This window comes from Mesorhizobium sp. WSM4837, from assembly GCF_055811435.1.
The window spans coordinates 1-56,729 of record NZ_JBVVQE010000005.1 but is presented as its reverse complement, the minus strand read 5'-3'; the positions used below and the strand labels follow the sequence as shown (position 1 = coordinate 56,729).

48 protein-coding genes, 1 tRNA gene, 3 pseudogenes and 1 riboswitch (1 of these 53 running past the window's edge) are annotated in these 56,729 nt (G+C 62.7%); of the genes and pseudogenes, 24 read left to right on the top strand and 28 right to left on the bottom strand.

The window, feature by feature from the left end; genetic code table 11:
* The 3 genes from AC0L3D_RS04380 to AC0L3D_RS04370 form a co-directional block, all read left to right on the top strand.
* Window positions 1–1,148: the 3' portion of an aspartate aminotransferase family protein gene (locus AC0L3D_RS04380; protein WP_287174605.1), read on the top strand. The gene continues 52 nt to the left of window position 1, outside the view; 1,148 of the gene's 1,200 nt are visible here — the last part of the coding sequence; the start codon falls outside the window, past its left edge; it ends in the stop codon at window positions 1,146–1,148.
* A gap of 16 nt (window positions 1,149–1,164) precedes the next feature.
* A complete protein-coding gene (gene argF, locus AC0L3D_RS04375; protein ID WP_128177925.1) occupies window positions 1,165–2,076 on the top strand; it encodes an ornithine carbamoyltransferase in 912 nt (303 codons plus the stop codon).
* A 147-nt stretch (window positions 2,077–2,223) separates the two neighbouring features.
* Entirely contained in the window at window positions 2,224–3,234 is a 1,011-nt protein-coding gene (locus AC0L3D_RS04370; RefSeq protein ID WP_023802186.1) for an Hsp33 family molecular chaperone, read from the top strand.
* A 201-nt stretch (window positions 3,235–3,435) separates the two neighbouring features.
* Here AC0L3D_RS04370 and apaG read toward each other — a convergent pair whose 3' ends face one another.
* Window positions 3,436–3,828: a Co2+/Mg2+ efflux protein ApaG gene (gene apaG / locus AC0L3D_RS04365; protein WP_473627988.1), complete on the bottom strand. Its 393-nt coding sequence runs from the start codon at window positions 3,826–3,828 to the stop codon at window positions 3,436–3,438.
* Between the two features lie 257 nt (window positions 3,829–4,085).
* Between apaG and AC0L3D_RS04360 the strand changes: the two genes are divergently transcribed.
* Window positions 4,086–5,240: a ceramide glucosyltransferase gene (locus tag AC0L3D_RS04360; protein ID WP_473627990.1), complete on the top strand. Its 1,155-nt coding sequence runs from the start codon at window positions 4,086–4,088 to the stop codon at window positions 5,238–5,240.
* A 45-nt stretch (window positions 5,241–5,285) separates the two neighbouring features.
* Here AC0L3D_RS04360 and AC0L3D_RS04355 read toward each other — a convergent pair whose 3' ends face one another.
* On the bottom strand, window positions 5,286–6,473 hold the full coding sequence (locus AC0L3D_RS04355) for an O-succinylhomoserine sulfhydrylase (protein ID WP_128169183.1): 1,188 nt from the start codon (window positions 6,471–6,473) through the stop codon (window positions 5,286–5,288).
* Between the two features lie 73 nt (window positions 6,474–6,546).
* Window positions 6,547–6,624: riboswitch (SAM riboswitch) on the bottom strand.
* Window positions 6,625–6,749: 125 nt separating this feature from the next.
* On the opposite strand from AC0L3D_RS04355, the gene AC0L3D_RS04350 reads away from it, so the two are divergent.
* The gene (locus AC0L3D_RS04350) at window positions 6,750–7,844 is read left to right on the top strand and encodes a 2'-deoxycytidine 5'-triphosphate deaminase (protein ID WP_473627991.1); all 1,095 of its coding nucleotides are present in this window, start codon (window positions 6,750–6,752) and stop codon (window positions 7,842–7,844) included.
* 93 nt (window positions 7,845–7,937) lie between these two features.
* Window positions 7,938–8,711, top strand: coding sequence for an ABC transporter substrate-binding protein (locus AC0L3D_RS04345; protein ID WP_473627993.1), 774 nt, complete (start codon window positions 7,938–7,940; stop codon window positions 8,709–8,711).
* A 176-nt stretch (window positions 8,712–8,887) separates the two neighbouring features.
* Here the strand turns inward: AC0L3D_RS04345 and araD1 are convergent, their stop codons facing one another.
* From araD1 to chvE, 4 genes are all read right to left on the bottom strand, one after another.
* Entirely contained in the window at window positions 8,888–9,880 is a 993-nt protein-coding gene (gene araD1 / locus AC0L3D_RS04340; RefSeq protein ID WP_473643237.1) for an AraD1 family protein, read from the bottom strand.
* Between the two features lie 280 nt (window positions 9,881–10,160).
* Window positions 10,161–11,453, bottom strand: a complete 1,293-nt coding sequence (gene mmsB, locus AC0L3D_RS04335) for a multiple monosaccharide ABC transporter permease (RefSeq protein WP_128169181.1) — start codon at window positions 11,451–11,453, stop codon at window positions 10,161–10,163.
* A complete protein-coding gene (mmsA, locus tag AC0L3D_RS04330) occupies window positions 11,450–13,057 on the bottom strand; it encodes a multiple monosaccharide ABC transporter ATP-binding protein (protein WP_373420473.1) in 1,608 nt (535 codons plus the stop codon). Before mmsA ends, mmsB begins: the two co-directional genes overlap by 4 nt.
* A 23-nt stretch (window positions 13,058–13,080) precedes the next feature.
* The gene (chvE, locus tag AC0L3D_RS04325; protein WP_023802196.1) at window positions 13,081–14,145 is read right to left on the bottom strand and encodes a multiple monosaccharide ABC transporter substrate-binding protein; all 1,065 of its coding nucleotides are present in this window, start codon (window positions 14,143–14,145) and stop codon (window positions 13,081–13,083) included.
* A gap of 335 nt (window positions 14,146–14,480) precedes the next feature.
* Here chvE and AC0L3D_RS04320 point away from each other — a divergent pair, with 335 nt between their 5' ends.
* Window positions 14,481–15,470, top strand: coding sequence for a LysR family transcriptional regulator (locus AC0L3D_RS04320; protein WP_473628057.1), 990 nt, complete (start codon window positions 14,481–14,483; stop codon window positions 15,468–15,470).
* 143 nt (window positions 15,471–15,613) lie between these two features.
* A complete protein-coding gene (locus AC0L3D_RS04315) occupies window positions 15,614–16,612 on the top strand; it encodes a L,D-transpeptidase family protein (protein WP_473643235.1) in 999 nt (332 codons plus the stop codon).
* A 103-nt stretch (window positions 16,613–16,715) separates the two neighbouring features.
* On the opposite strand, the gene AC0L3D_RS04310 is transcribed toward AC0L3D_RS04315, so the two are convergent.
* From AC0L3D_RS04310 to AC0L3D_RS04290, 5 genes are all read right to left on the bottom strand, one after another.
* Window positions 16,716–16,910, bottom strand: a complete 195-nt coding sequence (locus AC0L3D_RS04310) for a hypothetical protein (protein ID WP_128169177.1) — start codon at window positions 16,908–16,910, stop codon at window positions 16,716–16,718.
* A 358-nt stretch (window positions 16,911–17,268) separates the two neighbouring features.
* Window positions 17,269–17,994 carry a Crp/Fnr family transcriptional regulator gene (locus AC0L3D_RS04305; RefSeq protein ID WP_287345642.1) on the bottom strand — a complete coding sequence of 242 codons (726 nt, stop codon included), beginning with the start codon at window positions 17,992–17,994 and terminating at the stop codon, window positions 17,269–17,271.
* A 154-nt stretch (window positions 17,995–18,148) separates the two neighbouring features.
* The gene (locus tag AC0L3D_RS04300) at window positions 18,149–18,397 is read right to left on the bottom strand and encodes a DUF3606 domain-containing protein (RefSeq protein ID WP_023802203.1); all 249 of its coding nucleotides are present in this window, start codon (window positions 18,395–18,397) and stop codon (window positions 18,149–18,151) included.
* A gap of 167 nt (window positions 18,398–18,564) precedes the next feature.
* Window positions 18,565–18,638 (bottom strand) — tRNA-Gly (locus AC0L3D_RS04295).
* 89 nt (window positions 18,639–18,727) lie between these two features.
* Complete coding sequence (locus AC0L3D_RS04290) at window positions 18,728–20,599, bottom strand: acyltransferase family protein (RefSeq protein ID WP_473643233.1); 1,872 nt, start codon at window positions 20,597–20,599, stop codon at window positions 18,728–18,730.
* 254 nt (window positions 20,600–20,853) lie between these two features.
* On the opposite strand from AC0L3D_RS04290, the gene AC0L3D_RS04285 reads away from it, so the two are divergent.
* A complete protein-coding gene (locus tag AC0L3D_RS04285) occupies window positions 20,854–21,117 on the top strand; it encodes a DUF6460 domain-containing protein (RefSeq protein ID WP_027155530.1) in 264 nt (87 codons plus the stop codon).
* A gap of 30 nt (window positions 21,118–21,147) precedes the next feature.
* On the opposite strand, the gene AC0L3D_RS04280 is transcribed toward AC0L3D_RS04285, so the two are convergent.
* Genes AC0L3D_RS04280 through AC0L3D_RS04270 form a run of 3 tightly spaced genes read right to left on the bottom strand, consistent with a single transcriptional unit; the run spans window position 21,148 to window position 23,506 of the window.
* On the bottom strand, window positions 21,148–22,050 hold the full coding sequence (locus tag AC0L3D_RS04280) for a histone deacetylase family protein (RefSeq protein WP_473643232.1): 903 nt from the start codon (window positions 22,048–22,050) through the stop codon (window positions 21,148–21,150).
* Window positions 22,051–22,082: 32 nt separating this feature from the next.
* Window positions 22,083–23,159: a quinone-dependent dihydroorotate dehydrogenase gene (locus AC0L3D_RS04275; RefSeq protein WP_128169127.1), complete on the bottom strand. Its 1,077-nt coding sequence runs from the start codon at window positions 23,157–23,159 to the stop codon at window positions 22,083–22,085.
* A complete protein-coding gene (locus AC0L3D_RS04270) occupies window positions 23,156–23,506 on the bottom strand; it encodes a DUF952 domain-containing protein (protein WP_128169126.1) in 351 nt (116 codons plus the stop codon). The genes AC0L3D_RS04275 and AC0L3D_RS04270 overlap by 4 nt, the downstream gene beginning before the upstream one ends.
* Before the next feature lie 173 nt (window positions 23,507–23,679).
* On the opposite strand from AC0L3D_RS04270, the gene AC0L3D_RS04265 reads away from it, so the two are divergent.
* Together AC0L3D_RS04265 and AC0L3D_RS04260 are read left to right on the top strand one after the other, a co-directional pair.
* Complete coding sequence (locus AC0L3D_RS04265) at window positions 23,680–24,117, top strand: hypothetical protein (protein WP_473643230.1); 438 nt, start codon at window positions 23,680–23,682, stop codon at window positions 24,115–24,117.
* Window positions 24,118–24,242: 125 nt separating this feature from the next.
* Complete coding sequence (locus AC0L3D_RS04260; RefSeq protein WP_128169185.1) at window positions 24,243–24,902, top strand: response regulator transcription factor; 660 nt, start codon at window positions 24,243–24,245, stop codon at window positions 24,900–24,902.
* A 10-nt stretch (window positions 24,903–24,912) separates the two neighbouring features.
* On the opposite strand, the gene AC0L3D_RS04255 is transcribed toward AC0L3D_RS04260, so the two are convergent.
* Window positions 24,913–28,401, bottom strand: a complete 3,489-nt coding sequence (locus AC0L3D_RS04255) for a hybrid sensor histidine kinase/response regulator (protein WP_473643288.1) — start codon at window positions 28,399–28,401, stop codon at window positions 24,913–24,915.
* Window positions 28,402–28,648: 247 nt separating this feature from the next.
* Here AC0L3D_RS04255 and mscL point away from each other — a divergent pair, with 247 nt between their 5' ends.
* Together mscL and AC0L3D_RS04245 are read left to right on the top strand one after the other, a co-directional pair.
* The gene (gene mscL / locus AC0L3D_RS04250; protein WP_023803298.1) at window positions 28,649–29,071 is read left to right on the top strand and encodes a large conductance mechanosensitive channel protein MscL; all 423 of its coding nucleotides are present in this window, start codon (window positions 28,649–28,651) and stop codon (window positions 29,069–29,071) included.
* Between the two features lie 112 nt (window positions 29,072–29,183).
* Window positions 29,184–30,350: a pyridoxal phosphate-dependent aminotransferase gene (locus AC0L3D_RS04245; protein ID WP_473643228.1), complete on the top strand. Its 1,167-nt coding sequence runs from the start codon at window positions 29,184–29,186 to the stop codon at window positions 30,348–30,350.
* A 134-nt stretch (window positions 30,351–30,484) separates the two neighbouring features.
* Here the strand turns inward: AC0L3D_RS04245 and hemA are convergent, their stop codons facing one another.
* Window positions 30,485–31,762 carry a 5-aminolevulinate synthase gene (gene hemA / locus AC0L3D_RS04240; protein ID WP_077376755.1) on the bottom strand — a complete coding sequence of 426 codons (1,278 nt, stop codon included), beginning with the start codon at window positions 31,760–31,762 and terminating at the stop codon, window positions 30,485–30,487.
* 281 nt (window positions 31,763–32,043) lie between these two features.
* Here hemA and galE point away from each other — a divergent pair, with 281 nt between their 5' ends.
* From galE to AC0L3D_RS04225, 3 genes are all read left to right on the top strand, one after another.
* Window positions 32,044–33,039, top strand: a complete 996-nt coding sequence (gene galE / locus AC0L3D_RS04235; protein WP_128169123.1) for a UDP-glucose 4-epimerase GalE — start codon at window positions 32,044–32,046, stop codon at window positions 33,037–33,039.
* Window positions 33,040–33,152: 113 nt separating this feature from the next.
* Window positions 33,153–34,403, top strand: a complete 1,251-nt coding sequence (locus AC0L3D_RS04230; protein WP_473643226.1) for a D-amino acid dehydrogenase — start codon at window positions 33,153–33,155, stop codon at window positions 34,401–34,403.
* Window positions 34,404–34,477: 74 nt separating this feature from the next.
* A complete protein-coding gene (locus tag AC0L3D_RS04225) occupies window positions 34,478–36,304 on the top strand; it encodes an alanine racemase (RefSeq protein ID WP_023803293.1) in 1,827 nt (608 codons plus the stop codon).
* Here the strand turns inward: AC0L3D_RS04225 and AC0L3D_RS04220 are convergent, their stop codons facing one another.
* The 7 genes from AC0L3D_RS04220 to AC0L3D_RS04190 all read right to left on the bottom strand — a co-directional run bounded on the left by AC0L3D_RS04220 (window position 36,305) and on the right by AC0L3D_RS04190 (window position 43,437).
* Window positions 36,305–37,675 (bottom strand): FGGY-family carbohydrate kinase, encoded by a 1,371-nt coding sequence (locus AC0L3D_RS04220; protein ID WP_473643224.1) that lies wholly within the window; start codon window positions 37,673–37,675, stop codon window positions 36,305–36,307.
* Window positions 37,672–37,989, bottom strand: a complete 318-nt coding sequence (gene rhaM / locus AC0L3D_RS04215; RefSeq protein WP_023803291.1) for an L-rhamnose mutarotase — start codon at window positions 37,987–37,989, stop codon at window positions 37,672–37,674. The genes AC0L3D_RS04220 and rhaM overlap by 4 nt, the downstream gene beginning before the upstream one ends.
* Window positions 37,989–38,990, bottom strand: coding sequence for an ABC transporter permease (locus tag AC0L3D_RS04210; protein ID WP_023803290.1), 1,002 nt, complete (start codon window positions 38,988–38,990; stop codon window positions 37,989–37,991). The genes rhaM and AC0L3D_RS04210 overlap by 1 nt, the downstream gene beginning before the upstream one ends.
* The gene (locus AC0L3D_RS04205) at window positions 38,987–39,964 is read right to left on the bottom strand and encodes an ABC transporter permease (RefSeq protein ID WP_128169119.1); all 978 of its coding nucleotides are present in this window, start codon (window positions 39,962–39,964) and stop codon (window positions 38,987–38,989) included. The genes AC0L3D_RS04210 and AC0L3D_RS04205 overlap by 4 nt, the downstream gene beginning before the upstream one ends.
* Complete coding sequence (locus AC0L3D_RS04200; RefSeq protein ID WP_473643223.1) at window positions 39,961–41,502, bottom strand: sugar ABC transporter ATP-binding protein; 1,542 nt, start codon at window positions 41,500–41,502, stop codon at window positions 39,961–39,963. Before AC0L3D_RS04200 ends, AC0L3D_RS04205 begins: the two co-directional genes overlap by 4 nt.
* An 83-nt stretch (window positions 41,503–41,585) precedes the next feature.
* Window positions 41,586–42,581: a rhamnose ABC transporter substrate-binding protein gene (gene rhaS, locus AC0L3D_RS04195; protein WP_023803287.1), complete on the bottom strand. Its 996-nt coding sequence runs from the start codon at window positions 42,579–42,581 to the stop codon at window positions 41,586–41,588.
* Window positions 42,582–42,627: 46 nt separating this feature from the next.
* Window positions 42,628–43,437, bottom strand: a complete 810-nt coding sequence (locus AC0L3D_RS04190) for a DeoR/GlpR family DNA-binding transcription regulator (RefSeq protein WP_473643221.1) — start codon at window positions 43,435–43,437, stop codon at window positions 42,628–42,630.
* Between the two features lie 213 nt (window positions 43,438–43,650).
* Here AC0L3D_RS04190 and AC0L3D_RS04185 point away from each other — a divergent pair, with 213 nt between their 5' ends.
* The 3 genes from AC0L3D_RS04185 (at window position 43,651) to ggt (ending at window position 49,318) form a co-directional block, all read left to right on the top strand.
* Window positions 43,651–45,753 (top strand): bifunctional rhamnulose-1-phosphate aldolase/short-chain dehydrogenase, encoded by a 2,103-nt coding sequence (locus tag AC0L3D_RS04185; protein WP_473643219.1) that lies wholly within the window; start codon window positions 43,651–43,653, stop codon window positions 45,751–45,753.
* Window positions 45,754–45,931: 178 nt separating this feature from the next.
* Complete coding sequence (gene rhaI / locus AC0L3D_RS04180) at window positions 45,932–47,224, top strand: L-rhamnose catabolism isomerase (RefSeq protein ID WP_473643217.1); 1,293 nt, start codon at window positions 45,932–45,934, stop codon at window positions 47,222–47,224.
* A 360-nt stretch (window positions 47,225–47,584) separates the two neighbouring features.
* On the top strand, window positions 47,585–49,318 hold the full coding sequence (ggt, locus tag AC0L3D_RS04175; RefSeq protein WP_473643215.1) for a gamma-glutamyltransferase: 1,734 nt from the start codon (window positions 47,585–47,587) through the stop codon (window positions 49,316–49,318).
* A 10-nt stretch (window positions 49,319–49,328) separates the two neighbouring features.
* On the opposite strand, the gene AC0L3D_RS04170 is transcribed toward ggt, so the two are convergent.
* From AC0L3D_RS04170 to AC0L3D_RS04160, 3 genes are all read right to left on the bottom strand, one after another.
* Complete coding sequence (locus tag AC0L3D_RS04170; protein ID WP_036263803.1) at window positions 49,329–49,673, bottom strand: hypothetical protein; 345 nt, start codon at window positions 49,671–49,673, stop codon at window positions 49,329–49,331.
* Window positions 49,674–50,448: 775 nt separating this feature from the next.
* The gene (locus AC0L3D_RS04165) at window positions 50,449–50,889 is read right to left on the bottom strand and encodes a hypothetical protein (RefSeq protein ID WP_128177700.1); all 441 of its coding nucleotides are present in this window, start codon (window positions 50,887–50,889) and stop codon (window positions 50,449–50,451) included.
* 535 nt (window positions 50,890–51,424) lie between these two features.
* Window positions 51,425–51,847 carry a hypothetical protein gene (locus tag AC0L3D_RS04160; RefSeq protein ID WP_473517429.1) on the bottom strand — a complete coding sequence of 141 codons (423 nt, stop codon included), beginning with the start codon at window positions 51,845–51,847 and terminating at the stop codon, window positions 51,425–51,427.
* 140 nt (window positions 51,848–51,987) lie between these two features.
* Between AC0L3D_RS04160 and AC0L3D_RS04155 the strand changes: the two are divergent.
* Window positions 51,988–52,401, top strand: a pseudogene (locus AC0L3D_RS04155) (antitoxin Xre-like helix-turn-helix domain-containing protein).
* Window positions 52,398–52,595, top strand: a pseudogene (locus AC0L3D_RS04150) (RES family NAD+ phosphorylase); the annotation flags it as partial. The pseudogenes AC0L3D_RS04155 and AC0L3D_RS04150, both read left to right, overlap by 4 nt.
* A gap of 174 nt (window positions 52,596–52,769) precedes the next feature.
* On the opposite strand, the pseudogene AC0L3D_RS04145 reads toward AC0L3D_RS04150, so the two are convergent.
* A pseudogene (locus tag AC0L3D_RS04145) lies at window positions 52,770–53,921 on the bottom strand (site-specific integrase); the annotation flags it as partial.
* Window positions 53,922–54,161: 240 nt separating this feature from the next.
* On the opposite strand from AC0L3D_RS04145, the gene AC0L3D_RS04140 reads away from it, so the two are divergent.
* The 3 genes from AC0L3D_RS04140 to AC0L3D_RS04130 all read left to right on the top strand — a co-directional run bounded on the left by AC0L3D_RS04140 (window position 54,162) and on the right by AC0L3D_RS04130 (window position 55,441).
* Entirely contained in the window at window positions 54,162–54,398 is a 237-nt protein-coding gene (locus AC0L3D_RS04140; RefSeq protein WP_473643214.1) for a hypothetical protein, read from the top strand.
* A 120-nt stretch (window positions 54,399–54,518) separates the two neighbouring features.
* Window positions 54,519–54,749, top strand: a complete 231-nt coding sequence (locus AC0L3D_RS04135) for a hypothetical protein (protein ID WP_473532720.1) — start codon at window positions 54,519–54,521, stop codon at window positions 54,747–54,749.
* A complete protein-coding gene (locus AC0L3D_RS04130) occupies window positions 54,749–55,441 on the top strand; it encodes a nucleotidyl transferase AbiEii/AbiGii toxin family protein (protein WP_473643212.1) in 693 nt (230 codons plus the stop codon). Before AC0L3D_RS04135 ends, AC0L3D_RS04130 begins: the two co-directional genes overlap by 1 nt.
* Window positions 55,442–55,479: 38 nt before the next feature.
* Here the strand turns inward: AC0L3D_RS04130 and AC0L3D_RS04125 are convergent, their stop codons facing one another.
* Entirely contained in the window at window positions 55,480–56,586 is a 1,107-nt protein-coding gene (locus AC0L3D_RS04125; RefSeq protein ID WP_473643210.1) for a tyrosine-type recombinase/integrase, read from the bottom strand.
* Window positions 56,587–56,729 lie beyond the last annotated feature (143 nt).

The following is a 56,729-nucleotide window of genomic DNA, read 5'->3' as shown; positions in this document are numbered from 1 at the left end:
ACCATGGGGAAGGCACCTGGCTGGTCACCGACAAGGGCGAGCGATATCTCGATTTTGGCGGCGGCGTTGCCGTGAATTCGCTGGGCCACAGCCATCCGCATCTGGTCTCGGCACTCACCGAGCAGGCGGCCAAGCTCTGGCATGTCTCCAACCTCTACGAGATTCCGGGGCAGAGCCGTCTGGGCGAGCGGCTGGCCGACGCAACCTTCGCCGACAAGGTGTTCTTCACCAATTCCGGCGCCGAGGCGCTGGAATGCGCCATCAAGACGGCGCGGCGCTACCATTTCGTCAAGGGCCATCCCGAGCGCTTTCGCATCGTCACCTTCGAAGGCGCTTTTCATGGCCGCACGCTGGCGACCATCGCCGCCGGCGGCCAGTACAAATACCTGGAAGGTTTCGGCCCCAAGGTCGAAGGTTTCGACCAGGTCGGTTTCGACGACATCGAGGCCGTCGAAAAGGCGATCACATCAGAGACCGCCGCGATCCTGATCGAGCCGGTGCAGGGCGAGGGCGGTATTCGCCCGGTGCCGACACAGTCGCTGAAGCGGTTGAGGCAGCTCTGCGAACAGCATGATCTGCTGCTGATCTTCGACGAGGTCCAGTGCGGCATCGGCCGCACTGGAAAACTGTTCGCGCATGAATGGGCTGGCGTCACGCCCGACATCATGGCCGTCGCCAAGGGCATCGGCGGCGGCTTCCCGGTGGGCGCCTGCCTTGCCACCGACGAGGCCGCCGTCGGCATGACCGCCGGCGTGCACGGCACCACTTTCGGCGGCAATCCGCTGGCGATGGCGGTCGGCAACGCCGTGCTCGACGTCGTGCTGGCAGACGGTTTTCTGGAGGATGTGCAGCGCAAGGCGTTGCTGCTGAAGCAGGGGCTGGCGGGCGTCGCCGACGAATTTCCCGATGTCATCGAAGACATCAGAGGCAGCGGCCTGATGCTCGGCCTGAAATGCGCCGCGCCCAACACCAAGGTGAACATGGCATTGCGCGACCAGCATCTGCTGGCGGTTCCTGCCGGCGACAACGTTCTTCGCCTGCTGCCGCCGCTCACCGTCACCGACGCCGAGATCCATGCGGCGCTCGACCGCATCCGCGCCGGCGCCCGGGGCCTGTCGGACGCCATCGCCGCGGCTGCGGCGAAATAACAGTCGGAAGACCCACATGAGCCTTCGCCATTTCACCGATCTTTCCGCCGTTTCCGAGGGCGATCTGCGCCTTATGCTGGACGATGCCGTCGTGCGAAAGGCAAGGCTCAAGGCTGGCGAGCGGACAAAACCGCTTGAAGGCAAGGTGCTGGCGATGATCTTCGACAAGCCGTCGACGCGCACGCGCGTGTCCTTCGACGTCGGCATGCGTCAGCTCGGCGGCGAGACCATCATGCTGACCGGCGCCGAGATGCAACTCGGCCGCTCCGAAACCATCGCCGACACGGCCAAGGTGCTGTCGCGCTATGTCGACGCGATCATGATCCGCACCACATCGCATGACCGGCTGCTGGAACTGACCGAGAACGCCACCGTCCCCGTCATCAACGGGCTGACCGACGATACCCATCCCTGCCAGCTGATGGCCGACATCATGACCTTCGAGGAGCATCGCGGCCCGGTCGCCGGCAAGACCATCGCCTGGACCGGCGACGGCAACAACGTGCTGCATTCACTGCTGGAGGCCTCGGCGCGGTTCCGCTTCAACCTCAACGTCGCCGTGCCGGAAGGCAGCGAGCCGGCGCAGAAGCATGTCGACTGGTCGAGGGCGCATGGCGGCAAGTTGAACTTCACCCGCTCGCCCGAGGAGGCCGTCCACGAGGCCGACTGTGTCGTTACCGATTGCTGGGTGTCGATGGGCCAGGAGCACCGTGCTCGCGGCCACAATGTCTTCTCACCCTATCAGGTCAATGCGGCACTGATGGCGAAGGCAAAGTCCGACGCCTTGTTCATGCACTGCCTGCCGGCGCATCGCGGCGAGGAGGTCACCGACGAAGTCATCGACGGCCCGCATTCGGTGGTGTTCGACGAGGCCGAGAACCGGCTCCACGCGCAGAAGGCGGTTTTGGCCTGGTGCCTCGGCGCTTGATCCGGGTCACCGTGATCCGGGCCGCCGTTATCCCGGCCGCCTTGATCCGGGAGTGCGTGATGCCTATCTCAGGCGCATCACGCAAATCGAGCGCGTTTCGACGCATGCGCCCCGGAGGGCGGCATCGCCGCGCCCCGGAGCTTTGTCATGTTGGAAACCCGTCAATTGGCTGAACATCAACCCAAACTCGGCGAATTCGGCTACGCCGGCGACGATCATGTCGTGCCTTTCGAGGTCGGCCCGCTCGACGTGCGCGGCCGTACCGTCCAGCTCGGGCCGATGCTCGACGCGATCCTCGGTCGGCATGACTATCCCGAGCCGGTCGCCCGCCTGCTGGCGGAAGCTTGCGTGCTGACGGTGCTGCTCGGCACCTCGCTCAAATTCGAAGGCAAGTTCATCCTGCAGACCCGCACCGACGGGCCGGTCGACATGCTGGTGGCGGATTTTTCCACGCCGCATGCGCTGCGTGCCTATGCCCGCTTCGACGCCGACCGGCTGGAGGCACTGACGTCTGCCGGCGAGACCTCGCAGCGGACGCTGCTTGGCAGCGGTGTCCTGGCGCTGACCATCGACCAGGGCGCCCACACGCAGCGCTATCAGGGCATCGTCCAGCTCGACGGCGAGACGCTCGAGGAGGCCGCGCGCACCTATTTCCGGCAGTCGGAGCAGATCCCGACCGATCTCAGGCTTTCGGTGGCCAAGCTGTTGACGCCCGGCATCGGCGGTGCCCGCGAGCAATGGCGCGCCGGCGGCATCCTGGCGCAGTTCCTGCCGCAATCGCCCGAACGCATGCGCGTGCCCGACCTTCCGGGTGGCGACGGCGATCCGCGCGAGGAGATCCATGATCCGGCCGACAATTCCTGGCAGGAACTGCTCGCGTTGCTTGGCACCATCGAGCCGACGGAACTGATCGACCCGACGATCGGCGCCGAGCGGTTGCTTTACCGGCTGTTCCACGAGCACGGCGTGCGCGTCTTCGGCGGCGTGCCGGTAGCCGACCAGTGCTCATGCTCCAGGGAGAAGATCCGCGGCATTCTCGGAGGCTTCTCCGCCGACGAGATCAGGGACAGCACCGAGGATGGCGGCATTCACGTCGCCTGCGAATTCTGCTCGAAGCAATATGACTTCGACCCGGCGGAATTTGCTGCGGCTCAATAGAATTGAAATCACCGACGAAGCGTTGGCGCTGCCCCTCACCCTTACCGTCTCCCCGTGAAGAACGGGGAGAGGGGGCGCCAGCGTTGCGACAGGTTGTCCAGTTGATAGATAGATGGGTTCCCTTTTCCCCGTTCACTATACGGGGAGAAGGTGCCGGCAGGCGGATGAGGGGCAGCACGACCTTCCGGCCATCTATCTCTCTCAGTTCACCGTCCGCCGCGTGCCCGGCAGGTCGAGCGAAAAGGCGGGGATGGCGACGTCGAACGTTTCGCCCCGCTTGTTGCGCATCGTGTAGTGGCCGACCATGATGCCGGATGGCGTCGAGAGTGGGCAGCCAGACGTATACTGATAACTGTCGCCTGGATTGAGTTCAGGCTGGTCGCCGACAACGCCGGCGCCGCGCACCTCCTCGACCCGGCCGGTGCCGTCGGTGATCTGCCAGTAGCGCGACAGAAGCTGCACGAATTCATCCGACTGGTTGTCGATGGTCACCTGGTAGCCCCAGACATAGCGGTTCTCCGAAGGGTCGGAGCGATCTTCCAGATAGAACGGCCTGACCTGCACTTCGATGTCGCGCGTGAGGGCGCTGTACATAAATCACTCCACACTATGCAGACGGAACATTCGACCCTCTCCGCAGTTCGGTCAACGGGGTGCGTCGCCTCGGTGTCTGCCATCGTTGCCCGAATTTGTTAAGCGCAGGTGCCGAACAACAATGTCATTTAAGTGACACGTGACAATGATGGTGTGCAGGGCCGGGGATGGTGTGCAGGGCCGGGCGACTCAGCATTCTGTCGAACTGTTGAAAACGGCTTCATGCGGCCGGTTTTTTCTGGAGCGACCAGATATTGATGGAATTGACAGTCACAGCCGCCTTGCTTTCCATAGTTCTGCTTGTTGTCAATCTCGCCAGCATCCTGCTCGCTTCGTTGAAGCTGAAGCGGCCTGGCAGGATCACGCCGCCAGCCGCCAAGGCGCCGCCGGTGTCGATCGTCGTGCCGTCGCGCGGCGTCGAGCCGTTTACCGAGGAGACGCTCGAGCGCGCCTTCTCGCTCGACTGGCCGCACTATGAGCTCATCTTCTGCGTCGCCCATGCCGACGACCCGGTGGTCGGGCGGATCACCGATGCGATCGCCCGCTTTCCGGCCGTGCCGGCCCGGCTGCTCGTCGGCGACGACCGCATCAGCGGCAATCCGAAACTCAACAATTGCGTGAAGGGCTGGGAGGCCGCGCGCCACCACTGGGTCGTCCTTGCCGATTCCAACGTCCTGATGCGGAGGGACTATGTCCAGCATCTGATGACGGCATGGCGGCAGGACACCGGCCTCGTCTGCTCGACGCCGATCGGCTCGCGGCCGGACGGGATCTGGGCGGAGGTCGAATGCGCTTTCCTCAATACGCTGCAGGCGCGCTGGCAATATACCGGCGAGGCGCTCGGCCTCGGTTTTGCCCAGGGCAAGAGCATGCTGTGGAACAAGCCATTGCTCGACGCCAATGGCGGCATCCGTGCGCTTGCTGCGGAGATTGCCGAGGATGCCGCTGCGACCAAGCTTGTCAACGGGCTCGGACTGCGCGTCAATCTCGTTGCCTCGCCGTTCGAGCAGCCGCTCGGCTTGCGCACATTTGGCGAAATCTGGTCGCGCCAGGCCCGCTGGGCACGCCTGCGTCGCGTCACATTCCCACTGTTCTTCGCGCCCGAGATCCTGATCGGAGCGGCGCCGCCGCTGGTGCTGGCGCTGGTTGCGGCAGCAGGCGCCGGTTTCAGCCTGCCGGCTACCGCCGTCGCCGTGCTGATAGTCGCCTATCTGCCGGAATGCGCTCTCGCCTCGGCCAAGGGCTGGCACCTGTCGCTGCGCATGATCCCGGCGATGGTTGCGCGGGACGTGATGCTTCCCGCCATCTGGGTGCGCGGCTGGCTCAGCGGTGCCGTCGACTGGCGCGGCAACACGATGACCATCCAAACCAGCGCCGTTGCGGAATTGGAAGAGTCGCCGTCGGGCGCCTGACCGCGCCGCTTTGCAGATCAGAGCGCAGCAGTTCGGCGCGTATCCCTATCTGGCGGCTAAGGCCTGCTCGATGTCTTCGAGCAAGTCGTCAGTGTCCTCCAGTCCGACGGACAGCCTGAGCGTGCCTGGCCCGATGCCAAGTTCGGCCCGCGCCTCGTCGCTCAGATTCTTGTGTGTCGTCGTCGCCGGATGGGTGATCAGGCTCTTGGCGTCACCGAGATTGTTGGAGATCAGCACGACATCGAGCGCGTTCTGGAAGGCGAAGGCCGCCTGCTTGCCCCCCTTGACGTCGAGGCAGATCAGCGTCGAGCCGCCCGACATCTGCTTCTTGACGATCGCCGCCTGCGGGTGATCGGCGCGGCCGGGATAGATGACGCGGACAATTTCCGATCGCTCGGCGAGGAAGTCAGCGATCCGGCCGGCACTTTCCGTCTGCTGGCGAACGCGCAGCGGCAGCGTCTCCAGCCCCTTCAGCAGCGTCCAGGCATTGAAGGGCGAGAGGCTGGGACCGGTGTGGCGGAAGTAGTCGTGCAAATTCTCGTCGATCCACTTCTTGTCCGACAGGATGATGCCGCCGAGGCAGCGTCCCTGGCCGTCGATGTGCTTGGTCGCCGAATAGACGACGATATGGGCGCCGAGCTGCAACGGCTTCTGCTGCAAGGGCGTGGCAAAGACGTTGTCGACGATCAGCCGCGCGCCGATCGAATCGGCAAGCGAGGCTACGGCTGCGATGTCGACGACCTCCAGCGTTGGATTGGTCGGGCTTTCAAGGAAGAACAACTTGGTGTTGGGCCTGACCGCCTTTTCCCAATTGGCGATGTCGGTGCCGTCGACCAGCGTCGCCTCGATGCCGTATTTCGGCGCCAGCGTCTCGACGACCCAGCGGCAGGAGCCGAACAGCGCGCGCGCCGCCACGATGTGGTCGCCGGCCCGGGCGCTGCACAGCAACGCCGCCGTCACCGCCGCCATGCCGGATGCGGTGGCGCGGGCATCTTCGGCACCTTCCAGCGCACACATGCGCTTCTCGAACATGTCGACCGTCGGATTGGCATAGCGCGAATAGATGAAGCCCGGTTCCTCGCCCTTGAAGCGGGCTTCCGCCGCCTGCGCCGTGTCGTAGACATAGCCTTGCGTGAGATACATCGCCTCGGAGGTTTCGCCGAAGCCGGAACGCAGCGTTCCTGCATGCACGAGGGCGGTCTGAGGCTTCCAGTTGCGCGTTTTGCTCGTCATCACCTTGTTCCAAACACAAAAAATGGTCCAAACACAAAAAAACCGGCCGCGAAAGTCGCAACCGGTCGTACGGCCTTTCGGCCCGACGGTCCTTTAGCGACTTGTTTAACGTGGCTGCAAGCCGACCGGCCAAATCACCACGGGATAACGATCCTTTAGACCTGCACCGCGCTTGCGTCAATTGCCGGCATGATTAAGAGGTTTGTACCAGCGGGTTCCACGGCAAGAACCTGCGACAAGACGAGACCACGCCCGGCCTTCGAGCGGAGCCAGACTTTGCGGCAGACAGGCATTCTTCCGGATCAGGATATTTCCGCGCTGTACCAGTCGGGCGCGCTGAAGTCGCCGCGCGCGCTCGACGCCGACCAGGTCCAGCCGGCCAGCCTGGACCTCAGGCTTGGCGACAAGGCCTGGCGGGTGCGCGCCTCCTTCCTGCCCGGCCCCAACCACAGGGTTGCTGAAAAACTCGACCGCCTGAAGCTGCACGAAATCAATCTCACCGATGGTGCGGTGCTGGAGACGGGCTGCGTCTATATCGTGCCGCTGCTCGAGAGCCTGGCGCTTCCGGCAAACATTTCCGCCTCGGCCAACCCAAAAAGCTCGACCGGGCGGCTCGACATCTTCACCCGCGTGATGACCGATCGCGGCCACGAGTTCGACAAGATCGCTGCCGGCTACAACGGCCCGCTCTATCTCGAAGTCAGCCCGCGCACCTTTCCGATCGTCGTCCGCACCGGCTCGCGGCTGTCGCAGATCCGGTTCCGCACCGGCAACGCGCTTTTGTCGGAAAGCGAGCTGCACGAATTGCACCGTGCCGAGACGCTCGTCGCCACCGAGCCGCCGAACATTTCCGGCGGCGGCATCGCACTGTCGATCGACCTCGATGGTGACAAGGACGGGCTGGTCGGCTACCGCGGCAAGCACCACACCGGCCTGGTCGATGTCGACAAGCGCGCCGCGCAGGATGTCGTCGATTTCTGGGACCCGCTCTACAAGAGCGGTGCCGGCGAACTGGTGCTCGACCCGGACGAATTTTATATCCTCGTCAGCCAGGAAGCGGTGCATGTGCCGCCGCTCTATGCCGCCGAGATGACGCCCTTCGATCCGCTGGTCGGCGAATTCCGCGTCCACTATGCCGGTTTCTTCGATCCGGGTTTCGGCCATTCGGCCTCGGGCGGCACCGGCAGCCGGGCCGTGCTCGAAGTGCGCAGCCACGAAGTGCCGTTCATCCTCGATCACGGCCAGATCGTCGGACGGCTGGTCTACGAGCACATGCTGAAGCGGCCGCAGGCGCTCTACGGCACAGATCTCGGCTCGAACTATCAGGCGCAGGGCCTGAAACTGTCCAAGCATTTTCGCGCCGCGCGCTGATCGCCCGCTATGATCAGACCATGCTTGCCTGACCTTACGGGTCGTGCTTGGCTGTCTTAGCCGTCAATACGGTTGGAACAAGGGGAACAGAAAATGCAGATTTCAAGATGGATCGCATCGGCAGCAACAGCCGTCATGCTGGCGATGTCAGCCGGGTCGCTGTCGGCGCAAGCACAGGAAAAGTTGAAGATCGCCACTGAAGGCGCCTATCCGCCGTTCAACACCATCACCGCGGATGGCAAGCTCGTCGGCTTCGACATCGACATCACCAATGCGCTTTGCGCTCAGATGAAGGTCGAATGCGAACTTGTCACGCAGGACTGGGACGGCATGATCCCGGCGCTCCAGGCCAAAAAGTTCGACGCCATCATCGCGTCCATGAGCATTACCGAGGAGCGCAAGAAGCAGGTCTCCTTCACCAACAAATACTATACGACGCCGCTTTCGCTGGTGGCCTTGAAGGACAGCGATATTGCCTCGACCGAACCGGCGGCACTCGCCGGCAAGACAGTCGGCGCCCAGGCTTCGACCACCCAGGCCGACTATGCCCAGGATGTCTATGGCAAGGCCGGCGCCGAGGCGAAGCTCTATCCAACCCAGGAGGAGGCGGTCGCCGACCTGATGAACGGCCGTCTCGATGCCGTCCTTTCAGACAAATTCGTGCTGATGGACTGGATGAAGAAGTCGAGCGACGACTGCTGCAAGATGGTCGGCGACGTCAAGGGCACGGAGACCGAAGCCGGTATCGCCGTGCGCCAGGAAGACAATGCGCTGCGCGAAAAGCTCAACGCCGCAATCGACGCGATCGTCGCAGACGGCACCTACAAGAAGATCCAGGCCAAATATTTCGACTTCGATATTTATTGAGAGGTCGAAGCTGCCAATCTCCCCCTTGAGGGGGAGATGGCCGGCAGGCCAGAGGGGGTCGGTCCGGCCGGGCCCGGCTCTCTTTATCGCAGACGCAGGGGGCTGGCGCTCCACGCGAGACGACCCCCTCTGTCGCCCTCGGCGACATCTCCCCCTCAAGGGGGGAGATCACGCCGTCAAAGCGCCTTGACCGCCACCTTCACCGGCTGCTCGATTTCAAGCGGGTTGCGCAGCGGCAGGCCAAAATCCTTGGCCTCGATCTCGAAGACGTCGCCGGCCTCGGTCCTGACGCCGTCGGCGAAGGACAGTGTCGCGGTGCCGAACATGTGCACATGCACGTCGCCCGGCTGGCGGAAGGCCGAATATTTGAAGTGGTGATGTTCGAGATTGGCGATGGTGTGTGACATGTTCGCCTCGCCCGACAGGAAAGGCTTTTCCCACAGCACCTGGCCGTCGCGGAGGATGCGCGATGAACCCCTGACGTCGGACGGCAGCTCGCCGATCAGGATTTCCGGCCCGAACGAAGCGTTGCGCAGCTTGGAATGCGCGAGGAAAAGATAGTTCACGCGCTCGGTGACGTGATCGGAAAACTCATTTGACAGCGTGAAGCCGACGCGGAACGGGACGCCGTCGTCGCCGATGATATAGATGCCGGCGACTTCCGGCTCTTCGCCGGCATCCTCGGCGAAGGCGGGCGACAGAAGTGCCGCACCGGGCGCCACTGCCATGGTGCCGTTGCCCTTGTAGAACCATTCCGGCTGCACGCCGGTCTGGCCCTTGGCCGGCTTGCCGCCCTCCAGCCCCATGCGGAACATCTTCATGGAATCGGTGAGCTGCTTCTCGCCGTCGCTGCTGAGCTTCTTGTGCATGGAATCGCGGGTCGCGGCGGAGCCGAGATGTGTCAGCCCGGTGCCGGTGAGGTGGAGATGCGCCGGGTCGGGATGGTTGATCGGCGACAGCAGCCGCCCCTTCTTGTAGGCGGCATCGAGGTCGACCGCTTCACCAAAACCCTTGCGCTCGATGAGGACGACGAGCCCGGTGCCAGTGCGCGCGGCCTCCATTGCCAGCGAATAGACGCTGCGGGCGCCGTTGATGATTCTGGTCTTGCCGCCGTTGCGGGCGACGACGCGGATGGTCTCCGCCTCGTCGAGGATCTGGGAAATCAGCATGACGTACCCTCTCTCAATTGCCTTGGCCGGCCTGCCGGTCTGGCAAGCTTTTCCTGGCGCAGCTCGGACGGTGTCCGCGCCACGGGTGAAATTCTTCGTCCGGATTGCTCGCGGGCCCGGTCCCCTGGGGGACTTCCTTGCGCCGCCCGGCAGCGCCGCGATGTGACCCGTGCCTCCTAAAAGCGCGCCGCCTTTGAAAAGCGGCCCACTTTAATCCTTGCTTTCATGCATGCCGTTGTCCCAACACGCTGCACACGTTTGGCGACATGCATGAGTTCCCTCAAGCCTTGTTCTTGTTGTAGACGTCGAAGACCACGGCGCCGAGCAGCACCAGGCCTTTGACCACCTGCTGCCAATCGACATTGACGCCCATGATCGACATGCCGTTGTTCATGACGCCCATGATGAAACCGCCGACCACCGCGCCAACAACCTGACCGACGCCGCCCATCGCCGAAGCGCCGCCGATGAACACGGCGGCGATGACGTCGAGCTCGCTGCCGAGGCCGGCCGCCGGCACCGCCTGGCCAAGGCGCGCCGCAATAATCAGCCCGCCGAGCGCCGAGAGCACGCCCATATTGATGAACACCATCAGGGTCAGCCGCTCGGTCTTGATACCCGATAGCTGCGCCGCCTTGGCATTGCCGCCCATTGCGTAGATGCGGCGGCCGACCGTCATGCGTTTGGTGACGAACACGAACAGCGCGATCAGCACGCCCATCACCACGAGAACGATTGGCAGACCCCTGTAGGTGGCGAATTGGTAGACCAGGAACAGCGCCAGGGCGCTGGTCACCAAGGTCTTGACGACGAACAGCGAGAAGGGCTCGGCTTCGTAGCCATGCCGCTCGCGGCTGCGCCGTGCCCTGAGCCCGAAATAAGCATAGGCGACCACGGCGACGATGCCGAGCACGATCGTCGTCATGTGCAGCGTCAGGCCGCTGCCGACGATTGTCTTGCCGGCGGCGTTCACCACCGGCGGTATCAGCGTCAATGAGCCGATCACGTCGGGAATGAAGCCGGAACTGAGCGCCTTGAAGCCGACCGGAAGCGGCCCCACGGAAGACCCCCCACCCAGCAGCGCCTGGCAGATGCCGCGGAAGATCAGCATCCCCGCCAGCGTGACGATGAAGCTCGGTATTCGGTGATAGGCAATCCAGTAGCCTTGTGCCGCGCCGATTGCACCCCCGACGATCAGGCAGATGATCGACACCACCAGCGGATTGCTGAAAGGGCCGAGAGGCCAGATGACCATCATCATCGCCGCCAGCGCGCCGATGAAACCGGCGACGGAGCCGACGCTGAGATCGATATGGCCGGAGACGATCACCAGAAGCATGCCCAGCGCCATCACGATGATGAAGCTGTTCTGCTGCACCAGGTTGCTCAAGTTCACCGGCTTGAACAGCGTTCCGGACGTCGTGTACTGGAAGAACACCATGATGGCGATAAGCGCCAGGATCAGGCCGTATTCGCGCAGGTTGGTGACCAGCGCCGAGACAGCGATGCGCGGCCCTTGCTGCACATCTTCGGCGACGCCGCTTTTCGGGACGGGACCGCTTTCGGTGCTCATGATGCTTTTCCTTCTCCGCGAACGATGGCGCGCATGATCTTTTCCTGGCTGGCATCACTCGCCGCCATTTCGCCGACGATACGTCCTTCGTTCATGACATAGATACGGTCGGTGATGCCGAGCAGTTCGGGCATCTCGGACGAGATGACGATGATCGCCTTACCCTCCGAGGCGAGCCGCGCGATGATCGTGTAGATTTCATACTTGGCGCCAACGTCGATGCCGCGCGTCGGCTCGTCGAGGATCAGCACCTCCGGATTGGCGAACAGCCATTTCGACAGCACCACCTTCTGTTGATTGCCGCCCGATAGATTGCCGGTCATCTGATAAACGCTGGACGAGCGGATGTTGGTCTTGGCCTTGTAGTCGTTGGCGACGGCGAGCTCGCGCATGTCGTCGATCACGCTGTGGCGCGACACGCCGGGAAGATTGGCCAGCGTGATGTTGTGCTTGATATGATCGATCAGATTGAGACCGTAGGTCTTGCGGTCTTCGGTGACGTAAGCAATGCCGTGTTCGACTGCCTTGCTGACAGAGGAGACATCGATGGGCTTGCCCTTAAGCAGCACCTCGCCGGTGATGCGGCGGCCATAGGAGCGGCCGAACAGGCTCATCGCGAATTCGGTGCGTCCGGCGCCCATCAGCCCGGCGATACCTACCACCTCGCCCTTGCGGACGTCGATATCGATACCCTTGATCACTTGCCGCTCGGCATGGATCGGATGATAGACCGACCAGTTCTTCACCTGGAGCACGACCTCACCGATGTCAGGCTCGCGCGACGGATAGCGGTCGTCCAGCGAGCGGCCGACCATCGAGGTGATGATGCGGTCTTCCGAGATGTCCTTCTTGGGCAGCGTCTCGATCGTCCGCCCGTCGCGGATGATCGTGACCTTGTCGGCGACCCGGTTGATTTCGTTGAGCTTGTGCGAGATCAGGATCGAGGTGATGCCCTGCCGCTTGAATTCGAGCAGCAGGTCGAGCAGCGCCTGGCTGTCCTTTTCGGACAGGCTCGCCGTCGGCTCGTCGAGGATCAGCAACTGCACTTCCTTGCTGAGCGCTTTGGCGATCTCGACCAGTTGCTGCTTGCCGACGCCGATATTGGTAATCAGCGTCTTGGGGTCTTCCTTGAGGCCCACCTTCTTGAGCAGAGCGCTGGTGCGCGTCTCGTTGGAATTCCAGTCGATGATGCCGTAGCTGGCGTGTTCGTTGCCGAGGAAGATGTTTTCGGCGATCGACAGCATCGGCACCAGCGCGAGTTCCTGGTGGATGATGACGATGCCGCGGCGCTCGCTGTCGTGGATGCCTTTGAAATGGCACTCATCGCCGCGATAGACGATTTCGCCATCATAGGTGCCGGCTGGATAGACGCCCGACAGCACCTTCATCAGAGTCGACTTGCCGGCGCCGTTCTCGCCGACAACGGCGTGGATCTCGCCTTCCTCGACGCTGAGGTTGACATTCGAAAGCGCCTTGACGCCGGGAAACGTCTTGGTGATGTCACGCATCTCCAAAATCGTCTGGGCCATCGGGAATACCACTCCTGCGAGGTCCGGAAACATACCGGGTCGTTCACTGGCGAAGCGGGGCCCTGCGTTGCGCAGGACCCCGGGTTTTACGTCTGCGGTTACTTCAGCTCTTCGGCCTTGATGTAGCCGGAATCGACCACCAGGGCTTGGTAGTTCGACTTGTCGACATCATGCGGCGTCAGCAGGATCGAGGGGACGACCTTGACGTCGTTGTTGTAGGTCTTGGTGTCGAGGCCCTCCGGCTTGCCGCCCGAGAGCACCTTGTCGACGAGCTCGACCGTCGCCTTGGCGAGTTCGCGGGTGTCCTTGAACACGGTCGAGTACTGCTCGCCGGCGATGATCGCCTTGACCGAAGCGGTTTCGGCGTCCTGGCCGGTGACGATTGGCCATGGCTGATCGGCCGTGCCGTAACCAACGGCGCGCAGCGAGGCGATGATGCCGCGCGACAGGCCGTCATATGGCGAGAGCACGCCATCGACGCGGCTGCCATCCGAGTAGTGGGCGGAGAGCAGATTGTCCATGCGGGCCTGGGCGGTGGCTGCCAGCCAGCGGAGCGTGCCGACCTTGTCCATGCCCATCTGGCCGGATTTCACGACGAGGGTCTTGTCGTCGATCAGCGGCTGCAGAACGGACATGGCGCCGTCGTAGAAGAAGAAGGCGTTGTTGTCGTCAGGCGAGCCGCCGAACAGTTCGACGTTGAACGGCCCCTTGTTCTCGGGATAGCCGAGGCCCTTGAGCAGCGATTTCGCCTGGATGACGCCGACGCCGAAATTGTCGAACGTGGTGTAGTAGTCGACATTCGGGGTTTTCTTGATCAGCCGGTCATAGGCGACGACGACGACGCCGGCGTCAGCCGCCTTCTGCAGCGCGTCCGACAAGGTGGTGCCGTCGATCGAGGCGATGATCAGCGCCTTTGGGCCCTTGGTGATTTCGTTTTCGAGCTGGCTGAGCTGATTGGGGATATCGTCCTGCGCATATTGCAGGTCGACAGTGTAGCCCAGAGCCTCGAGCTGGGACTTGACGGCGTCGCCGTCGTTGATCCAGCGCTGCGAGGTCTTGGTCGGCATCAGCACGCCGATGAGGCCTTCGCCTGCCTGCGCCGGGACCGTCATGGCCGCGATGCTAAGGGCCGCGACGGCGGCCAGTGTCTTGATGATCTTCACATTAACTCTCCCTGGTTGATGGACGCGCACCCTGGGTTTCGTGGGCCGCGCGATCGTGCAGGAGCGCCAAAACGCGCCGCTGCCGCCATATCGATCTCCGGTATCCTCCCAATCGGCCCTGAGACTCTGGTTCCGGTCGATGCGATTTTTCTCGCTGGCGACGGTCAGGTTTCAGGACGCGCAAAGGTGTGGCGCTTTGCCATAACTGTCAAATGCGATCTTTGGTAGTTGCTATACCCAAACTGGTATACTGAAAGTGGCCAAAAGAATTGAAAGTGGCCAAAAGATCGGGCCGGGATTGCCGGCCGGCCACCAGCGAGGAGCAAACGGAGATTATGGCGGCGCTACGGGATTCTGGCGGACTTACAGAGGGTTATGGGGAACGTCCCGGCAGGAGTGAGACCTTGCTGCGCAGCGGCCTCAGTCTGCGCCACATGCGCATGATCGCAGCCCTCGACGACCATGGCCGGGTCAGCGCGGCAGCCCAGGTCATGAACATCTCCCAGCCCGCCGCCTCGCGCATGATCGCCGAGATGGAGGCGGTGCTCGACGTCAAGCTGTGCGAGAGGCTGCCGCGCGGCATCACGCTGACGCCCTATGGCAAGGCGTTGGCGAGGCGCGCGCGTTCGATCCTGCTCGAGATGCGCGAGGTCGACCGCGAGATATCCGAGCTCAAGGCAGGCAAGGGCGGCTCGGTGTTCCTGGGCGCGGTGACGGCCCCTGCAATCGAGCTCGCCGTGCCGGCGATCCGCGAGATCCGGCGCATCTATCCGCGTATCGAGATCACCATGCAGGTCGAGACCTCCAATGTGCTGGCGCGCGAACTGATCGCCACACGTCACGATTTCATCATCGCGCGCATCCCCGAGGACCTCAATCCGCGGCTGTTCGAGGCCCGCGTCATCGGCGTCGAAAAAGCCTGCCTCATTGTGCGCCGCGGCCACCCGCTGGCCAAGGGCAAGGCGGTGCGGCTGGAGCAGACCGCCGCCTATGACTGGGTTTTCCAGTCGGGCGGCTCGCCGCTGCGCCAGGCGATGGAGAGCAATTTCCTGAACCGCAACATCGCGCTGCCGGACCGCATCCTCAACACCAGCTCGCTGCTGCTCACCCTGGTCATGGTCGCGCAGTCGGACGCCATCGCGCCGGTGTCGATCCAGGTGGCGAAATTCATCCAGAACCCCGAGGGGCTGGCCGGCGCCATCGACGTCGTCCAGACCGAATTCGACATCGAGGTCAGGCCTTACAGTCTGATCACCGTAAAAAATCGCGTGCTGTCGCCGGCGGCCAAGATGCTGCACGACTTCATTTTGCGAGAGGTGGGCTGACGGCGTTAAATCAAGCGATCCGTTGCCAATTCACTCTTCCGCCATGTCGCTTCAATCAGAATATCGCTCGAGCGAAGGAACCACACAGGGCCGTGCCACGTCATAGAAGCGGGCTCCTGTGCAGGTCCCCAGGGAGGCTATCTATGATCAGGCTTCTCCTCGTCTTCGCCGCGTTGCTTGCCTTCGCGTGCGGCGGGGCGCGTTCGGCCAAGCTGGACCTGGCGACCATTAATCAGGCCCAATTCACCGCCGGTGAACCGAACGATCCGACGCTGCTCAAGGCGCAGATCCTCTTGGATCGCGCCCGCTTCTCGCCGGGGCTGATCGATGGTCGCCTCTCAGAGAACTTCGCCAAGGCAGTCGGCGCCTTTCAGCAGGCGAACGGACTCCGATCCGATGGCAAGCTCACTGCGGAGACCTGGAGCAAGCTCACGGCGACCTCCGCCGACCCGGTTCTGGTCACCTATGAGGTGACGCGCAAGGACGTGCGCGGACCTTTCACCAGGCGTATTCCGGCTCGCATGGAGAGGATGGCCCGCCTGCGGCGGCTCGCCTATCGCAACGCGGTGGAGAAGCTGGCGGAGCGCTTCCATGTCAGCGAAAAGTTGCTCAGGATGCTCAATCCGGGCGTCGGCTTCAGGAGGCCCGGCAAGACCTTGATCGTGCCTGATGTTGGCCGCGGCGATCCTCCCGCGGGCGTAGCCCGCATCGAGGTCGACAAGGACGCTCGCCTGGTGCGCGTGCTCGACCTTTCCGGCAAATGGCTCGCAGTCTACCCCGCCTCGATCGGCAGCGATGAAAATCCGGCGCCAAGGGGCACGGCGGAGGTCAAGCGCGTGGTGCGCAATCCGACCTATCACTACCATCCGGATTTTGCCTTCAAGGGAGTCAAGACCAAGCGTCCCTTCACCATCGCTGCCGGGCCGAACAATCCCGTGGGATCGGTGTGGATTGATCTCTCCATCGAAAGCTACGGCATCCACGGCTCGCCCGAACCTGGCAAGATCGGCACGACCTTCTCGCATGGCTGCATCCGATTGACCAATTGGGATGTCGAAGATCTCGGCTCCATCGTGCAGCCGGGCACGAAGGTCGAGTTCAAGGACGAGACCGCCCGCGCCGTCGACGAGCTTGCCCCGTAGCAAAGCGGACTGGCCCGCCACCTGCTCTCGCAAGGCCCGGGCGCGCGCCGGAGACGATGCCGGATGACGTCCTATGGACCTGACCTTCAGGCTGGTGGCGACGCTATGTGGTGGTAGAAGACCCGTCCGACGACCCCTGCAAACGATCGCGAATGGCTTCCTCAGTTCTGTTTGCGGTCGATTCAACAACTTTGCCGACCTTGCCTGCTAGGGTGCCGGCATCTCCACCCGAGCTTTGCCGGTCGGCCTCTTCCTTGACCGTTTCGTAGGCCTCGGAAGGCTCATGGTCGGACTGCATAATGACGCGCCACGCCTAGCTCTCATTAAGGTCAAAGCTCACCGGAAGGTTGTAGTCTATTGCACGATTGGCAATCATGTTCGCCAGGTCGGAATCTGAGACCGAACATGCCGGTACGATCTGTTTGAGCGCCTTAACGGCGAGTCCCGTCGATATGAAACTATGGCGCCGCCTCCGACTATTTACATACTGTTCGATGAGATTTTCGAGCTCACGCATGTGCAATCCTTCTTTGACGTCAACTGTGCCAATTGAATCCAGCCGTAATCGATCCGGAGCGAGGGCTCATTCACATTGTTTATTTGACGAGAAATCTTGATGCCGCATCAGTGCGCCGACGCGTCTTGGCCGAGGGCGGTCACCGTGGCTCATGGAAGAGATTTAGGTAAGTCGTATCAAAGTCGGCCAGTAAGGCCAATCGCTGGAAATCAAGGATAACAATCCTCCGGTCTTTCCAGATAACCAGGTCCTTCGCTCGAAGCTCCTGCAGTGTCCGATTCACGTGAACTACAGATAGACCAAGCACGTCCCCCATTTCCGCTTGCGTCAGTGGAATAGCGAACTTCTGGTCAGAGGCCAATCCGACTATCTCTAATCGGACATACAACTCGCAAATTATATGTGCGAGATGCTGTTTGGCGGAGCGACGCCCGAGGCAGGTTATCCAAGTCCTTTGGATCGAGGCGTCGATAGTCGTCGAAAGCCAGAGCATCCGGGTGAGATGTGGACTTCCACCCATTGCTGTAAGCAGGTCTTTGTGTCGAATGAAAACTACATCGCACGAACCCAGCGCGCTCACGCTGTGATCCATCACTTTTAGCAGTAAACTATGCAGATCGACAAAGTCTCCCGGCACGTGAATTGCCGTTATTTGACGCTTTCCTTCCCGAATAGCCTGGTTTCGAACTGCGAACCCATTCGCGACAAGGCAGCTTTCGGTGGGGCGGGATCCCTCCCTGACGATCTCCTCATCGGGTCCGAAAGTTACCGGCCGAACCGGAAGAGCCTCAATGAGCGCGATCTCGTCTGGCGGCAGGGTGTCGCGGCGGTCGAGCATGTGAACCAGGAGGTCTTTGCCGAACATCGCGGTGCCTTTTGAGCAGATCAGGCATCGAGTTCCAGCGGCTCGTGCCAATTGACATGCCGCAGGTCCCGAGCATCTACGACTTGGCCGCCTGTCGGACACAGATAGAAATGATCGCTCCCATGTTCGACTTCTTGGCTATGTCTCTTGCCGATCATGGGCGGCCCTGGTTGTGAAAGGTTCGGTCGTCGTTCGAGATCCGTTCTTGTGTGGTCACGGCGTTTCCGAGCTTCCGAGCCTCCCGATACAGGGTCTCGCGATCATTGCCGTGCTTGCCAAAAAGCTCGCGGATCTGCGGTATTGAGAGGCCGAACTTGGTAGCGAAATAGCGGAATTCATAGTCTTGGTCGCGCGCGACGCGGTTTCCGTCGCCAGAACCTCTATTGCTCTTGTCGTCGGCCATTTGGGTTCCTCCCTGGCTGGCCTTCAGATCAAGCGCAAACGCGGATCAGCGTCTTTTGTTGCCGCCTCTTATTAGAATCACGTTATGTTCTATCCGGCTGATGTTTGCCGCTCACCTGATCATGTGGTCCTGTGAGGTGCGGCGCCGGCCGGCCCGACTGGGCAAGCTGGAGCGGGTAGCGGGAATCGAACCCGCGCGTTCAGCTTGGGAAGCTGACAAGCTACCATTACATCATACCCGCGCAGCAGCCTCGTTACCACGCAAGCCGGCATTCGGGCAATCGTTATGCGTATACTCGTGTGCACTCGTGCCTTGCCAGCGGGCCGACTGTTACTCCGTCGTGGCAACGGCATCGTCTGTGGCAAAGGCCGGCCAGTATTTCGAAATTGCCAGAGTGGCCCCGATGGTAGAAAAATGGCCATAGTCGAAATAGAGGAACTGGCCTGCGTCGGCGTAGGAGCAGCGTCCGGCGCTACAGAGGAAATTCAGCGGATCGATAAAGGTGGCGCCTTTGGTAAATGCGCGCACACGGTTGTTGATGTCGGGATCCATGGCCATTGGCCAGGACGTATCATCGAGATTTTCGCGCTTTGCGAAGAACGCGATTTTCCGAACATCGGTTATGAACTGCGGGGACTGGCCGATGACAAACACACGCACACCCAGACCACGAACGGTATCGATCGTTTGCTGGAGACCGTCGAAACTTCTGGCCTCATAATCGGTCCACCGACCGCTGAGCACGACCGTCTTGATGCCAGCGTCCTGGATAATCTTCAGGGCTTGCTGATTGAACCGCATGCAATCCGGGCGTCCATAGGAGAAGTAGGAGAGAATCGGGGGACAGCCCGCGTAGGTGTATTCCACGATATTGGCCCGGAGTTGATTTATGTTGGCGTCCAGGCCTGGAACATAGTGGGCGGCGAACGAGTCACCCCACAACAAAACGGTTGTAGGGAAGCCGCGTGTGCGCGTGCAATCCTCGATATTCCAGTTTTCGATCCGGCTGAAGCCCTCGTTGAAACAGGTGCCATTGCCCCAGTCCCCGACAGGAATCCGCTGTTGGACATAGTCTGGAAAGCGTTGCGGAAAGCCGTTGCCGAGCGCCCCCGCCGCCCCGCCAAGGCAAAGAACAGCGATTGCGCCCGCTGAAAAGGCGAAGATGGGCGCCGGGGCGGTGAAGCTCCTTTTCTGCCGAAACGGCTGCTCGACGTACTTCCAGGAAAACGCAGCCAGCGCGAGGCTTGCTACCGTCAACGCAACGGTCATCGACGGGTCGAATTCTTCTAGTGAGAGATAGTGCGCGAACGCATCGATCGGCCAGTGAACAAGATACAGCGAATAGGAGATGAGGCCGATCCAGACCAGCGGCCGGACTTCTAGTATGCGGCTGGCGATCGTCGAGGGGCTGTTTTGGCCAACATAGATAAGCAGGACCGTTCCGACGCAGGGATACAAGGCGTTGTAGCCCGGGAACGGATCGCTCTCCGAGATCGCAAAGAACCCGATGGCGAGAAGGCCAAATCCGGCCAACCCGAGCAGTTCCATAAGAAACCGGCTGCTCAGGGGCGGGGGGCGTTTCAGCATGAGCACGGCGCCCAGCATGAGTTCCCAGATCCGTGTCGGCAGCAGGTAGAATCCCGCGTTTGGCGCCAGCCACGTCGCCATGACCGCCAGCACGAAACTGCCGAGGATGATCGGCAGGAGTATCGTCAGCCAGCGTTTGGCAAAAAAGCGGTAGATCAGGAACATCAGGATCGGGGCAAAGATATAGTACTGCTCCTCGACCGAAAGCGACCAGGTGTGCAACAGCGGTCGGAGCTCGGCATCGATCGAGAAGTAATTTGACGTTTTCCAGAAATAGATGTTCGACCAGAAAGTCGAAGCCGCTATGACGCTGAGACTGAATTCATGCATATCCGACGGCAGAAGAATGAACAGGGCCGCAACGCAGGTGAGAAGCGTGACAAAAATCAGCGCCGGCAGAATGCGCCGGGCGCGGCGCCAGTAGAAGCTGACGATCGAAAACTGGCCGCGTTCAAGGTCGTCCAGCAGGCTTCCGGTGATCAGGTAACCGGATATGACGAAGAAGATATCGACGCCGGTAAAGCCGCCTGGAATTGCCGAGATGCCGAAATGGAAGAGTACGACCGGCAGTACCGCAACGGCCCGAAGACCATCGATATCGCGCCTGTACTTCATTCAAGAAGCCCTGTGTTCGCAAGTCACGGTGAGGCAGCGCAGTCCGTCCATCACCGGGCGATGAGTCTGGCAGTTCGATATCAACTGGTTACCCTCTGTCGCCCAATTTTGCTGCACTGCAACATAAGTGTCAAGAGCACAATTCGGCAAAGCGCCGACCGCAGCAACTGAGCGATCGCCTTGATGCCGGGCGGCCAAGTGCGTTATTTTTGGAGCTGTGCCCGAATCGGGGCAACCGAATCTGGAGACACGCCTTGTCCGCACTGACGCGCTTTCTCGGCGACACGCCGCTCCGGGTGCTCCTGAAGCTGCTGGTGCTGTCGTTCCTAGTCGGCCTTGTCATGAACGCTTTCGGCTGGTCGCCGATGGATGTGCTCTACGGCATCCGCAATGTCTTCGTCGATCTCTGGAACCTCGGCTTCCGCGCTATTGACCGTTTCCTCGGCTACATCCTGCTGGGCGCGGCGATCGTCATTCCAGCTTTCATCCTGCTCAGGATCGCCAACTACCGGAAATAGAGCAGACGCCGAACCGAAGGTCAGCGTGCGTCAGGCAAAGCCTGAGGCCACTTCGAACAGGACGGCATGGCGCGCGGCCAGAGCCGCCAAGTCAGTCGAATAGCCGCCGCCGATAACGCCGCAGACCGGGATGCCGAGCGCGCGGAAATGACGGATCACCATGTCGTCGCGGGCACGCAGCCCTTCGTTCGACAGCCACAACCTGCCGAGCCGGTCCTCGGCATGGACGTCGACCCCGGCATTGTAGAAAACGATGTCCCAGCGCGCCCTGGCGGTGAGTTCCGGCAGCATGCCGCCCAACGTTTCGAGATAGGCCGCATCGCCGGTGCCGTCGGGCAGGGCGATATCGAGGTCGGAAGCGATCTTGCGCGTCGGATAGTTACGATCGCCATGCATGGAAAAGGTGAAAACCCGCCGTTCAGCGCCCAAAATGTCGGCCGTGCCGTCACCCTGATGCACGTCGAGATCGACGATCAGGATATTGCCGGCGACGGCTTCGGCAAGCAGCACCAGTGAAGCCACCGCAACATCGTTGAAGGTGCAGAAGCCGGCGCCTTGCGCGCGCCGCGCATGATGGCTGCCGCCGGCGGTATTGCAGGCGATGCCGTTCAGCAACGCCAGCCGCGCCGCCAGCACGGTGCCACCCGTTGCGAGCTGCGCCCTGAGCGAGACGCGCGGGCCTACCGGAAAGCCAATCTCGCGCTCGATTTTTTCTGGCACTTCGCAGGCCAGCACCTGGTCGACATAGCCGGCGGCATGGGCAAGCTTCAGCCATGATGCCGGGGCCGGCTCGGGCACATTGAGCGCGGCGTGGCCGGCCAGTCCGCGAGCGCCCAAGGCTTCCATCAGCAGCTTGTATTTGCTCATCGGAAAACGAGGGTTGACGGCGAAGCCGGCGTCGTAGTCGGGATGATGAACGATCTGCAGGGGCATGAGCGGCAGGTGCTTTTTAGAGCGACTTCGGGTTAGAGCGGCTTGGATGCCCATCGGTCGAGGCTGGTATCGCGCAACTCGCGCAGTGATTTGAGCCGTTGCATGTCGGCGAACCGGACCATACCCGCAACAATGCGGCCCGGCAGTGCCGGCCCGGCATAGATCATGCCGGTATAGATCTGGACGAGATCGGCGCCGGCGCGGATCTTTTCGAGTGCCGTCTCCGCGGAATCGACGCCGCCGACGCCGATGATGGCGGGGTCCGGGCCAAGCAGTTTGCGCATCTTTGCCAGCACGATGGTCGAGCGCTCGAACAGCGGTTTTCCCGAAAGCCCGCCGGTCTCGCCGGCAAGATCGGCGCTGCGCAGCCGCGGCCGCGCGATGGTGGTGTTGGAGACGATGACGCCGTCTAGGGCTTTCTCGGTGACCTCGGCGGCGATATCCTCCAGCTCGGCCTCGACCAGGTCCGGCGCGATCTTCAGAAAGATGGGCGGCTGCGCGGCCGCTGCCGCACGTGCGGCCATGACGCGCGACAGCAACTCGCCAAGCTGTTCACGCGCCTGCATGTTGCGCAGGCCCGGCGTGTTCGGCGAGGAGATGTTGACCGTCAGATAGCTGGCGTGTGGCGCAAACCTGGCAACGCCGCGTTCATAGTCACCGACGCGGTCGGTGCTGTCCTTGTTGGCGCCGACATTGACGCCGACGATGCCGGCGCGGCCCTTGCGCGCGGCAAGCCGTTGTTCGGCGGCCGCGTGACCCTCGTTGTTGAAGCCCAGCCGGTTGATCACCGCTTCGTCGGATGTCAGCCGGAAAATGCGCGGCTTCGGGTTGCCGGCCTGCGGCAGCGGCGTGATCGTGCCGACCTCGGCAAAGCCGAAGCCAAGGCCAAGCAGCGCATCGGGAACCTCGGCGTTCTTGTCGTAGCCGGCGGCCATGCCGAGCGGATTGGGGAAATCGATGTCGCAGACGCTGACTTTCAGCCTGTCGTCGCGCACGGGTCTCCCGCCTATCGGCAGCCCGCATTTCAGAGCCGCGATCGACAGGCCGTGGGCGGCTTCCGGATCGAATGCGAACAGGAACCTCTGGCCGAGCCGGTCGAGCACGCTCATTCGGCCTCCAGCGTCGGGAATTGGTGCCGGCCATCGGTGCCGAGCGGCAATGGTTGCACCCAGCCGACGGCGTTGAGGTCGAGCGGGCCGTAAAGATGCGGGAACAGCGCACCACCGCGCGAGACCTCGTATTTCAGCGCATCACCCAGTCTGGCGTCATCGACGGCGACCAGCAGCAGCCCGGTCTGGCCGGCAAAGTGTTTTGCCGCGGTTTCCTTGGCCTGGCCGGCGGTGGAAAAATGAATGAAGCCGTCGGCGACATCGATCGGCGCGCCGGTGAAGCGGCGATTTCTTTCGGCCTCGCGCCACAGCGGTTCAGGTACTATCTTGTAGATAAGCTGAGACATGGTTGCGCTATAGTCCGAACCAATCGTACGGGGAAGAGGCAAGCAGGTTCCGGAAAAGTGTCACACGGTTTTCCGACAGGAACCTGCGTCAAGGTAAAGGCTAGGGTTCTTCCCCATTTCCGGCGCAAACATGCGATAAGATTGCGCTTACTGGCCTATGGAGGACAAACAATATGCGTCCGCAGCACGTCTTGATCCCTGCAGCCCTCGTCTCGCTCGTCGCGGCATCGGCCTTTTCCGAGGAAGCCGACCGCTACCGGTTGGAAAAGTCGGCCACCGGCTATGTCCGCATGGACACGCAGACCGGTGCGATGTCGATCTGCGAGGAGCGCTCCGGCCAGCTCGTCTGCAAGATGGCGGCCGATGAACGCGCCGCCTTCCAGGACGAGATCGACCGGCTGCAAAATTCGGTGAAGGCGCTCGACCAGCGCGTCGTCAAGCTCGAGAACTCGCTTGCCGCCCGCTTTGAGTCGACATTGCCAAGCGAGGAGGATTTCAACAAGACGATGAGCTACATGGAGCGCTTCCTGCGCGGCTTCATGGGCATCGTCAAGGACATGGAAAAGGACAGCGGCGAGGATGGCGCCGAGCCCAATTCGCAAAAAACCTGAGCACCGTTCACCGGGGAAGCCCGGCGCACCGGCTTGCCGCTTGAAAACGGCTGATATCGCCGCATAATCGTTCGACTGATCCCGCAAGAAGCAGACAATCATCAATGGGATTCGGGGAGGGCCATGTGCCGTCAGGCTATACTTTCGTCATCGCTGACGATCATCCGCTTTTTCGCGGTGCGCTGAGAGAGGCGCTTGCCGGCATCGGCGACGTCGCCGGCATTCACGAGGCCGGCGATTTCGAAAGCGCCAAGGCGCTGGTCGTGGCCAATGAGGACGTCGATCTGGTGCTGCTCGACCTGTCGATGCCAGGCGCTAGCGGCCTTTCCGGTCTGATCTCGCTGCGCGGCATCCATCCGACGGTGCCGCTGGTGGTGGTGTCGGCACATGACGACCCGGTGACCATCCGGCGCGCGCTCGACCTTGGCGCTTCGGGTTTCATCTCCAAATCGGCCAGCATGGAGGAGATCCGCAGCGCTGTGCAGTCGGTGCTTGCCGGCGACATCGCTGCGCCCACCGGCATCGATCTCGGCGTCGAGCACGATCCCGAGATATCCGATCTGATTAAGCGGCTGCAGACGCTGACGCCGCAGCAGACGCGCGTGCTCGGCATGCTGGCGGAAGGTCTGCTCAATAAGCAGATCGCCTACGAGCTCGGTGTCTCCGAAGCGACGATCAAGGCGCATGTCTCGGCCATTCTGCAGAAGCTTGGCGTCGACAGCCGCACCCAGGCGGTGATCCTGCTGTCCAAGATCGGCAGCGACCCGCTGGCGGCGGCCGGCTGACCCTTCGGCTTTACTCGGCCGCCGACGCCAGCGGCCTGACCCTCGCCATCATCGAGCGCAGCACGGCTGGTTTGAGCGGCTTGTTGATCACCGGCACGTCGAGCCTGCCGGCGCTGGCGCGCACCTCGCTCGAGCGGTCGGCGGTGACCAGCACCGCCGGCATGTCATGGCCATGGATAGCGCGCAGTTTGGCGATGGCGTCAAGGCCGGTCTCGCCGTCGAGATGATAGTCGGCAAGCACGATGTCGGGCCGACGCATGCCGGACCCCTCGAGATCCCTCGAGCCGGCAAACGTGTCGACGCTGCAGCCCCAGCCTTCGAGCAGCAGCCGCATGCCGTCGAGGATGCGGGCGTCGTTGTCGATGCAGAGCACGCGGAGCCCCGCAAGCGAAGCAGCCGTGCGGACCGGCGCCTTGGCCTCGATCTCGCGCCGCGGCTCCTGCACTGCCGCGACCGGCAGGACGACGGAAAAGCGTGTGCCCTTGCTCGGGCTTGAAAATATCTGGAGTTCGAGGCGCAAGACGCGAGCGATGCGGTCGACGATCGAAAGGCCGAGCCCCAGGCCTTCGGCTTCGCGGGCGCCCTCATCGAGCCGGGTGAATTCGTGAAAGACCGTGTTCAGCTTGTCGGCGGCAATGCCGATGCCGGTGTCGATCACCTGTATCTCGGCCAGTTCGCCGCGCCGCCGCACGCCGACCAGGATGCGGCCATGGCGGGTGTATTTGATGGCATTGGATACGAGGTTCTGGATCAGGCGGCGCAACAGATTGCGGTCAGTCGTCACGCTGAGCGACGATGGCATGATCGTCAGGCTGAGTTTCTTCTCGGCGGCAAGCGGCTGAAAGTCGTTGCCGATCTGGCGCAGCAGTCCGTCCAGGCTGAAGGCCGTGTCGTCCGGTTTCATCGCGCCGGCGTCGAGACGGGAAATGTCGAGGACTGCGCCGAGAATGGTCTCGACCGATTCCAGCGAGGATTCGATGTTGATCGCGGCCTTGCCCGCAGGTCCCTTGCCGGCCTTTTCGATCAGCGACGAGCAATAGAGACGAGCAGCGTTCAGCGGTTGCAGGATGTCATGGCCGGCGGCAGCGAGGAAGCGGGTCTTGCCGAGATTGGCCTCCTCCGCCAGCATCTGCGCCTGTGCCAGTTCCTCGTTGACGCGGGTCAGTTCGACGGTGCGGTTCTTGACGCGCTGTTCGAGCGTTTCATTGGCGCGCTTCAGCGCCAGGTCCTGCTCAACGCGCCCGGAAATGTCGGCATAGGTGGCAACGATGCCGCCATCCGGCATCGGGTTGGAGCGCAATTCCAGGATGCGGCCGCTGGTCTTCAGCTCCATCTGCCAGGGGCTGACGAAGCTGGTGAGGCGGTTGAGCATCGCCACCCGCTGGTCGGCCGGAATGTCGCCGCGCTCGGCAAGGTGGCGCAGGATGCGGTCGAGCGAGACGCCGACCTGGCCCATCTCGTCGGGCAGGTCGAACAGCGCCCGATATTGGCGGTTCCAGCAGATCAGCCGGAAATCCCTGTCGAAGACGGTGATGCCCTGTTCCATCTGGTCGAGCGCGATCTGCAGCAGGTCGCGGTTGTGCTGCAGCGCTTCGGTGGCGTCGTCGAGCAGGCGAAAGGCGTCCTTCGCCTCTCGATCATTGCGGCGCAGCAGCAGCGACAGGATGAGCCGCGCCGAAGAGGAGCCGACGGCACTTGCCAGAAGCTGCTCGGAGAAACGGATGACGTCCATGCTGGCCTGCTCGTTGCCGTGCAGCGAAGCGCCGTTGCTCTTTTCGAACGACTGAAACGACCGTTCAGTGCGTTCGACGCCGAGATAGCGCGCGATGGTGTCCTTGAGGTCGTTGACGGTGACGGTGGTGCGGAAGCGGCGCAGGCTCGGCATCGGGCTCGCCTCGCGCGGCACGAAAATCGACGCCTGGATGCGCTCCAGCGGCACCGACGCGCGCGACAGCGAGCCTAGCACGAAGAACAGCGTGTTGACCGACAGGCTCCACAGGACACCGTGGTTCAGCGGCTCGGCGACGGTGCCGAACAGCGCTTGCGGCCGCAACGCTTCGAAACCGAACAGGCCGTGGACGACGATGCCGGTATCGGACGCGGCGAGCGAAGGAAGCAGCAGCGTATAGCTCCAGACGACGATGCCGGCGACCATGCCGAGCGCCGCCCCCCTGCCGTTGGCGCCGCGCCAGATCAGCCCGCCGATCAAGGCCGGCGCGAATTGCGCGATCGCGGCGAACGACATCAGGCCGATCGAGGAGAGCCGCGCGCTGTTGGTGCTCTCGCGATAGTAGAGGAAGGCGACGAACAGCATGATGAAGATCGCCGCCCGTCGCACGTTGAGGATGAGCGCTGACCAGTCCTCGTTCTCCGATGTCGTGGTCTTGAGCAGGCGACGCACGAACAGTGGAATGACGAGATCGTTGGAGATCATGATCGACAGCGCGACGCTCTCGACGATCACCATCGCGGTCGCCGCCGACAGGCCGCCGATGAACGCCGCCATGGCCAACACATCGTGACCGCTGAGCAGCGGCAGCGACAGGACATAGAGGTCGCTGCTGGTCCTGGTGCCGACCAGCGCCAGGCCGGCGAGCGCGATCGGCAGCACGAAAAGGTTGATCGCCACCAGATAGAGCGGAAACACCCATGTCGCGGTGCGCAGTTCGGCCTCGCTGCGGTTCTCGACGATGGTGACATAGAACTGGCGCGGCAGCATGATGATGGCGAAACCGCTCAAACACGTCAGCACCAGCCAGGTCGCGAGCGAGGTGCTGTAGCTCATCGCTTGCTGAACTTGCGAATTCTCGGCGAGCTTGTCGACCATATCGCCTGGGCCGCCGAAGATCAGGAAGGTCACCATCAGGCCGATCGCCAGGAAGGCGGCGAGCTTGACCACAGTTTCGACCGCTACCGCCAGCACCAGCCCGTCCTGGTGTTCGGTGGCGTCGGCGTGGCGCGTGCCGAACAGCACCGCAAATAGCGCAAGCAGCATGGCGACGACCAGCGAGATGTCGCTGACGAATGGATCGAACGAAGGCGGCGAGCCGGTATAATGCTCGACCATCAGGCTGACCGAGCCGGAAATCGCCTTCAACTGCAGTGCCATGTAAGGCACCGCGCCGATCGTCGCGATCAGCGTGGCGATCGCTGCCACGGCAAAACTCTTGCCGTAGCGGGCGCCGAGGAAGTCGGCGATCGAAGTGATCTTCTCTGTCTTGGCCAGCCTGACGATGCGCCGAAGCAGCGGAAAGCCGAACACGAACACCAGCACCGGGCCGATATAGATGCCGAGGAATTCGAGGCCGCGCTCGGAGGAAAGGCCGACCGAACCGAAGAAGGTCCAGGAGGTGCAGTAGATCGCCAGGCTGAGCGGATAGATGAAGGGCCGGGCTCGGTCAGGCCCGGATGTCGTCGAGCGTTGGTCGCCGAGGCTGGCGATGACGAACAGCAACGTCACATAGGCGATCGCGATGATGACGATGAACCAGCCCTGCACGGCCCAAAAATCCTCCCTTGCCGGTTTTTGCATCCGGCCTGCTGAGACGCAATCACAGCTTGGCGATCAAGTCCATCGCGGCTTTCGGCGCAGGATGGCTGCGGCTTCGGGAAATTTTGGCCGGAACCGGTCTTTTGCCGATGCTGCAACCGTAGGTTTTTGCTATTGTGCCAGTGGGGGGAACGAAGCGGGGCCGAACGAAGCGGGCAGAGGAGGCGGCCTGGCCCGTCAGGACAAGGAGGGTCGGATGCTGAAAGAATTCCAGGAATTCATTTCCAGGGGCAATGTCATGGACCTGGCCGTCGGCGTCATCATCGGCGCCGCCTTCGGCAAGATCGTCGATTCCCTAGTCAACGACATCATCATGCCGATAATCGGGGCGATTTTCGGCGGACTCGACTTCAACAATTATTTCCTGCCCTTGTCCTCAGCGGTCAACGCCACATCGCTGGCGGAAGCCAAGAGGCAGGGCGCAGTCTTCGCCTATGGCAGTTTCATCACCGTGGCGCTGAACTTCATCATCCTCGCCTTCATCATCTTCCTGATGATCAAAGCGGTGAACGATCTGCGCAGGCGGCTGGAGCGTGAGAAGCCCGTTGCGCCTGCTGCCGCTCCGCCGGCCGATGTCGCGCTGCTCACCGAAATTCGCGATCTCCTCGCCAGGAAATAGCGCAGGGGCAAGATCTCTGGACCAAAACCCCGGTCGATTTCGGCCGGGGTTTTCTATTTTCGCCTGTCGCAAAACACGCTAGCTGTCCGGAAGGCGAAAAACGGATCCATCCATGACCCTGATCGAGAATTTGCGCGCCGAGGCCCGGGCCGCGCCCGAAAGCGGCATTGTCGCCGTCATGAACCGCGGCCGCGACCGCGACGGCATGATCCCGCTCTGGGCCGGCGAGGGCGACCTGCCGACGCCCGCCTTCATCACCGATGCCGCTGCCCGGGCGCTGGCCGGCGGCGAAACCTTTTATACCTGGCAGAAAGGCATCCCCGAACTGCGGCAGGCGCTCGCCCGCTATTACATCAGGCATTTCGGCAAGAGCTTCGCCGAGCAAGAATTCATCGTCACCGGCTCTGGCATGCATGCCATCCAGCTGGCGCTCGACGCTGTCGCCGGCAATGGCGACGAGGTCGTCTATCTGTCGCCGGCCTGGCCGAACTTCGCCGCAGCCGCCGGCGTGGCGGGCGCCGTCCCGGTCGCAGTCACGCTCGACCAGTCCGGCAATGGCTGGTCCTGTGACATCGGCAAGATCGAGGCGGCGATCACGCCAAGGACAAAGGCGCTGTTCGTCAACACACCGTCCAACCCGACCGGTTGGACCGCCGACAGGCAGACGCTGCAGGCGATCCTCGACCTTGCCCGCGAAGGGGGGCTGTGGATCATCGCCGACGAGATCTATTCGCTGTTCCACTACGGCGACAGCCGCGCGCCGTCCTTCATCGACATCATGGCCGACGAGGATCGCATCCTGTTCGTCAACAGTTTTTCCAAGAACTGGTCGATGACCGGCTGGCGGGTCGGCTGGATCAAGGTCCATCCCTGCCTGCAGCAGGTGTTCGAGAACCTGGTCCAGTATTCGACCTCCGGCGTTGCCCAGTTCATGCAGCGCGGCGCCGTCGTCGCGCTCGACGAAGGCGACGCCTTCATCGTCGAGCAGGTGGAGCGGGCGAGGGCGGCGCGTGACCTGGTCTGCGGCATCCTAGCTGCGACCGGCAGGGCACGCTTTACCGTGCCGCAGGGCGCGTTCTATCTGTTCTTCGCAGTCGACGGCATCACCGATTCACGCGCCGCCGCCTTCGACATCGTCGACCGCGCCAATGTCGGCCTGGCGCCCGGAACCGCATTCGGTCCCGGCGGCGAAGCCTTCCTCAGGCTATGCTTCCACCGCCGCCTCGACCAGCTCGAGGAGGCCGCGCACCGGCTGGCGAAGTGGATGAAAAGTGTGTGAGGTTGAGGTCCGCGCCAAGCCGGACAGCTGCGAACCGTTGCACTCCTTGGCCAACGTAACGGCATGGTTCCTAGGGTCTGCGCCGCGTCGCTTCGCTCCTTGCTACGCCCTAGGAAGACGAAGGTAGCGGAAGCTCAGCCGCCGGACTTCGGCACCAGCAGCGGAATGACGCGGTCGCTTTCCCTCACGGCCGGCCGGCCCGCAGAACCGTAAGAGATGCCCAAGGCATCCCAGGTCTCGACCAGCGCGTCCTGAAGCGCCGCGATCAGCTGATCCGAATGGAATGGCGTCGGGGTGATGCGCAGCCGTTCGGTGCCGCGCGGCACGGTCGGGTAGTTGATCGGCTGGATGTAGATGCCGTGGACGCCGAGCAGGCGGTCGCTGGCCATCTTGCACAGTTCGGGATCGCCGACGAGCAGCGGCACGATGTGGGTAGCGGAGTCCATCACCGGCAGGCCCGCGGCGGTAAGAACCTGCTTCGTCCGCGTCGCCTGGCGCTGCTGCGCGGCGCGTTCGGCCTGTGAGCGCTTGAGATGGCGGATCGACGTGGTCGCCGCGGCGGCAATGGCCGGCGGCAGCGCCGTGGTGAAGATGAAGCCCGGCGCATAGGAGCGCACGGCATCGATAACCGCACTTGTGCCGGTGATATAGCCGCCGAGCGTGCCGAACGCCTTGGCCAGCGTGCCTTCGATGATGTCGATACGGTCGGCCAGCCCTTCGCGCTCGGTGATGCCGCCGCCGCGCGGTCCGTACATGCCGACGGCATGCACCTCGTCGATATAGGTCATGGCGTTGTAGCGCTCGGCAAGTTCGACGATCTGTTTGATCGGCGCGATATCGCCATCCATCGAATAGACGCTCTCGAAGACGATCAACTTGGCGCGCTCGCGGCCCGCCGCCTGCAGCAGGCTTTCGAGATGCGCAACGTCGTTGTGGCGGAAGATCTTCTTCTCGGCGCCCGAACGCCGCACGCCCTCGATCATCGAGGCGTGGTTCAACTCGTCCGAGACGATCAGGCAGTTGGGCAGCAGCCGCGCAATGGTCGAGATCGAAGCTTCGTTGGAGACGAAGCCGGAGGTAAAGACGAGCGCGGCTTCCTTGTCGTGCAGGTCGGCCAGTTCCAGTTCGAGCTCGACCAGCGGATTGCTGGTGCCGGAGATGTTGCGGGTGCCACCGGCGCCGGATCCCATCTTGCCGGCGGCGTTCTGCATCGCGGCGATGACGTCGGGATGCTGGCCCATGCCGAGATAGTCGTTGGAGCACCAGACGGTGATTTCCTGGGCGCGGCCGTTGGCGCGCCAGATGGCGCGTGGGAAGTTCCCCACGATGCGCTCGAGGTCGGCGAAGATGCGATAGCGACGCTCGGCGTGGAGCTGGTCGATCGCGTCTTCGAAGAACCGCTGATAGTTCATTTCGGCTTCCCAATTTTTGCGTGGGATCATAATCATTGCCCTATTCGCCGTCTACTTGGCCTTTTTGGTCAAAATGCCACGCCCCAAGCCTGTTCCTAACGGCCACGGATCATGGCCTATTCCCTTGATGTGGATCAATTTTGTTTCAGGACGATGCCATGCGCCGATGAGACTGGTTACCGCAGGCACTGATGGAAATGGACTAATGGCCCAGTGGCAGGCTTTCCAGTAAGGCGGGTGTGGAGACAGCTTCCGATTAATCTTGAGCAGCGAGGACACGGATGACGGTTTTGGTGACAGGCGGCGCTGGCTATATCGGCAGCCATATGGTCTGGGAACTGCTGGACGCGGGCGAGAGCGTTGTCGTCCTCGACCGGCTTTCGACCGGCTTCGAATGGGCGGTGGCGCCGGAGGCAAAGCTTGTCGTCGGCGATGTCGCCGACAAGGAGCTGGTCGGCGGGGTCATCCGCGACAATCATGTCGATGCGATCATCCATTTTGCCGGCTCCATCGTGGTTCCCGAATCGGTCGCCGACCCGCTCGGCTATTACGAGAACAACACCTGCAAGACGCGCACGCTGATCGAGACCGCGGTGCGCGAAGGCGTGCCCAATTTCATCTTTTCCTCGACCGCCGCCGTCTATGGCGGCGCCGGGCTGGAGCCGGTGCGCGAGGATGCGCGCCTTGCACCGGAATCGCCCTATGGCCTGTCCAAGCTGATGAGCGAATGGATGCTGCGCGACGCCGCAATCGCCCACGGCTTGCGCTATACGGCGTTGCGCTACTTCAACGTCGCCGGCGCCGATCCGAGGGGCCGCACCGGCCAGTCGACGCCGGGCGCCACGCATCTGATCAAGGTCGCCTGCGAGACGGCGCTCGGCAAGCGGCCCTTCATGGAGGTGTTCGGCACCGACTATCCGACGCCCGACGGCACTTGCATGCGCGACTACATCCATGTCAGCGATCTGGCGGCGGCGCATCGGCTGGCGCTGGAACGGCTGCGCGCCGGGGGACCAAGCCTCGTCGCCAATTGCGGCTACAGCCACGGCTATTCGGTGCTCGAAGTTATCGACAGCGTGCGCCGCGTCTTTGGCCATGATTTCGACGTGCGGATCGGCGAGCGCCGTGCGGGCGACGCGGCGGCGGTGGTCGCCAATTCGGAGCTGGCGCGCCGCGAGCTCGGTTGGACCCCGCAACGCGATGACCTCGACCGGATCGTCGCCGACGCGCTGGCTTGGGAGCGTATCCTGACCGGCAAGAATTCGGCGCGGAGCTGAAGTCCCGGTTTTTCCTCCGTGGGCTCGTAGATCGAGCGTGGAAGCGCTATTGAAGGAGCTGCGCGGCTGAAACGTGGAGGCGTTTCGGCCGCGTCTGATCCTTTGGGGGCGGCATGAAGATATTGGTCCTTGGCGCTGGCGTCGTCGGCACGGCGGCGGCCTACTATCTGGCGAGCGACGGCCACGAGGTGACCGTGATCGAACGCCATCCGATGGCGGCGCGAGGCACCAGCCAATCGAATGCGGGCCTGGTGTCGCCAGGCGACGCCACCGCCTGGGCCTCGCCCGCTGCGCTGAGGACGTTTTTGCGCGCGCTCTACAACCACGATCTCGGCATCAAGGTGAGGCTGCGCTTCGATCCTTATTTCTTCGCCTGGAGTCTGCGCTTCCTGCGCCAATGCACGCATGCGCGACTGCGCGCCAACACCGACATCAAGCTGCGCCTTGCGCTTTATTCGCGCGACTGCATCAACGCCATCTCGGCCGACACCGGCATTCACTATGACGAGCGCAAGAAGGGCATTCTCTATTTCTTCCGCTCGCAGCAGAGTTTTGATACCGGCACCGACAATTACCGCTATCTCGCCGAGCACGGTCTGCCGATCGAGATCGTCGGCCGCGACCGGCTGGTCGAGATCGAGCCCGGCCTTGCCGGGGCCAGGGACAGAATAGCCGGCGGCGTCTATTCGCCGATCGACCAGACCGGCGACTCCAGCCAATTCACCCGAAACCTCGCTGCCTATGCCGCCGAGAAACTCGGCGTCCAGTTCCTCTACGGCACGACGGTCGAAGGCCTCGACATCGAAGGCGATCGGGTGCGCGCGGTGATGACCTCGGCCGGCCCGATAACAGCCGACGCCGTGGTCATCTCGATGGGGCCGGAGAGTGGCCTGCTCGGCCGCCGCTACGGCATCGACCTGCCTGTCTATCCGGTCAAGGGCTACACCGCGACCGTGCCGCTGGAGGACGAGGGCAAAGGGCCGACCATGGGCGGCGCCGACGAGGATCAGCTTATCGGCTATTCCAGGCTCGGCAACCGGCTGCGGCTTGCTTCGACCGCCGAGTTCACCGGCTTCGATCGCAGCCACAAGCCGAGCGATTTCGCCGCCATGTTCAGGACCGGCAAGGAGCTTTTCCCAGGCGCCTTCGACGAGAACAAGGCCGAGCTCTGGGCCGGCTTGCGGCCGATGATGCCGAACTCGGTGCCGGTCATCGGCGGGGCGCGCTACAGAAATCTCTACCTCGACACCGGCCATGGCCATGTCGGCTGGACCATGGCCTGCGGCTCGGGAAAATTCCTTGCCGATGTGGTCGCCGGCCGCAAGCCGGAGATCGACCCGCAAGGGCTGGTCTATGTCAATTGAGGGAGAATTAATCGTCGTGTCGGCACCGGGAAGATAAATGCGTCTAATACCGTGCACAAATTCTGAGTAGAAAAATGTCGGGACCGCAAGTCGCCATCGACCTTGGCCGCATCGAGCGCAATGCGCGCACCATCGTCGACCGCTGCGCCCTGTCCGGCATCAGGGTATTCGGCGTTACCAAGGGCACCTGCGGCATGCCGCAGGTGGCGCGCGCCATGCTGCGCGGCGGCGTCGCCGGCATCGCCGAATCGCGCTTCGAAAACATCCGCCGGCTGCGCGACAGCGGCATCACCGCCCCGATCATGCTGCTGCGCAGTCCGCCGATGGCACGCATCGAGGAGGTTGTGCGCACCGTCGACATCAGCCTGCAATCCGAACTCGCCACCATCCGCGAACTATCGCGCATCGCCGAGCGTATGGACCGCGTCCACGACATCATGCTGATGATCGATCTTGGCGACCTCAGGGAAGGCATCTGGCCGAACGACCTCATTCCGACGGTCGAACAGATACTGGCGCTCAGCGGCGTGCGCATCGCCGGCATCGGCACCAATCTCGGCTGCTTCGGCGCCATCATGCCGACGCAGGAAAATCTCGGACAGCTCGTCGCCCATGCCTACAAGACCGAGCGCCTGTCCGGCGCAAGGCTCGACTGGATCTCGGGCGGCGCGTCATCGTCGCTGACGCTGCTGCTCGAAGGCAGGCTGCCCGCCGGCATCAACAATCTGCGGGTCGGCGAGGCGATCCTTCAGGGTGGCGTCGAAACCTTCCGCGAGACGCCGTGGGCCGAACTCGAACCCGATGCCTGCCGGCTGACCAGCGACATCATCGAGGTCAAGCTGAAGCCGTCGCGGCCGATCGGCCAATCCGGCTACGACGCTTTCGGCAACCAGCCGGTGTTTGCCGACGATGGCGACCGGTTGCGCGCCATCGCCAATATCGGCCGCGAGGATGTCTTGATCGAAGGTTTGACGCCGATTGCCAAGGGCGTGCGGGTGCTTGGCGCCTCCAGCGACCATCTGCTTCTCGACGTGACCGATGCCGAGCCGCCACCCGCCGTCGGCGATCGTGTCGCCTTCCGCATGAGCTATGGCGCCATGCTGCTGGCAATGACCTCGGAATATGTCGAAAAGGCGCCAATGCACGATGTCGAGGATTTCTCCGGCCGCAAGATGGTGTCGATATCTGCCGAACCGGCGGCGGCCGGCATCCTGGCCAGGGAGGCGACCGGCGCCCGGCTGGAGGCGATGAATTTCGATGTCGTCGAACTGGCCGATATCGAGCGGCCGCCGTCCGGCCTGGTCCGGCTCACCGCCGGCAGCGACCGGCGCATCGCCCACACGGCGCTGACGGCGACCGCGCGGGCGACGCACTCGTTTGGCCTGATCTGGATCGATTCCATCGCCGCGCTGATGCCCGAGGACGAAGACGGCATCGACCTGCCGGAAGCTTCGGTGCTGGCGCGGGCGCTCGGCCTCGATCACAAGCCCGGCGCGCTGCAGCCACAACTGTCGCCGGAAAACGTCGTCATTGTCGGTTTGCGCCATGCAGATCCGGCCGAGGCCCGGGTGCTGAAGGATTCGCGCGTCTGCGCCTTCACCATGACCGACATCGACGCCATGGGCATGCGCGACGTGATGCACGAGGCGATCCGCATCGCCAGCTCCGGCACGCAAGGCTTTCATGTCAGCTATACGCCTGAGGTGACCGAATTCGCCGGCTGGGCGGCAGGCTCCGGCGGCATCACGGTGCGCGAAACGCATCAGGCCATGGAGGCGATCGCGTTGTCCGGCGGGCTGTTGTCGATGGACGTTTCCGGCCTGACATCAGCTCTGGAACCGCGATTGGCGGCGGAAACGGTCAATTTCGTCATGTCGGCGTTTGGCAAGCGGATTTTGTGATCAGCCCTGTGCGTCGACCGCCGCGCGCCATGAACGTGCGTAATCCGCCCAGGCCGGGTCGACCGGCGGTTCGAATCTTTCGCCGGCGCCTTGTACCGTTCCTTGGTCCGACGCCAACAGGGCGGCGCCGATGCTGGTGCCGGTTGCGGCCTCCGACGCGATGACGGCACGTGCGGTGGCTGCAGCGAGCATGCGCGTGAAAAGCCGGTTGCGGGCGAACGGCCCCTCGACGGTCGTCGGGCCGCCGGCGTCGATCAGGTCGAGGCAGGTCGCGGTCATCAGCGCCAGGTAGAAAGAGATGGCGGCAAAGCGCTGGCCGCCGTTGATGCCGTCTGCGTCGAGCCATGCTGCCCTGTGATGCGGGAACGGCCCCGAACCCTGTTGGGTCGAAGGCAGCAGGGACGTCTTCCGCGCGAGCGCTGTGGCGATATCCTCTTTGGTCCAGTCTTCCGATTGGCCTTCCGTCAGCAGCGAAAACTCACGGCCGCCCATGAAACGCGCCGACGGCACCGGATCACCGAGCGCGTTGACGTTGACGAGCGTGTCGCGGGCCGGGTCGAGCGCGATCTTGTTGCCGCCAACCGCCATCGACACCACCCAGGTGCCGGTCGAGACGACCGAGAACGGCGGCGTATCGGACAGGAGATGCGGCAGCAGCGAGGCGTTGGAATCGTGCAAGCCGCAAAACACCGGCGTTTGCGGATCAAGCCCGGTCCGTATCGCAAGCGCGGGCAGGATCGGGCCAAGGCGATCTTTCGCCGGCCGCACCGGCGCCATTAGATGACGCCATTGCATCTTGTCGACCAGCGACGAAAAATCGGCCTTCCACGGGTTCCACAGATCGGTGTGGCAGCCAAGCGAAGTCATTTCGTTGGCGGCGACGCTGGTCAGGCGCAAGGCCCAGTATTGCGGGTACATCAGCATCGCGGCGGCCTTGGCGAACTCCGCCGGGAAGCGCTTCTGCTGCCAGAACAGCTGCGCGCCGAGATTGAGGCCGACCGGCAGACGCGGCGTGCCCGTCTCGGCGAAGGCCGGACGGTTCGTGTCATAGTCCTCGGCAAGGGTGTCGGGCCCGGCAAATTCATAGTCGAGCACCGGCAGCGCCAACTCGCCGGCAGTGTCCACCAGCACGCCCGTCGCGCCATGGGTGGTGATCGATATCGCGTCGATGCGCTGTTCGCGATTGATCTCGGCGAGGCTGTCGAGGATGAACGACCACAGAAGCTCAACATCGTGGTGCGGGTAGGGACCGTCAAGGACAGGCGCGTTCGCCATGCGGCGCAGCGCAACTTCGCGCAGATCGGCGAGATCGACCAGCGCCACCTTGGCGTTGGTCTTGCCGATATCGATGACGGCGACGTGGCGGGTCATTCCATGTGGAACATTGTTTCCAGCGGCACCGCCACCGGCTCGTTATCAGGCCTGGTCTCCATGATGTTGGCCATTTCAGCCCACCAGCGCTGCATCACCTTGTGCTTCGGCAATTCGTCCATGCCGTGGCCGTCGCGCCGCCACAGCACGCCGAACAAGGTGTTGGTCTCATCGTCGAGATGGATCGAATAGTCGGAAACGCCGGCCTGTTTCAGCAGTGCGACCAGCGACGGCCAGATGTCGTCATGACGCCTTTTGTATTCGGCCTTCATGCCGGGATTGAGCTTCATCTTGAACGCGTATTTCTCGGCCATCAGGTAAAACGCTCCCGCCGCACCCGCCGCCAGACGATGGGCAGCGCGATGACGATGATCAGCAGCAGGCCGATGAAGATCGACATGACTATGCCGGGCACATTGAGCAGCCCCAGGCCGAAAGTCACCAGCCCCATGATGAAGGCGGCGAGCACCACGCCCAAAATGCTGCCGGCGCCGCCCAGGATGCTGACGCCACCCAGCACCACCATGGTGATGACTTCCAATTCATAGCCTTGCGCGATCGATGGCCGGGTCGAGCCGAGCCGCGAGGTGATCAGCACCGAGGCGATGCCCGCCATCAGCCCGGTCAGGCAGAACAGGATGAACTTGATGCGGCCGACACGCACGCCGGAAAACTGTGCCGCGACCGGGTTGTTGCCGATGGCGAAGACGCGGCGGCCGAAGCTGGTCCGGTGCAGAAGGAACCAGTAGATGACCGCCGCGACGAGGAACAGCGTCAGCTCGAACGACACCACCCACCAGACATAGCCCTGGCCGAAGAAGGCGAAGCTGGAGGGATAGCCTTTGTAGGCCTGGTCGCCGAGGACGATGAAGGCGATGCCGCGAAACAGGCTCATCGTGCCGATGGTGACGACGATCGACGGCAGGCCGAGCCTGGTGACGAGCAGCCCGTTGAAGGCGCCGCAGCCGAGCCCGACCAGGATGCCGATCGCCACCAGCACCGGCGTGCCGGCGCCGGCCTGCACCGCCATGCCCATCATCGTCGAGGCCAGCGCAATGATGGCGGCGACCGACAGGTCGATCTCTCCGGAAATGATCAGCAGCGCCATGGCGAGCGCGATCAGCGCCTTCTCGGTGAAGTTGAAGGTCAGGTCCGACAGCGACCACGCGTCGAGGAAATAGGGCGAGGCGAAGCTGTTGACGGCAAAGATGGCGACCGCCACCGCGACCAGCAGCGCCTCCCACGAGAAGATCGCCGAGTTGAGCGGCGTGTCGAGCCGGTCGGGAATGTGGCGCGGGGCTGGGGTGTCGGTCATGCCGCTTCCGCCTTCTTGAGAATAATGCGGCCTTGCCGGCGTTCGCCGCGCGCGTTGAGCACCACGGCCAGGATGATGGCGCTGCCCGAAATCGCCATCTGCCAGAACGGCGAGATGTTGATGACCGGCAGCGCGTTGGAGATGATGCCGAGGAACAGCGCACCAAGCACTGCGCCGCCGACCGAGCCGATGCCGCCGGCGATCGAGATGCCGCCGATGACGCAGGCGGCGATGATGTTGAGCTCGTAGCCATTGGCGACCTCGACCGAGGCGATGACATAGCGTGAGATCCAGAGATAGCCGCACAGACCGGCGGCCATCCCCGAGATGCAGAAGACAATGAACTTGGTGCGGCCGACATCGATGCCGGCGTAGATCGATGCTGTCGGATTGACGCCGATGGCATAGATCGAGCGGCCGAGCGCGGTGCGCGTCATCAACAGGAAGAACAAGGCGATGACCAGTATGGCGATCCACGACAGCACTGGAATGCCGAGAAAGGCCGCGCGCTGCAGGCCGATGAAATCAGGGCTCATCTGATCGGCATTGACCCAGGCGCCGCCTGAAATGACGAAGGTGGCGCCGCGATAGATGGTGAGCGTGCCGAGCGTCACCACGATCGAGGGAATGTTCAGCCGCCATACCAGCAGGCCGTTGATCGCGCCGAGCACCAGGCCGACCAGAAGTGCGATGACGATCAGCAGCGGGATCGGGATTGCCGGATGCGCGGCGTTCAGCATCGCCACCACCATGCCGGTGAAGCACAGGTTCGACGCCATCGACAGGTCGATCGAGCGGGTCAGGATCACCACCATCTGCCCCAGCGCCAGGATCATCAGGATCGAGGTGTCGTTGAACACCTGGCGCAGATTGCCGAAGGCAGCAAAGCCCGGAAAGCGCATCGAGATCAGCCCGATCACCACGACGATTGCCGCGAGCAGCCAGACTTCGCGATATTTGAGCAAAACCTTCATGCCACAATCCCTGCTGCCGTCTTGACCAGCGTTTCGGCGTCGAGCCCCTTGTTGTCATAGATCGAGGCGATGCGGCCCTCGCGCATGACGATGACCCGGTCGGACATGCCGAGGATCTCGGGCAGTTCGGACGACACCATGATCACCGACAACCCTTGAGCGACCAGCTCGGCCATGAAGCCGTGCACGGCGGCTTTCGAGCCGATGTCGATGCCTTTGGTCGGCTCGTCGAGGATGATCACCTTGGGCGCGGTCGCCAGCCATTTGGCGATGACGATCTTCTGCTGGTTGCCGCCCGACAAAGTGCCGACGTCCTGGCTGAGCGAGGCGGCGCGCAGATCGAGCCGCTCGGTATAGGAACGGGCCAGCGCGAACTCTTCGGCCAGCTGCAACACACCTGACTTGGATGTGCGCTTGAGCGAGGGCAGCGAGATATTCTGGAAGATCGGCAGGCCGATCACCACGCCTTGCTTGCCGCGTTCTTCCGGCACGTAGACGATGCCGGCGTCGATCGAATCCGCCGCCGATTTCGGCATGATCGCCTTGCCTTCCAGCGTGATGGTGCCGCTGCTGGTGCGGGTGATGCCTGATATCGCCTGCATCACCTCGCTGCGGCCGGCGCCGACAAGGCCGTAGAAGCCGAGGATCTCGCCTCTGTGCAGCTCGAAGCCGATGTCGTCGAACTCGGTCGGGTGCGACAGGCCGGAGACGGCAAGCACCGGCGCGCCGATCTCGGCCTTGCGTTGCGGAAAGATGTGATCGACGGCGCGGCCGACCATCATGCGCACGATCTGGCTCTGGCCGGCATCCCTGATCAGGCCTTCGCCGACCATCTCGCCGTCGCGGAACACCGTGTAACGGTCGGCGATGCGATAGATCTCGTCGAACTTGTGGCTGATGAACAGGATCGCCTTGCCTTCGCTCTTCAGGAACTCGACCAGCAAAAACAGCTCCTCGATCTCCTTCAGCGACAGCGCTGCGGTCGGCTCGTCCATAATGACGATCTGGGCGTCGATCGACATGGCGCGGGCGACTGCGACGAGGTGCTTGTTGGCGATGCCGAGATCCTTCAGCCGCGCATCGGCGTCGATGTGGCCGGCACCCATGGTGTTCAGTACTTCACGGGCATTCTTGCGCATGGTGCGCCAGTCGATGGTGCCGAGGCGCGATCGCGGCGCATGGCCGAGAAAGATGTTCTCGGCCACCGTCAGGTCGTCGAACAGCACGGTTTCCTGGTGGATGGCTGTGATGCCGTGCCCGAAGGCGGCATGCGCGCTGGGCAAGGTCACGGCCTGGCCATCGATGCTGATCGTGCCTGTATCAGGCTGATAGATGCCTGTCATGATCTTGACCAGCGTCGACTTGCCGCCGCCGTTCTCGCCGATCAGCGCGGTCACCTGGCCTGGGTAGAGCGACAGGCTGACATCATGCAGCGCGCGCACGCCGGGAAAACTCTTCGAGACGCCGGCCAGGGTCAGGCGCGGAGCCGCAGCCAAAGGCTGCTCAGTGGTCGGGTCGAGTTGGGCTGTCGTGTCCATAGTCGTATCAAGCCCTTAAGCAGGTCCGTTTGAGGACGCGGCGGAACTTGAGCTCCGCCGCGCCGGCTTGAAGGGCTCCAGGATCAATAGATCTTGGAAAACTCTTCGATGTTCGACTTGTCGAACTTGAAGGGCGGAGCCATCGCGGCCGAGTTGGTGTCGTCGAGGGTGACCTTGCCGACACGGCCGATCGACAGCGTCGCACCCGGCTTGGCTTCTTCCTTCTTCACCGCCAGATCATGGGCGAGGTAGACGGCCGAGTAGCCGAGATCGATCGGGTTCCACAGTGCGACAGCCTGGCTGGCGCCGTTGTCGATGAACTTCTTGAACTCCGACGGCAGCGCCAGGCCGGTGACATTGACCTTGCCGATCAGGCCCTGGTCGGTCACCACCTGGGCAGCGGCCACGACGCCGACGGTGGTCGGTGCGATGATCGCCTTGAGGTTCGGATAGGATTTCAGCAGGCCCTTGGCCTCGTCCGTGCTCTTGGCCGAGTCGTCGTCGCCATAGACGGTGGCGACGAGATTGATCTTGGGGAATTTCTCCGGCAGCACCTTCTTGGCCGCTTCGATCCAGGCGTTCTGGTTGGTCGCGGTCGACGAAGCCGACAGTATGGCGACATCGCCGCCTTCCGGCAGATAGTCGGCGGCAAGCTTGATGATGGTCTCGCCGATCAGGTTGGTGTCCGAGGGGTTGAGGTGGAGCTGGCGGCCTTCCGGAGCGACGCCGGAATCCCACGAGATGACGGTGATGCCGCGATCCATCGCCTTCTTCAGCGCCGGCACCAGCGCGTCGGCGTCATTGGCCGAAATGGCGATCGCGTTGACCTTTTGGGCGATCAGCGAATTGATCACCTCGATCTGCGCTTCGGCGGTCGCCTTGGTCGGGCCGGTGTAGATGATATCGACGTCGCCGAGTTCCTTGGCCGCCTCTTCGGCGCCCTTGTTGGCGGCATCGAAGAAGCCGTTGCCGAGCGACTTCACCACCAGCGCGATCTTGACGTTCTCGGCATAGGCCGCATTCACGAAGATGGCGGCGGAGAACGCCGCCGTAACCATCAATTTCTTCAGAAAGCTCATCGAATATCCTCCCTTGAGCGTTGCATTGCATCGCCGCTGCGAACCCTCAGGCCTGCAGCGAAGATTCTTCCCTATTGCCTGCCGTTGTGCGGGCGACGATCAGCGTCACACCGGCGGCCTCCAACATCTTGGCCTCGCGATCCTCGATGCCGTCGTCGGTGATGACCGTGGCAATGCGCGACAGGCCGCACAGGATCAGGCTCGAGCGTTTGCGGAATTTTGACGAGTCGACCAGCACCACCAGTTCGTCGGCCTGATCGATCAGTTTCTGCTCGGCCTGGATCAGCAGCGGATCGCCTTCCATCAGGCCGAGTGGCCCGAGCCCTTGCGCGCCCATGAACATGCGGCGCGCATAGAAATTGCGCGTCACGTCATTGTCGAAGGGCGACAGGATGATGTTCTGCTCGCGGTAGATGGTGCCGCCCGACAGCATCACCGTGTTCTTGGAGTGCTTGAGCAGGTGCTCGGCGATCGGAAAGGAATTGGTGAAGATCGGCATGCGGCGACCGGTCAGGAAATGCACCATCTGGAAGGTGGTGGTGCCGCCATTGATGATGATCGGCTCGCCGTCCTTGCACAGTTCCACGGCGTCCCGCGCGATCACCCGCTTCTGCGCAGCGTTGATCGTCTCGTTGACGGAAAAAGGCCGGCCGGCAAGGCCGATGAATTGCGGCGGGCTGATCGCCTCGGCGCCGCCACGCACGCGGCGCAGGCGCTTTTGCACATGCAGTGCAGCGATGTCGCGCCGGATCGTCGCTTCGGACGAGTCCGTCAGGTCGACCATCTCCTGCACCGTCACCACAGGCTTTTCCTGGACGGCGGACAAAATGATCCTGTGGCGCTCTTTCTCGTGCATGGTTCCTCCCTGCCTCAGCATCTAGGCACCCAAAACGCGCAGTGTCAATCATTTCCGATCATATAATTCCATTGTGCAGTGCAATGTGATCAATCTTGATCGTTTGTGATTGACAATGCCGCTGCTTCCGTGGACATTCGACCGAAGCTGACCCGCTATGCGGTCGCAATTGACCGCACCGTTTGCGCGTCTCACGTCACGGGAGGATTACCTATGCTTGACAAGCGCTCCGGCACGCGCCTCGCCAATCTTTGGGATGATGCGACAGCCCTGGGAATGAGCGAGCCGGAACGTCTCGTCTATCGCTCGAATGTTCTTGGCTCCGACAAGCGCGTCACCAACTATGGCGGCGGCAACACCTCTTCCAAGATCTGGCAAAAGGATCCGCTCACCGGCGAAAGCGTGGAAGTGCTGTGGGTGAAGGGATCCGGCGGCGACAGCGCCTCGATCAAGCTCGACGGTTTCGCCACCCTCTACATGGACAAGTTGCGCGCGCTTAAGGGTCTCTATCGCGGCCTCGAGCATGAGGACGAGATGGTCGCCTATCTGCCCCATTGCACCTTCAATCTTAACCCACGCGCGGCCTCGATCGACACGCCGCTGCACGCCTTCGTGCCGAAGCCGCATGTCGACCACATGCATCCCGACGCCATCATCGCGATTGCCGCCGCCAAGGATACGCAGGCGCTGACCAGGGAGATCTTCGGTGACGCGATCGGCTGGCTGCCATGGAAGCGTCCGGGCTTCGAGCTCGGCCTGTGGCTGGAAAAATTCTGCTCCGAAAACCCTGAGGCCAAGGGCGTTGTGCTGGCAAGCCATGGCCTGTTCACCTGGGGCGACACTCCAAAGGAATGCTACGAGACGACGATCTCGGTGATCAACCAGGCGATCGACTGGTTCGAGCGCAAGTCTGAAGGCAAGCCGATCTTCGGCGGCGAAGTCGTCAAATCGCTCGACGCGCCGGCGCGTCGCGCCGTGGCGGCAAGGCTGATGCCGAGGATCCGCGGCCTGATTTCGGAGAAAAGCCACAAGCTCGGCCATTTCGACGATTCGCCGGCCGTGCTCGAATTCGTCAATTCGAAGGATTTGCGCCCGCTGGCGGCGCTCGGCACCTCCTGCCCGGATCATTTCCTGCGCACCAAGATCCGGCCGCTGGTCATCGAATTCGACCCCAAAAATCCTGATGTCGACGCCGTCATCGCCCGTCTCGCCGACGATTTGGCGGAGTATCGCGTTGGCTACCAGGCCTATTATGACAGGTGCAAGCATGCGGATTCGCCGCCGGTGCGTGATCCGAACGCCGTGGTCTATCTGATGCCCGGCGTCGGCATGTTCACCTTCGCCGGCGACAAGGCGACGGCGCGCATTTCGGGCGAATTCTACGTCAATGCCATCAATGTCATGCGCGGTGCCTCGACAGTGTCGACCTATGTCGGCCTGCCCGAGCAGGAAGCCTTCGACATCGAATACTGGCTGCTCGAAGAGGCGAAGCTGCAGCGCCTGCCCAAGCCGAAAGCGCTTGCCGGCCAGATCGCGCTGATCACCGGCGGCGCCGGCGGCATCGGCCGGGCGACGGCCAACCGGCTGCTGCGCGAGGGCGCCTGCGTCGTGCTGGCCGACATCGACGAGACCGCCCTTGCCAGCGCCAATGACGAATTGGCCAAGGCCCATGGCAAGGATTTCGTGCGGCCGGTGGTGATCGACGTCACGTCAGAGGACCAGGTGATCTCCGGTTTCGCCGAGACGGCTGTCGAGTTCGGCGGCATCGACATCCTGGTGTCGAATGCCGGCCTGGCAACCTCGGCGCCGATCGAGGAGACGACGCTGGCGCTATGGAACAAGAACATGGACATCTTGTCGACCGGCTATTTCCTCGCGTCGCGCGAAGCATTCCGGCTGTTTCGGGCGCAGAAGATCGGCGGCAATGTCGTCTTCGTCGCCTCCAAGAACGGGCTTGCCGCATCGCCCAATGCCGCCGCCTATTGCACGGCCAAGGCCGCCGAAATCCATCTGGCGCGCTGCCTGGCGCTGGAAGGCGCGGAGGCCCAGATCAGGGTCAATGTCGTCAATCCCGACGCCGTGCTGCGCGGCTCGAAGATCTGGACCGGCGAGTGGAAGGAACAGCGCGCCGCCGCCTACAAGATGTCGACTGACGACCTTGAGGAACACTACCGCTCACGCTCGATGCTGAAGCGTTCGGTGTTCCCCGAAGACATCGCCGAGGCGATCTATTTCTTCGCCTCCGACATGTCGGCCAAGTCGACCGGCAATATCGTCAATGTCGACGCCGGCAACGCCCAGAGTTTTACGCGCTAGGCGATCATTTTTTGAGGGTGGCGCTGCCCCTCACCCTTACCCTCTCCCCGCGAACAACGGGGAGAGGGGGTCGCCAATGCCGGACACGCTTGTCCTTCTCCCCGTCGCTATACGGGGAGAAGGTGCCGGCAGGCGGATGAGGGGCAGCGCCAACCGAACGCATTTGGGAGGAAGCACCATGTCCGAAACCATCATCTCAGCCGACATCGTCGACAAGGACAATCTCGCGCGCGCGGCCGAGCTCAAGCGCGATTACGATGCGCTCGGCGAACGCCTCGACCGCCGCGGCATCGCCGTCGACGCCATCCGCGGCAAGGTCGAAAAATTCGCCGTGGCGATCCCGTCCTGGGGCGTCGGCACCGGTGGCACCCGCTTTGCCCGCTTTCCCGGCGCCGGCGAGCCGCGCGATATCTTCGACAAGATCGAGGACTGCGCCGTCATCCGGCAGTTGACGCAGGCGACACCCACCGTCTCGCTGCACATTCCGTGGGACACGGCCGACCCGAACCGGCTGAAACAGGCGGCCTCGCGCTTCGGCCTTGGCTTCGACGCCATGAACTCCAATACCTTCTCCGACGCCAGTGATCAAAAACTGTCCTACAAGTTCGGCTCGCTGTCGCATGCCGACGCCGGCACCCGCCGGCAGGCGGTCGAGCACAATCTCGAATGCATCGAGATCGGCAAGACGCTGGGCTCCAAGGCGCTGACGGTGTGGATCGGCGACGGCTCGAATTTCCCCGGCCAGGTCAATTTCGCCAAGGCGTTCGAGCGTTATCTCGACGCAATGAAGGAGATCTACGCCGGACTGCCTGACGACTGGAAGCTGTTCACCGAGCACAAAATGTACGAGCCGGCCTTCTATTCGACGGTCGTGCAGGATTGGGGCACCAACTACATCATCGCCAAAGAGCTCGGTGACAAGGCCTTTTGCCTGGTCGACCTCGGCCATCACGCGCCCAACGTCAACATCGAGATGATCGTGTCGCGGCTGATCCAGTTCAAGAAACTCGGCGGCTTCCATTTCAACGATTCGAAATATGGCGACGACGATCTCGACGCCGGCTCGATCGATCCCTACCGGCTGTTCCTCGTCTTCAACGAACTGGTCGATGCCGAGCTTGCCGGTGCCGAAGGTTTTGATCCGGCTCACATGCTCGACCAGAGCCACAATGTCACCGACCCGATCGAAAGCCTGATGTTGTCGGCGGTCGAGGTGCAGCGCGCCTATGCGCAGGCGCTGCTGGTCGATCGCCAGGCGCTGGAAGGCTATCAGGATGCCAACGACGCGCTGATGGCGACGCAGAGGCTGAAAGCCGCCTATCGCACCGATGTCGAGCCGATCCTCGCCATGGCGCGGCTGAACACGGGCGGCGCCATCGATCCGGTCGCCACCTATCGCGCCGCCGGCTACCGAGCCAAGGTCGCGGCGGAACGGCCGGCGGTTTCCGGCGGCGGCGGTGGGATTGTTTGATGTCGGCCTGAAACAAAAAACCCGCCTGAGGCGGGTTGCGGCGCGATGCGAGAGAGGCGTCGGCTAATTTCGAAAGCCTTCGCTTGTCATCAGCCTACCTACGCTGCGACGCAACTGCCAAATCTCCGCCATCTGCGATTAGCTACAAGCCAACACGCCTTCGTCATCCTAGGGCGGAGCAGGAGCGAAGCGACGTCGCGGAGACCCTATCCATGCCGTTACATCAGCCGAAGATCGCAACGGTGGTTACGAACCGAACCGGCGCGGGCGTGCAAGCCCGCCGAAATCTTCTTTATTGTCAGTAGACTCGCCCGCTCCAAACGGCTTTTCTAGGCGCATCCCACGCCCCGGAGAACGGCCATGCACCGCCGCACCGTAATCGCACTCAGTCTTTCCCTCACCTTGACCTTTGCGCCGCTGGCGGCCGCATTGGCCGCCTCGCCGCAGCCGGCGAAGGGCGAGCATGGCATGGTGGTGACCGCCCAGCATCTGGCGTCTGAAGTCGGCGTCGAGGTGCTGAAGAAGGGCGGCAACGCCGTCGATGCCGCAGTCGCCGTCGGCTACGCACTGGCTGTGGTCTATCCAAACGCCGGCAATATCGGCGGTGGCGGCTTCATGACCATCCGCTTCAAGGACGGCCGCTCGACGTTCCTCGATTTCCGCGAGCGCGCGCCGCTCGCCTCGACGAAAACCATGTATCTCGACAAGGACGGCAAGCCGGTGAAAGGCGCCAGCCTCGACGGCTATCTCGCTGTCGGCGTGCCGGGCTCGGTGGCCGGCTTCGAGACCGCACGGGAAAAATACGGCACGCTGACGCGGCAGGACTTGATGGCGCCGGCCATCCGCTATGCCAGGGATGGTTTTGTGCTGGAGCAGGGCGATATCGCCTCGCTCGAAGGCGGCGCCGCGCGGCTGGCCAAGGACCCGGCCGCGGCCGCCATCTTCCTGAAGCCTAACGGCAAGCCCTATGCCGTCGGCGAGCGCCTTGTCCAGGCCGATCTCGCCGCCTCGCTCTCGGCCATCTCGGAACGAGGTCGTGATGCCTTCTACAAAGGACCGATCGCCGACGGCATCGTCAAGGCGAGCGCGCAGAAGGGCGGCATTCTGGCCAAGGCGGATTTCGAGACCTACGCGGTCCGCGAGCTCGAGCCGGTGACCTGCAACTACCGCGGCTATGAGATCACCTCCTCGCCGCCGCCGAGCTCGGGCGGCGTCATCATTTGCGAGATACTCAACGTGCTGGAATTCTACCCGCTGTCCTATCTCGGCGCGGGTTCTGCCGAAACCATCAAAGTCATGGTCGAGGCGATGCGTCACGCCTATGTCGACCGCAATTCGGCGCTCGGCGATCCCGACTTCGTCGACAATCCGGTCGAAAAGCTGCTCGACAAGAACTATGCGCAAGAAATCCGCGAAAAGATCGATCCGTTCCGGGCCGGCGTGTCGCAGGATCTGATGCCGAAGGGTTTTGGCGAGAGCCAGGAGACGACGCATTATTCGGTCGTCGACAATGACGGCAACGCCGTCGCGGTGACCTATACGCTGAACGGTTCGTTCGGCGCCGCCGTCGTCGCCGACGGCACCGGCATCCTGCTCAACAACGAGATGGACGATTTCACCCAGAAACCGGGCGTGCCCAATCTCTACGGCCTCGTTCAGGGCGAGGCCAATGCGATCGCCCCGAGGAAGACGCCGCTGTCGTCGATGAGCCCGACCATCGTCGCCAAGGACGGCAAGCCGTTCATGGTTATCGGCAGCCCCGGCGGATCGCGCATCATCACCATCACGCTGGCAGCGATCGTCAATGTCGTCGATCACGGCATGAACATCCAGGAGGCGATCGACGCGCCGCGCATCCATCACCAATGGCTGCCCGACACGGTCTATGTCGAACCGTTCGGCCTGTCGCCCGATACCGAAAAACTGCTTGCCGGGATGGGCTACCGCCTCGACGTCGCCGATGCGACCTGGGGTCAGGCGGCCGGTATCCTGGTCGGCGGCAAGAGCCTGGCCGAGATCGAAAAGGGCGGCGGCGCCCGCTACAATGGCGCCATCGACAGCCGCGCCGCGTCCGGCGAGGCGATCGGATATTAATTTCTTTCGGTCAGATGACCAGCGTGATGGTGGACGCAATCAGCATCACCGCCGCGATGCCGACGAACAAGGCATAGATACGCGGCCGATCGAGCAGCAGCGCATTTCCCGATATCCACGCCGCGGTGGCGCCGCCAAGCGCGTACAGGAAGCCGTTACGGTGCCCCAGGGCAAGGTTTGCGGCCATCAAGCCGCCAATGATGAGGGCGCCGAACACGATGATCACGGCGACCGCGTATTTCTCGAAATCGTTGCTGGCCACACCCGGACCCATCACGTTCAACGTCGTCAGGTCGTCCGGGTCGAAGGGGCTGGCCGACCCATATTCGTCTTGACCGGCAGGCTCGTGCATCATTCATTCTCCTTGAAGCGGCAACAAATCATCAAGCCTTGCCGAGTGCAACCGGATCGCGACACGTTCAATGCCATCGGCACGGTCTTCAACACTTTCTGGCCGCGGCTTGCTACCGTCTTTTTGGATTTAATGCATGTCGCGCAAAAGTGTGCAGCGGTTTTGCGCTAACGACATGCAAAAAAACAACAACCTGAAGCGCGTCGCCGGTCAAACGCGACGCGCTTCAGGCCGGATCGTGCTGCCGCTCCAGGCGATCTGTCGCACTGGAATCGCCAGTCAGGGCGTTTTGACATAAAGGCCGCCGCTCTGGAGGCGGATTAAGAACCGCTGTCCTGGCTTCGGCCTGACCGCGCGTGAAGTTGCCGGTGGCGAAGATCGGGCCGGTGGCCAAGATTGGGCCGGCGGCGAAGATTGGGTTGGTGGTGAAGAGTGGCCGGCGCCACTTTGGGGGGGCGTTGGGGTAGATTGCCTGATGGGCGCCGGCCAAGCGGAAATCAGGTCCGCCGCGAGCAAACATAGCAAGGAATGGCGCGGTATGGCAGTGGTGTGATCGCGGAAGATGGTTCGCGCTTTCCCGGTGCGGTGTCCCATTATCGGTCAACCCGTCTGGCACCTGAATTGCACAGTAAGCAATGCCGGGGCAACGGCCCGGAAGTCGTTCCCGAATATCGAGCCTCGCCGCTTCGCAAATGGAGCGGCGGGCCTTTTTGGCTAGAGCATCGGCCCCGAACGTGGCTACCGGTTGCGGCAGCGTTTCGCAGCCCGCCGAGATTTGTCAGGCGGCGGGAGCCGGCGGCAGTTCGAACAGATGGGCGCCATTCTCCTGGCCCCGCTCGACATAGCCGATTATCCGGAACCATTTTGCGACGTCCGGTCTCTGGAGCCAGCTGCGCGAGTGAATGGGGAGGTTGCCGGCAAGCGCCTGGATATGGCGAATGTGCCGCTTGCAGAAGCGAACGGTCGCGGCGCTGAAGAAATCTTCCTGCGCGGCGAACAGCGTATCGGCAGCGTCGCTATTCTCGTGCCAGGCGATGAGCGCTACGGTTTTTTCGCCCTGCACGAGCGCATGAGCACGCCCTTCCTTCAAGTTCATCATCAGATTGTCGTAGGCGATCTTGCTGTCCTTGCCGGCCGCGACGTACTCGTCCGATATTCGCTTGGACAGATCACGGAAAACACTTTCCAGATCTCCAACCGTTGCTGCGCGTGCTCTCATTTCGCCTCCTGGAGCCCCAGCGGGCAGTTTGCCCTAAGGATAGGGGATCACCAAGCAAATCAAATCCGTCATTCGCCCAATGCGAGCAAACAGTTTCGCCAGTGCCGGCCCTGTCGGGCGCGGGAAAAATGATTGGAGGTCGCCGAGAACCGCTACGCAACCTCCCGCAACACGGCGACCTGAATTCCCCCAACCGATTTCAGCCAAGCGGGCGTCATGCGCAACTTGCTGAAATTGCCTTGGAAAAATGGTGCCCAGAGGCGGAGTCCAAGCGATGGAAAACTCGCTCTGTTTCCAAATGGTTAGGGCTCCGCTATAGCAGGACTAGCCAACAAAAATACCAACAAAATATTTCTGTGGATTGGTTCGGTTCCCGGTTATCGTTCTATTCGCTTATACCATCGCGTCCCAACCTTATCTCAAAAGCCCATGCTGTCGCTACTCGAGTTTGGTCCAGATAGGTCCTCTCGATCGCATTGCTGGTGCGTGAGCTAATCGCAGGTCCGCTGCCTCCGATTCCCGACCTCTGATCGCTCTACCATTGAAGATGGCGGAGAGAGCGTCTTTCGATTCCCTTCCCATCCCATTGGAAATAACTCCATCCTGCTCGCAGAACTACAGTCAGTCTGCGATGTGCCCGTTTCCTGAGCGAGCCGAGATCGGGCAGCAGGTGCTCGTGGAAATGCTTCACATTCCATCCAAGGTAGCGATAACGATAAAGTTCCAGCATCTCTTCAATCGCTTCGGCAGGCACCCGACGGGTCGAAATCTTGCCCAAACGCCGGTCGAGCAACCCAACTTCCCCAGCCTCTTGTAACGGTCGCGGGCGAGACTGCCGCCCCGACATGCCAAGCAACTCGCCTGCCTCCGTTATCGAAAGATCGCCGCCATTCCAGCGGCGCAAAACCACTACAAACTCCTGCATTCTCCGGTCATTTAGCCATGCTGCCCGCTTCATACCCACCTCCGTGCGCTGGCGAAAACCGGACGACTCACGTGCGACCTAATCTGGACAACTCATCTGCTTACGACACGCGCTGATGGGCGCTTGCTTGACGCATGAGGCTATATTTTGCCTCAAATGGAATGGAGAGTGATATGCTAGCGCTCGGAAATGTCGCCGACGTGTTGGGGCTGCCCGTCAAAGAGGTGGCGGCGCGATCTCCCTGATCGAGGATGGACTTCCCATTGGCGCACTTGAGCGCGTTGCGCATCTTCTGGCGCCTGGCGATGCTCAGTTCAAAATACCGGCTGGTCCCAAAGGCGACCTATGAGCGGCGAAAGGCGGTCCATCGCCTCTCGTCGGACGAGGGCACACGATTGGCCCGCGTGGCGCGCGTCTGGGGCCTTGCTGTCGATGTCTGGCAGAACGAAGAGGAAGCGCGTGATTTCTTGTTTCGGCCGCACCCGATGATTGAGTACAAGCGACCGATCGACGTCATTATCCTGAGCGAGTTCGGTGCCGAAATGGTAGATATCCTCGGAGATCTGAAGTACGGTAGCGCTGCGTGACGGTGCAGACTCTCGATCGGACCTTATCGTCCTTTCGCATCGGCCATCCGGCCGGCACCTACCCGATCTTCGACGCGACCGGCTCGACAATCACGCCAGGGCGATGGAACACGCCCGGAAGTCCTGTCATCTACACCTGCGAGCACTATTCGACGGCCCTGTTGGAAAAGCTGGTGCATGGCAGCGGCCGCCTCGGCCTCGGCCGACGAGGCAAGCCCGGCGCGCAGGGAATGGCCGGAGGACTTTTGGCCTCGTTCGCCTTCCCGACAGGTCGCCGCGCACGCCGGTGGCAAGCGCGGCTGCCTCGGAACCAATTGTCCTGGAGCTGACGCTGCAAACTGTGATGTGTCGGATCGATCTGCGACGCAGACGATTATCCGCGCCGCCCGCCCGAGCGTGCGCTCGGCATCGTTGTAGTAGTTCGACGCCTGCTGCACCCGAGCGATGCTGTGACTGCTGCATGGCTTCGGGCAGCGGAATGCCGCGGCGGGCGGTTTCGGTGAGATAGCCGGAGCGCAGGCCGTGGGCGGAAAATGCCATCGGATCAAGCCCGGCCTCGGCGACGCGTCGCTTCAGGATCAGGTTGACCGCCTGCGGCGTCAGCGCGCGTTTTTTGAGATTTCCCCAGCGGTCGATGCCGCGGAAGACGGCGCCCTCAGATATTTCAGCGCGTTCGAGCCACGATTGTAGCACTGTAACCGGCCGGCCGACGAGCAGCACGAAGGCGTCGCTGTCGGCTTGTGTCGACTTGGTCCGGCCGAGACGGATCGACAAGCTCGGGAGTTTTTCGCCGCCGGAATTCTTGGGGTCGGCGGTCACCGGCTCTTCTTCGACGATCTGCTCGAACCTGAGCGAAGCAATCTCGCTGCGGCGGCGGCCGCCGGAGGCGAAGGCGGTGATAAGAAGGGCACGGTCACGCAGGTCGACGAGACGGTCGCCGGCGCAGGTGTTGAGCAGGGTGGTCAAAATATCGGCGGTCACCGCCCTTTTGCTCTTGCGGCCCCGGGGGCGGGCGCTGGCGCGCACCGCGAGTTTTATGGCGCTGCGCAGGCCTGGCGCGCTGAATTTTCCCACAAAACCGCGCCAGCCGGTCAGCGTCGACCAGCTGGACAGACGCCGGCGTACGGTGTTCGGCGCGTGCGGTCCATCGACGCGCAACAGTTTTGCCGAAAGGCCGCGGTCACGTCTTCCGACCGTGCGAAACGTCGGTTTCACGCTTTGCGATCCCACGGGTGGGCGATGAATTCTATCACCAGTACCTCCGGCGTCGGCCGGCAGGGATGAGCCCGCCGCAGCCAGAGACCATGCTTCGAGGTAACCGAGAACTGAGGCCAAGGCGCGCAGGGATTCTCGCCGATGCCTTCTTTGGCGAGATGGCGCAGTGTGGCGACATCGTCGTCGGCGAGGATTTCGGCTAGAAAATCGCGCCGGTCGAATGGCAGCACCGCATCCAGCGCATTGAGCGCCTCCGCACGGCGCAGTTTTTGGTCGGGTACGGGCTTTGGCAGGCCCGCATCCATGTCGGCGCTCAGAACAGCAAGCGCCGGTCGGCCCAGGTGAGCAGCACCGCGGCGTCTCGATCGGGCAAATGCACCGACGGCTTGCCTCGCGCTGTTCCTTGTCGATGCGCGCCAGGCGCGCCAGGAAACTCCTCATGTGAACGATGCCACCACCGGCGCGTCCGCGCAGCAAGTAGGCTGGTCCTGCGAGCTGCTGCGCCTCGGCAGCGGAATCGCGAGAACCCAGGTCGGCTGGAAGAGATGCTCGACGCCGTTGGAGCGGTAGTCGAGATCAACGACGGGGCCGGCCAGGATCTCGATCTCGCGGCCGAGCGAGATTTGTACGAAGTCGGCGACGCCCGGCCCGGTCGGCGCAAAGGCGAAGGCGCCGCGCCATTCGGCGAATTTTCCCCGTCCCGATTGTCGTCGCCGGCGGGCTCTGGGGGGCGATTCTGGCTGATTTGCGCCGCAAAAACAATCACTATCGATAAGAGGTGATTATCGATAGTGAGGCTATCGGGCACTCTACGGCGAAGGAGGCGGCAACTTGTGTCTCCGACCCGAAACGATTACCTTACGGCCATTATGAGCAAGCATTTGGCATCCGTCTTGACGACCGTGAACGCGCCCTACAGCGTACAGCTGGACGACGCGGCGTTGGCGCATTGCCTTGCTGATATCGATCTGGCCAAGCAGCATCCCGGTCATGTCAGCGCCTTTCTCGGCGAGGTTCCTCTCGCTCAGCAAGTCGAGTTCGCAACCGCGCACCACATTGGGGTCGACGACCTGAAGGCTTTTGCCACCAAGTTCTCCGCCTGGTCCGGCGAGAGCTATCCGCTCGCCGCGTAATGGCTGGACATGATAGCCGACGCCCGTCCGAATGGCGGCGGCTTTTTCGTATTACTATCGACCTGATCGACCAGCTTCGCGAGAATGCCGGGGGCTATGACTTTGAATGGTCATTTGGCGGCGGAACGGCGATGATGATCCAGATCGGTCATCGCGAAAGCCACGACATCGATATTTTCCTCGACGACCCTCAATTGCTCGGATTCATCGACCCATCCAGAAGCCACCTGCACTTCGAAACGATGCCGTCCGACTATCTGGGGGACGGGCTTCGGTTCCAGAAATTCGCCTTCGAAGGCGTTGGCGAAATCGACTTCATCGTTGCCGGAGCGCTGACAACGACGCCGTTCGAGACCCGTGTGGTGGAAGGCAGGACGGTGCGGCTCGAGACCATTCCGGAAATCATTGCCAAGAAGGTCTATTACCGGGGATCGGAAGCCAACCCGCGCGACATCTTCGACATCGCCGCTGCAACCCGGTCGCAATTGGACGAGGTCGTCAACGCTCTGCGTGCGCTCCCAGAACAGGTCGCTCGCACCAGACAGCGGATGGAAAAGCTCAACCCTGAATTCGTCGGCCGCGCGATCGCGCAGCTGATGATCATGCCTGACTATGAAGCGTCGGCCGCCGACAGTCTGGACGTAGCCCTCGCTGTGCTCGACGAGGCGTTGTCATCACCTCAAAGAACCTGACCGCCTCACCCAGCGATCAACCCGGGGGGAGGGGCTCGTCAGAGCCCGGACGCCTTGGTGAGGTTGACGCGGAATCGGTCACGGCGTCGCTGATATTTTCGGGTCATCTCCGCTGACGCGTGACCGAGTTGCTTCTGCACGTAGCGTTCCTCGATCTCGGCCGAGGAGGCGAGGCCGGCGCGCAGGGAATGCCCGGCAAACAGCTGTTCACGCTCGCCCTCTGCAAGATCGGCGCGGACGCCGGCGGCCAGTGCGGTCTTTTTGACCAGGCGGGCGACGTGCTTGTCGGAAAGCCGCTCGACATCGACGGTCTTGTTGTCCTTGAAGATGCGCCGGAACAGTGGCCCGCGGGCGATCCTTCCCAGTCTGATCCAGGTCTCCAGCGCGACAACCGGACAAGAAAAATCGCTGGAGCCGCGGCCGACCTCGACCTCGCGCCAGCCGGTCTTGCCGCGCAGCGTGACCAGCACCCCTTTGTCCGGAAAGATCTCGATCCAGCCAGCCCCATCGCTCTTTTCCTCGTGCGTGAGGTCGAGCCCGACGATTTCCGAGCGCCGCAATCCGCCGGCGAAGCCGAGCAGCAGGATGGCGCGGTCGCGCAGGCTCCTGAGATCGTGGCCGAGCGTGGCGATCATGGCGAGCAGATCTTCGCCCAGCAGGGCTTCCTTCACGCGCGGCGGCTTGGCATGCTTGCGGCGGATGCCGGCGAGCACCGTTGCAATGTGGCGGTCCGCTCGGTCCATGGAAAGGCCGCGCTGGGTAAAATTCCAGGCGAGGCCGGAGAGACGGCGCTCGATCGTCGAGACGGACAGCGCCGGGGCGCCGAGCTTCGGTCCACCAGCCGCGCAGGCGCTGATATAGAGCCCGATCACCTTCGGATCCGGGGGCAGGGGATCGAAGCCGTTGCGCCGGCACCAGGAGGTGAAGTGACGCCAATCCTTGGCGTAGGCATTTTGTGTGTTTTCGGAGCTGGCGGCGTTCGCGTAGCCTTTTGCCGCTTCGACCAGGTCCTCGACGTGCGCCGGGACACGGGGTGTCGGCCGGCCCATCTCCATGACGAGATCGACGATATCGGGCATCTCGCAGTCGAGCGGATCCTCAGCCGGAAGATCGTTTTTGGCGGGTTTGGACGGGGGATTTTCCATGATCGGCAGCCTAGCTCCATACGTCCGATAATGCAACCTTACCGGACATTATCTGGCGACGACAGACGCGGCGGTTTGTTCGTATTGTCGTTGTTAAAAGCGCCGCGATGATTCATGCTGTCGACGATGATTCTCCACGCCAA

Excerpts from the sequence above, each read along its gene's own strand:
- argF (WP_128177925.1), top strand. The coding sequence starts at position 1,165 with ATGAGCCTTCGCCATTTCACCGATCTTTCCGCCGTTTCCGAGGGCGAT.
- AC0L3D_RS04370 (WP_023802186.1), top strand. The coding sequence starts at position 2,224 with ATGTTGGAAACCCGTCAATTGGCTGAACATCAACCCAAACTCGGCGAA.
- apaG (WP_473627988.1), bottom strand. The coding sequence starts at position 3,828 with ATGTACAGCGCCCTCACGCGCGACATCGAAGTGCAGGTCAGGCCGTTC.
- AC0L3D_RS04360 (WP_473627990.1), top strand. The coding sequence starts at position 4,086 with ATGGAATTGACAGTCACAGCCGCCTTGCTTTCCATAGTTCTGCTTGTT.
- AC0L3D_RS04355 (WP_128169183.1), bottom strand. The coding sequence starts at position 6,473 with ATGACGAGCAAAACGCGCAACTGGAAGCCTCAGACCGCCCTCGTGCAT.
- AC0L3D_RS04345 (WP_473627993.1), top strand. The coding sequence starts at position 7,938 with ATGCAGATTTCAAGATGGATCGCATCGGCAGCAACAGCCGTCATGCTG.
- araD1 (WP_473643237.1), bottom strand. The coding sequence starts at position 9,880 with ATGCTGATTTCCCAGATCCTCGACGAGGCGGAGACCATCCGCGTCGTC.
- mmsB (WP_128169181.1), bottom strand. The coding sequence starts at position 11,453 with ATGAGCACCGAAAGCGGTCCCGTCCCGAAAAGCGGCGTCGCCGAAGAT.
- AC0L3D_RS04320 (WP_473628057.1), top strand. The coding sequence starts at position 14,481 with ATGGCGGCGCTACGGGATTCTGGCGGACTTACAGAGGGTTATGGGGAA.
- AC0L3D_RS04315 (WP_473643235.1), top strand. The coding sequence starts at position 15,614 with ATGATCAGGCTTCTCCTCGTCTTCGCCGCGTTGCTTGCCTTCGCGTGC.
- AC0L3D_RS04310 (WP_128169177.1), bottom strand. The coding sequence starts at position 16,910 with ATGCAGTCCGACCATGAGCCTTCCGAGGCCTACGAAACGGTCAAGGAA.
- AC0L3D_RS04305 (WP_287345642.1), bottom strand. The coding sequence starts at position 17,994 with ATGTTCGGCAAAGACCTCCTGGTTCACATGCTCGACCGCCGCGACACC.
- AC0L3D_RS04300 (WP_023802203.1), bottom strand. The coding sequence starts at position 18,397 with ATGGCCGACGACAAGAGCAATAGAGGTTCTGGCGACGGAAACCGCGTC.
- AC0L3D_RS04290 (WP_473643233.1), bottom strand. The coding sequence starts at position 20,599 with ATGAAGTACAGGCGCGATATCGATGGTCTTCGGGCCGTTGCGGTACTG.
- AC0L3D_RS04280 (WP_473643232.1), bottom strand. The coding sequence starts at position 22,050 with ATGCCCCTGCAGATCGTTCATCATCCCGACTACGACGCCGGCTTCGCC.
- AC0L3D_RS04275 (WP_128169127.1), bottom strand. The coding sequence starts at position 23,159 with ATGAGCGTGCTCGACCGGCTCGGCCAGAGGTTCCTGTTCGCATTCGAT.
- AC0L3D_RS04270 (WP_128169126.1), bottom strand. The coding sequence starts at position 23,506 with ATGTCTCAGCTTATCTACAAGATAGTACCTGAACCGCTGTGGCGCGAG.
- AC0L3D_RS04265 (WP_473643230.1), top strand. The coding sequence starts at position 23,680 with ATGCGTCCGCAGCACGTCTTGATCCCTGCAGCCCTCGTCTCGCTCGTC.
- mscL (WP_023803298.1), top strand. The coding sequence starts at position 28,649 with ATGCTGAAAGAATTCCAGGAATTCATTTCCAGGGGCAATGTCATGGAC.
- AC0L3D_RS04245 (WP_473643228.1), top strand. The coding sequence starts at position 29,184 with ATGACCCTGATCGAGAATTTGCGCGCCGAGGCCCGGGCCGCGCCCGAA.
- hemA (WP_077376755.1), bottom strand. The coding sequence starts at position 31,762 with ATGAACTATCAGCGGTTCTTCGAAGACGCGATCGACCAGCTCCACGCC.
- galE (WP_128169123.1), top strand. The coding sequence starts at position 32,044 with ATGACGGTTTTGGTGACAGGCGGCGCTGGCTATATCGGCAGCCATATG.
- AC0L3D_RS04230 (WP_473643226.1), top strand. The coding sequence starts at position 33,153 with ATGAAGATATTGGTCCTTGGCGCTGGCGTCGTCGGCACGGCGGCGGCC.
- AC0L3D_RS04225 (WP_023803293.1), top strand. The coding sequence starts at position 34,478 with ATGTCGGGACCGCAAGTCGCCATCGACCTTGGCCGCATCGAGCGCAAT.
- AC0L3D_RS04220 (WP_473643224.1), bottom strand. The coding sequence starts at position 37,675 with ATGACCCGCCACGTCGCCGTCATCGATATCGGCAAGACCAACGCCAAG.
- rhaM (WP_023803291.1), bottom strand. The coding sequence starts at position 37,989 with ATGGCCGAGAAATACGCGTTCAAGATGAAGCTCAATCCCGGCATGAAG.
- AC0L3D_RS04210 (WP_023803290.1), bottom strand. The coding sequence starts at position 38,990 with ATGACCGACACCCCAGCCCCGCGCCACATTCCCGACCGGCTCGACACG.
- AC0L3D_RS04205 (WP_128169119.1), bottom strand. The coding sequence starts at position 39,964 with ATGAAGGTTTTGCTCAAATATCGCGAAGTCTGGCTGCTCGCGGCAATC.
- AC0L3D_RS04200 (WP_473643223.1), bottom strand. The coding sequence starts at position 41,502 with ATGGACACGACAGCCCAACTCGACCCGACCACTGAGCAGCCTTTGGCT.
- rhaS (WP_023803287.1), bottom strand. The coding sequence starts at position 42,581 with ATGAGCTTTCTGAAGAAATTGATGGTTACGGCGGCGTTCTCCGCCGCC.
- AC0L3D_RS04190 (WP_473643221.1), bottom strand. The coding sequence starts at position 43,437 with ATGCACGAGAAAGAGCGCCACAGGATCATTTTGTCCGCCGTCCAGGAA.
- AC0L3D_RS04185 (WP_473643219.1), top strand. The coding sequence starts at position 43,651 with ATGCTTGACAAGCGCTCCGGCACGCGCCTCGCCAATCTTTGGGATGAT.
- rhaI (WP_473643217.1), top strand. The coding sequence starts at position 45,932 with ATGTCCGAAACCATCATCTCAGCCGACATCGTCGACAAGGACAATCTC.
- ggt (WP_473643215.1), top strand. The coding sequence starts at position 47,585 with ATGCACCGCCGCACCGTAATCGCACTCAGTCTTTCCCTCACCTTGACC.
- AC0L3D_RS04170 (WP_036263803.1), bottom strand. The coding sequence starts at position 49,673 with ATGATGCACGAGCCTGCCGGTCAAGACGAATATGGGTCGGCCAGCCCC.
- AC0L3D_RS04165 (WP_128177700.1), bottom strand. The coding sequence starts at position 50,889 with ATGAGAGCACGCGCAGCAACGGTTGGAGATCTGGAAAGTGTTTTCCGT.
- AC0L3D_RS04160 (WP_473517429.1), bottom strand. The coding sequence starts at position 51,847 with ATGAAGCGGGCAGCATGGCTAAATGACCGGAGAATGCAGGAGTTTGTA.
- AC0L3D_RS04140 (WP_473643214.1), top strand. The coding sequence starts at position 54,162 with ATGCTCGACGCCGTTGGAGCGGTAGTCGAGATCAACGACGGGGCCGGC.
- AC0L3D_RS04130 (WP_473643212.1), top strand. The coding sequence starts at position 54,749 with ATGGCTGGACATGATAGCCGACGCCCGTCCGAATGGCGGCGGCTTTTT.
- AC0L3D_RS04125 (WP_473643210.1), bottom strand. The coding sequence starts at position 56,586 with ATGGAAAATCCCCCGTCCAAACCCGCCAAAAACGATCTTCCGGCTGAG.